The organism is Oceanobacillus sp. FSL W7-1293 (assembly GCF_037969815.1).
GTDB classification, from domain to species: Bacteria; Bacillota; Bacilli; order Bacillales; family Amphibacillaceae; genus Oceanobacillus; species Oceanobacillus oncorhynchi.
In genome coordinates this window covers 230,686-288,356 of record NZ_CP150212.1, presented here as the reverse complement: position 1 = coordinate 288,356, position 57,671 = coordinate 230,686, and the positions used below count along the sequence as shown (strand labels likewise).

At 40.3% G+C, this 57,671-nt stretch carries 48 protein-coding genes, 10 tRNA genes, 3 rRNA genes and 1 pseudogene (1 of these 62 running past the window's edge); 17 read left to right on the top strand and 45 right to left on the bottom strand.

All coding sequences use genetic code 11. The features are described from left to right. The 4 genes from MKY65_RS01530 to glmS all read right to left on the bottom strand — a co-directional run. Positions 1-1,986, bottom strand: partial view of a Mu transposase C-terminal domain-containing protein gene (locus tag MKY65_RS01530; RefSeq protein WP_256708494.1) — the 5' portion only. It extends 165 nt beyond the left edge of the window; 1,986 of the gene's 2,151 nt are visible here — the first part of the coding sequence; its start codon is at positions 1,984-1,986; its stop codon lies beyond the left edge, outside the window. Then, entirely contained in the window at positions 1,970-2,803 is an 834-nt protein-coding gene (locus tag MKY65_RS01525; RefSeq protein WP_339181675.1) for a TnsA endonuclease N-terminal domain-containing protein, read from the bottom strand. The genes MKY65_RS01530 and MKY65_RS01525 overlap by 17 nt, the downstream gene beginning before the upstream one ends. 15 nt (positions 2,804-2,818) lie before the next feature. Then, positions 2,819-3,625 (bottom strand): hypothetical protein, encoded by an 807-nt coding sequence (locus MKY65_RS01520; protein ID WP_256708492.1) that lies wholly within the window; start codon positions 3,623-3,625, stop codon positions 2,819-2,821. Positions 3,626-3,793: 168 nt separating this feature from the next. After that, positions 3,794-5,596 carry a glutamine--fructose-6-phosphate transaminase (isomerizing) gene (gene glmS / locus MKY65_RS01515; RefSeq protein ID WP_339181671.1) on the bottom strand — a complete coding sequence of 601 codons (1,803 nt, stop codon included), beginning with the start codon at positions 5,594-5,596 and terminating at the stop codon, positions 3,794-3,796. A 743-nt stretch (positions 5,597-6,339) separates the two neighbouring features. On the opposite strand from glmS, the gene MKY65_RS01510 reads away from it, so the two are divergent. From MKY65_RS01510 to MKY65_RS01500, 3 genes are all read left to right on the top strand, one after another. Further along, positions 6,340-6,933, top strand: a complete 594-nt coding sequence (locus MKY65_RS01510; RefSeq protein WP_339181668.1) for an AAA family ATPase — start codon at positions 6,340-6,342, stop codon at positions 6,931-6,933. Between the two features lie 85 nt (positions 6,934-7,018). Beyond that, a complete protein-coding gene (locus tag MKY65_RS01505; protein WP_339181665.1) occupies positions 7,019-7,582 on the top strand; it encodes a transposase in 564 nt (187 codons plus the stop codon). Next, positions 7,546-8,412, top strand: a complete 867-nt coding sequence (locus tag MKY65_RS01500; RefSeq protein WP_339181663.1) for an IS3 family transposase — start codon at positions 7,546-7,548, stop codon at positions 8,410-8,412. The genes MKY65_RS01505 and MKY65_RS01500 overlap by 37 nt, the downstream gene beginning before the upstream one ends. A gap of 60 nt (positions 8,413-8,472) precedes the next feature. On the opposite strand, the pseudogene MKY65_RS01495 reads toward MKY65_RS01500, so the two are convergent. After that, a pseudogene (locus MKY65_RS01495) lies at positions 8,473-10,265 on the bottom strand (S9 family peptidase). Between the two features lie 319 nt (positions 10,266-10,584). On the opposite strand from MKY65_RS01495, the gene MKY65_RS01490 reads away from it, so the two are divergent. Together MKY65_RS01490 and MKY65_RS01485 are read left to right on the top strand one after the other, a co-directional pair. Next, a complete protein-coding gene (locus MKY65_RS01490) occupies positions 10,585-11,652 on the top strand; it encodes an LLM class flavin-dependent oxidoreductase (RefSeq protein WP_339181660.1) in 1,068 nt (355 codons plus the stop codon). Positions 11,653-11,655: 3 nt separating this feature from the next. Further along, a complete protein-coding gene (locus MKY65_RS01485; protein ID WP_339181657.1) occupies positions 11,656-12,222 on the top strand; it encodes an NADPH-dependent FMN reductase in 567 nt (188 codons plus the stop codon). 114 nt (positions 12,223-12,336) lie between these two features. Here MKY65_RS01485 and glmM read toward each other — a convergent pair whose 3' ends face one another. From glmM to sigW, 5 genes are all read right to left on the bottom strand, one after another. Further along, positions 12,337-13,680 (bottom strand): phosphoglucosamine mutase, encoded by a 1,344-nt coding sequence (glmM, locus tag MKY65_RS01480; protein WP_339181655.1) that lies wholly within the window; start codon positions 13,678-13,680, stop codon positions 12,337-12,339. A 34-nt stretch (positions 13,681-13,714) separates the two neighbouring features. Continuing rightward, positions 13,715-14,947, bottom strand: coding sequence for a CdaR family protein (locus tag MKY65_RS01475; RefSeq protein WP_339181653.1), 1,233 nt, complete (start codon positions 14,945-14,947; stop codon positions 13,715-13,717). Next, positions 14,940-15,761: a diadenylate cyclase CdaA gene (gene cdaA / locus MKY65_RS01470; protein WP_339181651.1), complete on the bottom strand. Its 822-nt coding sequence runs from the start codon at positions 15,759-15,761 to the stop codon at positions 14,940-14,942. The genes MKY65_RS01475 and cdaA overlap by 8 nt, the downstream gene beginning before the upstream one ends. A gap of 483 nt (positions 15,762-16,244) precedes the next feature. After that, the gene (gene rsiW / locus MKY65_RS01465; protein WP_339181649.1) at positions 16,245-16,886 is read right to left on the bottom strand and encodes an anti-sigma-W factor RsiW; all 642 of its coding nucleotides are present in this window, start codon (positions 16,884-16,886) and stop codon (positions 16,245-16,247) included. 15 nt (positions 16,887-16,901) lie between these two features. Next, positions 16,902-17,465, bottom strand: a complete 564-nt coding sequence (gene sigW, locus MKY65_RS01460) for an RNA polymerase sigma factor SigW (protein ID WP_339181645.1) — start codon at positions 17,463-17,465, stop codon at positions 16,902-16,904. Positions 17,466-17,602: 137 nt separating this feature from the next. Here sigW and MKY65_RS01455 point away from each other — a divergent pair, with 137 nt between their 5' ends. Further along, positions 17,603-17,755: an aspartyl-phosphate phosphatase Spo0E family protein gene (locus MKY65_RS01455; RefSeq protein WP_339181642.1), complete on the top strand. Its 153-nt coding sequence runs from the start codon at positions 17,603-17,605 to the stop codon at positions 17,753-17,755. 289 nt (positions 17,756-18,044) lie between these two features. On the opposite strand, the gene MKY65_RS01450 is transcribed toward MKY65_RS01455, so the two are convergent. The 10 genes from MKY65_RS01450 to MKY65_RS01405 all read right to left on the bottom strand — a co-directional run bounded on the left by MKY65_RS01450 (position 18,045) and on the right by MKY65_RS01405 (position 23,432). Beyond that, positions 18,045-19,160 (bottom strand): phosphomevalonate kinase, encoded by a 1,116-nt coding sequence (locus tag MKY65_RS01450; RefSeq protein ID WP_339181640.1) that lies wholly within the window; start codon positions 19,158-19,160, stop codon positions 18,045-18,047. 9 nt (positions 19,161-19,169) lie between these two features. Beyond that, the gene (gene mvaD, locus MKY65_RS01445; protein ID WP_339181639.1) at positions 19,170-20,144 is read right to left on the bottom strand and encodes a diphosphomevalonate decarboxylase; all 975 of its coding nucleotides are present in this window, start codon (positions 20,142-20,144) and stop codon (positions 19,170-19,172) included. A gap of 96 nt (positions 20,145-20,240) precedes the next feature. Further along, the gene (mvk, locus tag MKY65_RS01440) at positions 20,241-21,197 is read right to left on the bottom strand and encodes a mevalonate kinase (protein WP_339181636.1); all 957 of its coding nucleotides are present in this window, start codon (positions 21,195-21,197) and stop codon (positions 20,241-20,243) included. After that, positions 21,194-22,483 carry a hydroxymethylglutaryl-CoA reductase, degradative gene (locus MKY65_RS01435; RefSeq protein WP_339181634.1) on the bottom strand — a complete coding sequence of 430 codons (1,290 nt, stop codon included), beginning with the start codon at positions 22,481-22,483 and terminating at the stop codon, positions 21,194-21,196. The genes mvk and MKY65_RS01435 overlap by 4 nt, the downstream gene beginning before the upstream one ends. 334 nt (positions 22,484-22,817) lie before the next feature. Next, a tRNA-Lys gene (locus tag MKY65_RS01430) sits at positions 22,818-22,890 on the bottom strand. 97 nt (positions 22,891-22,987) lie between these two features. After that, a tRNA-Gln gene (locus tag MKY65_RS01425) sits at positions 22,988-23,062 on the bottom strand. Positions 23,063-23,071: 9 nt separating this feature from the next. Further along, positions 23,072-23,156, bottom strand: a tRNA-Tyr gene (locus MKY65_RS01420). A 42-nt stretch (positions 23,157-23,198) separates the two neighbouring features. After that, positions 23,199-23,274: transfer RNA gene (locus MKY65_RS01415), tRNA-Thr, on the bottom strand. Positions 23,275-23,278: 4 nt separating this feature from the next. Then, positions 23,279-23,354, bottom strand: a tRNA-Val gene (locus MKY65_RS01410). A 3-nt stretch (positions 23,355-23,357) separates the two neighbouring features. Then, positions 23,358-23,432 (bottom strand) — tRNA-Glu (locus tag MKY65_RS01405). Positions 23,433-23,780: 348 nt separating this feature from the next. On the opposite strand from MKY65_RS01405, the gene fabI reads away from it, so the two are divergent. The 3 genes from fabI (at position 23,781) to MKY65_RS01390 (ending at position 27,640) form a co-directional block, all read left to right on the top strand. Further along, positions 23,781-24,557, top strand: a complete 777-nt coding sequence (gene fabI, locus MKY65_RS01400; protein WP_339181631.1) for an enoyl-ACP reductase FabI — start codon at positions 23,781-23,783, stop codon at positions 24,555-24,557. A 183-nt stretch (positions 24,558-24,740) separates the two neighbouring features. Next, complete coding sequence (locus tag MKY65_RS01395) at positions 24,741-26,165, top strand: aldehyde dehydrogenase family protein (RefSeq protein WP_339181628.1); 1,425 nt, start codon at positions 24,741-24,743, stop codon at positions 26,163-26,165. A gap of 236 nt (positions 26,166-26,401) precedes the next feature. Next, positions 26,402-27,640, top strand: coding sequence for a zinc ABC transporter substrate-binding protein (locus MKY65_RS01390; protein ID WP_339181626.1), 1,239 nt, complete (start codon positions 26,402-26,404; stop codon positions 27,638-27,640). 54 nt (positions 27,641-27,694) lie between these two features. Here the strand turns inward: MKY65_RS01390 and MKY65_RS01385 are convergent, their stop codons facing one another. Further along, positions 27,695-28,273, bottom strand: a complete 579-nt coding sequence (locus tag MKY65_RS01385; RefSeq protein WP_339181623.1) for a class D sortase — start codon at positions 28,271-28,273, stop codon at positions 27,695-27,697. Positions 28,274-28,433: 160 nt separating this feature from the next. Between MKY65_RS01385 and MKY65_RS01380 the strand changes: the two genes are divergently transcribed. The 3 genes from MKY65_RS01380 (at position 28,434) to MKY65_RS01370 (ending at position 30,566) form a co-directional block, all read left to right on the top strand. Further along, on the top strand, positions 28,434-28,799 hold the full coding sequence (locus MKY65_RS01380) for a helix-turn-helix domain-containing protein (protein WP_339181621.1): 366 nt from the start codon (positions 28,434-28,436) through the stop codon (positions 28,797-28,799). Positions 28,800-29,049: 250 nt separating this feature from the next. After that, positions 29,050-29,823 (top strand): triose-phosphate isomerase family protein, encoded by a 774-nt coding sequence (locus tag MKY65_RS01375; RefSeq protein ID WP_339181618.1) that lies wholly within the window; start codon positions 29,050-29,052, stop codon positions 29,821-29,823. 260 nt (positions 29,824-30,083) lie between these two features. Then, positions 30,084-30,566, top strand: a complete 483-nt coding sequence (locus tag MKY65_RS01370; RefSeq protein ID WP_042531027.1) for an RpiB/LacA/LacB family sugar-phosphate isomerase — start codon at positions 30,084-30,086, stop codon at positions 30,564-30,566. Between the two features lie 97 nt (positions 30,567-30,663). Here MKY65_RS01370 and MKY65_RS01365 read toward each other — a convergent pair whose 3' ends face one another. The 10 genes from MKY65_RS01365 to MKY65_RS01320 form a co-directional block, all read right to left on the bottom strand. Continuing rightward, positions 30,664-31,446 (bottom strand): DeoR/GlpR family DNA-binding transcription regulator, encoded by a 783-nt coding sequence (locus MKY65_RS01365; RefSeq protein WP_319022584.1) that lies wholly within the window; start codon positions 31,444-31,446, stop codon positions 30,664-30,666. A 300-nt stretch (positions 31,447-31,746) separates the two neighbouring features. Further along, complete coding sequence (gene tkt / locus MKY65_RS01360) at positions 31,747-33,759, bottom strand: transketolase (RefSeq protein WP_339181613.1); 2,013 nt, start codon at positions 33,757-33,759, stop codon at positions 31,747-31,749. Positions 33,760-33,858: 99 nt separating this feature from the next. Beyond that, positions 33,859-34,518, bottom strand: a complete 660-nt coding sequence (gene dhaL / locus MKY65_RS01355; protein ID WP_339181610.1) for a dihydroxyacetone kinase subunit DhaL — start codon at positions 34,516-34,518, stop codon at positions 33,859-33,861. A 20-nt stretch (positions 34,519-34,538) separates the two neighbouring features. Beyond that, on the bottom strand, positions 34,539-35,528 hold the full coding sequence (locus MKY65_RS01350; RefSeq protein WP_339181608.1) for a dihydroxyacetone kinase subunit DhaK: 990 nt from the start codon (positions 35,526-35,528) through the stop codon (positions 34,539-34,541). 89 nt (positions 35,529-35,617) lie between these two features. Continuing rightward, the gene (locus MKY65_RS01345; protein WP_339181605.1) at positions 35,618-36,616 is read right to left on the bottom strand and encodes a 4-hydroxythreonine-4-phosphate dehydrogenase PdxA; all 999 of its coding nucleotides are present in this window, start codon (positions 36,614-36,616) and stop codon (positions 35,618-35,620) included. Between the two features lie 40 nt (positions 36,617-36,656). Then, positions 36,657-38,168: a tripartite tricarboxylate transporter permease gene (locus MKY65_RS01340; protein ID WP_339181603.1), complete on the bottom strand. Its 1,512-nt coding sequence runs from the start codon at positions 38,166-38,168 to the stop codon at positions 36,657-36,659. Between the two features lie 68 nt (positions 38,169-38,236). Continuing rightward, positions 38,237-38,755, bottom strand: coding sequence for a tripartite tricarboxylate transporter TctB family protein (locus MKY65_RS01335; RefSeq protein WP_339181600.1), 519 nt, complete (start codon positions 38,753-38,755; stop codon positions 38,237-38,239). A 56-nt stretch (positions 38,756-38,811) separates the two neighbouring features. Next, the gene (locus MKY65_RS01330; protein WP_339181599.1) at positions 38,812-39,798 is read right to left on the bottom strand and encodes a tripartite tricarboxylate transporter substrate binding protein; all 987 of its coding nucleotides are present in this window, start codon (positions 39,796-39,798) and stop codon (positions 38,812-38,814) included. Positions 39,799-39,841: 43 nt separating this feature from the next. Then, positions 39,842-40,657 carry a TIM barrel protein gene (locus MKY65_RS01325; RefSeq protein ID WP_339181598.1) on the bottom strand — a complete coding sequence of 272 codons (816 nt, stop codon included), beginning with the start codon at positions 40,655-40,657 and terminating at the stop codon, positions 39,842-39,844. 699 nt (positions 40,658-41,356) lie between these two features. Beyond that, positions 41,357-41,593 carry a hypothetical protein gene (locus tag MKY65_RS01320; protein WP_042531011.1) on the bottom strand — a complete coding sequence of 79 codons (237 nt, stop codon included), beginning with the start codon at positions 41,591-41,593 and terminating at the stop codon, positions 41,357-41,359. 200 nt (positions 41,594-41,793) lie between these two features. Between MKY65_RS01320 and MKY65_RS01315 the strand changes: the two genes are divergently transcribed. Next, on the top strand, positions 41,794-42,189 hold the full coding sequence (locus MKY65_RS01315) for a VOC family protein (protein ID WP_339181596.1): 396 nt from the start codon (positions 41,794-41,796) through the stop codon (positions 42,187-42,189). A gap of 653 nt (positions 42,190-42,842) precedes the next feature. Beyond that, positions 42,843-43,745 carry a glycine betaine ABC transporter substrate-binding protein gene (locus MKY65_RS01310; protein ID WP_339181593.1) on the top strand — a complete coding sequence of 301 codons (903 nt, stop codon included), beginning with the start codon at positions 42,843-42,845 and terminating at the stop codon, positions 43,743-43,745. Positions 43,746-43,919: 174 nt separating this feature from the next. Here the strand turns inward: MKY65_RS01310 and MKY65_RS01305 are convergent, their stop codons facing one another. The 8 genes from MKY65_RS01305 to MKY65_RS01270 all read right to left on the bottom strand — a co-directional run bounded on the left by MKY65_RS01305 (position 43,920) and on the right by MKY65_RS01270 (position 49,877). Beyond that, positions 43,920-44,468, bottom strand: a complete 549-nt coding sequence (locus MKY65_RS01305; RefSeq protein ID WP_339181590.1) for a transposase family protein — start codon at positions 44,466-44,468, stop codon at positions 43,920-43,922. 196 nt (positions 44,469-44,664) lie between these two features. Continuing rightward, positions 44,665-44,737: transfer RNA gene (locus tag MKY65_RS01300), tRNA-Thr, on the bottom strand. A 6-nt stretch (positions 44,738-44,743) separates the two neighbouring features. Beyond that, a tRNA-Asn gene (locus MKY65_RS01295) sits at positions 44,744-44,815 on the bottom strand. Between the two features lie 27 nt (positions 44,816-44,842). Continuing rightward, positions 44,843-44,958 (bottom strand): 5S ribosomal RNA (rrf, locus tag MKY65_RS01290). A gap of 62 nt (positions 44,959-45,020) precedes the next feature. Beyond that, positions 45,021-47,942 (bottom strand): 23S ribosomal RNA (locus tag MKY65_RS01285). Between the two features lie 127 nt (positions 47,943-48,069). Further along, positions 48,070-48,142, bottom strand: a tRNA-Ala gene (locus MKY65_RS01280). Positions 48,143-48,162: 20 nt separating this feature from the next. Next, positions 48,163-48,239, bottom strand: a tRNA-Ile gene (locus MKY65_RS01275). A gap of 76 nt (positions 48,240-48,315) precedes the next feature. Next, positions 48,316-49,877, bottom strand: a 16S ribosomal RNA gene (locus MKY65_RS01270). Together the 16S, 23S and 5S rRNA genes with 4 tRNA genes alongside form the textbook arrangement of a ribosomal RNA operon. A gap of 694 nt (positions 49,878-50,571) precedes the next feature. On the opposite strand from MKY65_RS01270, the gene pdaB reads away from it, so the two are divergent. Beyond that, positions 50,572-51,327, top strand: coding sequence for a polysaccharide deacetylase family sporulation protein PdaB (gene pdaB, locus MKY65_RS01265; protein ID WP_339181587.1), 756 nt, complete (start codon positions 50,572-50,574; stop codon positions 51,325-51,327). A 249-nt stretch (positions 51,328-51,576) separates the two neighbouring features. Here pdaB and MKY65_RS01260 read toward each other — a convergent pair whose 3' ends face one another. After that, positions 51,577-52,230: a KinB-signaling pathway activation protein gene (locus MKY65_RS01260; RefSeq protein WP_339181584.1), complete on the bottom strand. Its 654-nt coding sequence runs from the start codon at positions 52,228-52,230 to the stop codon at positions 51,577-51,579. A 271-nt stretch (positions 52,231-52,501) separates the two neighbouring features. Between MKY65_RS01260 and gerD the strand changes: the two genes are divergently transcribed. Continuing rightward, entirely contained in the window at positions 52,502-53,134 is a 633-nt protein-coding gene (gene gerD / locus MKY65_RS01255; RefSeq protein WP_339181581.1) for a spore germination lipoprotein GerD, read from the top strand. 75 nt (positions 53,135-53,209) lie between these two features. Here the strand turns inward: gerD and MKY65_RS01250 are convergent, their stop codons facing one another. Together MKY65_RS01250 and cwlD are read right to left on the bottom strand one after the other, a co-directional pair. Next, complete coding sequence (locus MKY65_RS01250) at positions 53,210-54,268, bottom strand: Mrp/NBP35 family ATP-binding protein (protein WP_339181580.1); 1,059 nt, start codon at positions 54,266-54,268, stop codon at positions 53,210-53,212. A gap of 281 nt (positions 54,269-54,549) precedes the next feature. Next, positions 54,550-55,278: an N-acetylmuramoyl-L-alanine amidase CwlD gene (gene cwlD, locus MKY65_RS01245; RefSeq protein ID WP_339181578.1), complete on the bottom strand. Its 729-nt coding sequence runs from the start codon at positions 55,276-55,278 to the stop codon at positions 54,550-54,552. A gap of 364 nt (positions 55,279-55,642) precedes the next feature. Here cwlD and MKY65_RS01240 point away from each other — a divergent pair, with 364 nt between their 5' ends. After that, positions 55,643-56,074 carry a DUF948 domain-containing protein gene (locus tag MKY65_RS01240; protein ID WP_339181577.1) on the top strand — a complete coding sequence of 144 codons (432 nt, stop codon included), beginning with the start codon at positions 55,643-55,645 and terminating at the stop codon, positions 56,072-56,074. Between the two features lie 42 nt (positions 56,075-56,116). Here the strand turns inward: MKY65_RS01240 and MKY65_RS01235 are convergent, their stop codons facing one another. Genes MKY65_RS01235 through MKY65_RS01225 form a run of 3 tightly spaced genes read right to left on the bottom strand, consistent with a single transcriptional unit; the run spans position 56,117 to position 57,235 of the window. Further along, on the bottom strand, positions 56,117-56,350 hold the full coding sequence (locus tag MKY65_RS01235; RefSeq protein ID WP_339181574.1) for a hypothetical protein: 234 nt from the start codon (positions 56,348-56,350) through the stop codon (positions 56,117-56,119). After that, positions 56,340-56,792, bottom strand: coding sequence for a DUF948 domain-containing protein (locus MKY65_RS01230; protein ID WP_042530991.1), 453 nt, complete (start codon positions 56,790-56,792; stop codon positions 56,340-56,342). The genes MKY65_RS01235 and MKY65_RS01230 overlap by 11 nt, the downstream gene beginning before the upstream one ends. After that, on the bottom strand, positions 56,789-57,235 hold the full coding sequence (locus MKY65_RS01225) for a DUF948 domain-containing protein (protein WP_339181569.1): 447 nt from the start codon (positions 57,233-57,235) through the stop codon (positions 56,789-56,791). The genes MKY65_RS01230 and MKY65_RS01225 overlap by 4 nt, the downstream gene beginning before the upstream one ends. Positions 57,236-57,671 lie beyond the last annotated feature (436 nt).

Below are 57,671 nucleotides of genomic sequence, written 5' to 3'. Positions count from 1 at the left end.
TCGCTTTTCATTTCTGCGGTGCTCCTTTATACTCCCTACTTTCTCCGCTTTGCTTAATGTTTGATCTTTTAATTTCTCTTTTCTTTTAGAAGCATTAGCTACGATCGATTCTACCTCAGCTATATAATCAACGTCTTTTTGCAGTTGCTGGTGACTCACACTTTGGGCTAATTGTTTTTCTTTTTCCACTAGATACATTACTTCCTCTAAACTTGAATGTTCATATCGTTTAGATGGTTCAAGCATAAAGCATTTATCATATTCATTGGAATAACTATCAATCCAATAGGCAATAGACATATCCCTTGGGTCATATGCAATCTCAACTTTCCATGATCCTTTTTGTCTAGCAGTTTCAAACCATAACCCTTTTACTGCCCGTTCACAACTGTAATAAATCCCCTTCATTCGGATACCTTTATACGTAACAGTTGCGGTTTCTCTTGGCATTAAATGTAACTTTACAATGTCCTCTGGAAAATACTTGAGTTTGCCCGTCCGATTTTCCATTCCCCAATTCCAAAGTTTAAGTGGAATAGGCAATACATCATCATGAACTAAATCCTCATCACGTACGTAATCTTTCAAATAGTGCTTTTGATTGTAGTATAAAATTTGCTTTATAATAATTTTTGTAAATTCATCTAATGTCAAAACTGCATCTAAACGATAATCCCTTGTACCACGCTCTTGAAAATCTTTATCTACATAACCAGGAAGCATTGGCTTAACTTTCATCTGAATCAAATCAAAATGCTTTTCAACTACTCCTTTCCAGTCAGCACGATATGGTGCAGCATTCTCAACATGAAGATTAAATGCCTCGATTAAACGTTCTACATTAAAACCTTCAAATTCACCCCTATCTGCCAATAGTATTTCAGGTAAGTGCTCACAAGGCCAATCATCTTTCGATATTTCAATGCCATACTGGGCGCAAAATTCCTGTTTATCCATTACTGTATTTGCTAAAGCCATCATAGCGCCAATCCAAGATGGGCCTTCCAAGCCTATATAATTACCTACAACCATACGACTGAAAACATCCATCACTAAGTAGATCACAGGACGTCCAATTATCCAGTTTGGATTGTGTTTTGAAATTAAGTACACGTCCCCAATCGTTGCGTCAATCTGATAACGGGATCCAGGTCCAAACACTTCTGAAAGTGAGGAGCCTAACACAGCTCGGTGATCTTTATTGTATTTTTTCCTTCCTTTTCGAGCATTCAGTGATTCCGGTACAGTATATTCTTTCTCATACCAGTAACGGAATTGGCGAATACTAGGCATTTTTTCTTCGTCTTGAATAATCACCTTCTCAATACCATTTTCATAGTAAATATCCTTTGCATAAAATTCTTTTACCATCATTTTATAAGCATCAGTTAATCTATTTTCTTTGGAGGTTAAATAATATTTTTCAAGGGCAACACGAAACAATTTCTTTGTTTTTTCATCTACATTAACACCTGTCGCCGCATATTTCGGAGGTCTACCTCTCTTTTTTGTTCCAGAAGTTCTTTCCTTACCTTTAGCTCCTGAGTTTTGATAGTCTGGTAAAAGAGCATTAATTGTTTTCCCCCTTTGCCAGTATTTGCACAAATACTTTCTTACAGTAGGGTAAGAAACACCATAGGTCTCTCTTGTTTTTTTTATATAGGTAGCTCTTATATTTTTTTCATAAATCCCAGGCTCGTCTAGAACCATTTCTTTAATGATTTGCCATGCTTGATCACGAGAATCAATGTGCTTCTGCGTGTATTCTTCAATGGTATTAACGATGAAGGGATCCTCTTTAAGTTTAATTAGACTTCCAGTAACAATCTCTTCCCTTATTTCTAAGATCATTCGTTTAACAGGAAGTGCCTTATCGTCGTTTAAATCAATGATATAAGCTATCGTATTGTTATCATCTATCCACAAAATACGGGATATTTTATCATTCGTAACATCCTGTAGAATTTCATTAATAAAGAAATTCATGTAGCCCACCTCTCTTCTTCGGGATCAGAGATAATACCTTAATAGTTGATAGGTCAGAAGTTAAATCAAACTTTTGTGTCATATCTAGTTTGACTAACTTTTTCGCAATAGAGTGACGGTAAAGGGCTAAAGCTGTTCCCTTTTCAAGGTGATAGTGTTCATCAAACTCTTTTAAAGCATTTAAAATTGTTCCGTTACCTGTTTTTAGTCTTTCTACAAGGATAGATATAAAGCTACTATCTGTAGTGTCAGCGAGTATATAAGAAGATCGCAGCCATTTTATATTTTCAATTATTGTTTTGGGAAGATCTTTTTCTGTTACAATAGCCCAATCAACATCTTGATTTTCCCAATATGCACGTTCAATTTCAAATTTTTCAATAACTCCAGAACTATTAAGCTCTTTTTCTGGTTTAATAGTTCTGGCAATATACTTAACTTTTGAATCATACCGTAATGTAATAAGAAAATCTGTTGTCATTACGATCGGGGTCTGTGTTGTAGATTCTATGGGGTGCGTAATGTTCATGTCTTCAGCAATTTTTGTGGTGATTTCCCTATTGATGGGAAACTGCTCTCTAATATCTATTACATTATCTGACCAATCAAGTAAGCAAAAATAGTTGTATTCAAGATCAGATAAAAGATGATGCTCACGTTCTGTTTTCCAACCGATGTCTCGATGAGCGCGACCACTGGACGGAACATCTTGAATCGTTATCCAAGGCTTATAATTTCCTAATTCTCCTTGGCCACGACCTTCTTTATAATAACGAGCTATTTTCTTTTCAGTCCAACCTGTTTGGCGTTTAGGCATATTAGCAACCTCCTTCTACATTAATAAAAAGGTAATTATATATCCAACTACTCCCGAGAGTACAGCTCCTAAAAGGAATATCAAAAGATTATACCCCCAATTTTCCTTCATTAATTCATACAACCCTTGTGGAGTAAAACCATAGATTTCTCTTAAAGTAGCATCGGTTTCTAAGTTATTTTCAATAATTCTTTCAACAATAATATGCAGTATATCCACCTTTCTTAATGTTGATTGGTGAAGCTTTACGAACTCCTTATTTTCAAATGCTTCCGCCTCAGCTGCACCACTGAGAAAATCCTTCTTGGTTATGTTATTTTTTTCAATTAATTTTTCAAATCTTGGATGTTCTTTAATGTAGGTTCCATAAATATCAACCATTTTTCTAGCCAAGTCATACTTATTATTGTCATGGATAATAGAAGGCGTTCCACCAAGAACGCTATACCGATGGTTAATGGCCTCAAATCCAAAATTAATATCTCTCATATTCCAATGGATCCATTTAAAGTTGATATGAGTTGAAACAAATTGATAAAATTCATCTAACATGGATTTTTCTAATTCATTATAGTGATCTTCAATGCTATTCAATTTACCTTGTTTCTCCGCCACTTTATGAATTGAAAAGGAAATAGTTTGTCCTGTATTGAAATACCTTACTGCAATAGATGTAATACGTGGCGTTCTCCCATCTTTAATATTATAAAAACTTTCGCAAGAGTAATGGATAATTAATAGATTAGAGTGTCTTTCTACTAGCTCATTTAGCTCCTTCAAAGCATTTTTTCTTCTTTTGATCCTGTATTTAGCATTAGCCACGTATTTATCACCTCATATTTTAATGCAATAAAAAACACACGTTCGATTACATTAATTATAATCGATAACGCGTGTTTTTTAAACATCTTTATTGTAAATTAAACAACTTTATTTGTAATTAAACGACTTTATTGTCACTCAACAAACTAATCCTTACGAATGTTCTTTTTATTCCACCGTAACACTCTTGGCCAAATTCCGTGGTTTATCGACATCACAGTCACGGTGCAACGCTGCATAATAAGCCAGAAGCTGCATTGGAATCACACTTACCAATGGAGTCAACAGCTCATGCACTGCCGGCAGTACAAAAGCATCCTCATCCTGCTCTAAGCCTTTTGAGCTGATAATAAGTGCATTTGCCCCGCGTGCAACCACTTCCTGCACGTTTCCACGAATAGAATAGTTTACATTTTCTTGTGTAGTTAAAGCAATAACTGGCGTACCATCCTCAATCAATGCGATGGTACCATGCTTCAGCTCTCCTCCAGCAAAGCCTTCTGCTTGAATATAGGAGATTTCTTTCAGCTTCAATGCTGCTTCTTGCGCAACATGATAATCTGTACTGCGGCCAATAAAGAAAGCATTGCGTGTTGTCGCAAAATAATCTCTTGCTAACTGCTCCAGCTCTTCTTTTTGGTTCGTAATGATTTCCATTGCATTCGCTACGATAGCCAGCTCCTGTAATGGATCAAAATCTAATTTAATACCTTTTACCCTTGCTGTATCTACTGCAAGAACCGCTAAAACAGCAATTTGTGCTGTATACGCTTTTGTGGAAGCAACAGCAATTTCTGGTCCAGCATGTAAAGGCAAGGTATAATCTGCTTCACGAGAAAGGGTTGATCCAGGCACATTTGTTAATGTCAGTGCTGGATGTCCTAATTCTTTGATTTTAACTAATACGGCACGGCTATCTGCAGTTTCCCCACTTTGAGAAATAAAGATAAATAAAGGTTTTTCAGATAGCAGCGGCATGTTATAGGAAAATTCACTTGCAACATGTACTTCTACAGGAATATTAGAAAGTTTTTCTAGAAACTCTTTTCCAACTAATCCGGCATGATAGCTCGTTCCTGCTGCAATAATATATATGCGATCTGCTTTTTGCATGGCTTTACGAATATTTTTTTCTAACTTTAATTCGCCTTTTTCATTCTGATATTCACGAATAATATTGCGCATCACAATTGGCTGTTCATCGATCTCTTTCAGCATGAAATGAGGGTATGTTCCTTTTTCTGTATCACTTGCATCGATTTCCGCTGTAAATGGCTCTCGGTTGATGACTTCTCCATCTAATGTCTGCACTTCTACAAAGCTGCGGTTGACAAGAACAATTTCTTTATCATAGATTTCCAAGTATTCGTTTGTTTCTTTCAACGTCGCCATAGCATCGCTGGCAATCAGGTTAAAACCTTCGCCTAAACCAACCAGCAGCGGGCTTTTATTTTTGGATACATATAAAGTTTCCTGATCTTCTGCATCAATCAGACCGATAGCATAAGAACCTTTCAGCAGGCTCATTGCTTCACCAAATGCTTTTTTGGTATTTTTATGTTTTTCATAAAGTTTTTCAATAAGCTGTACGATAACCTCTGTGTCTGTTTCACTCACAAAGTCAACATCTGCCAGATATTCCTTCTTCAGGTCTACATAGTTTTCAATAACCCCATTATGCACAATGGTAAAACGTTCTGTTGAGCTCTGATGTGGATGAGCGTTTTGCACACTTGGCACACCATGCGTCGCCCAACGCGTATGACCGATACCAATAGTCGCATCCTTGCTGTTATCTACTTCTTCGCGTAACGCTGCGATACGTCCTTTTACCTTTGTTACGTGTACGCCGTCTTCCCCTAAAGTCGCAATACCTGCAGAGTCATATCCGCGATATTCTAATTTTTCCAAGCCTGTTAATAAAATTTCTTTCGTATCATTTTGTCCAATGTAACCGACGATTCCGCACATGTCGATTTCCTCCTTGTTTGAAGGGGCAGAGACAAAAGACCGATTCGAAGCGAAGGGGCCTTGTTCTGCCCCTTTCTCGTGTTAGTTTTATAAATACGTGTGTAAAAAGTTGCCAAATTAGAAGCAAGAAGATCAAGGCGACGTCTTTTTTACGAACGCAGCGTATGCTTTTTGATACGTGAGTATCGGAAAAAAAACGTCAACGCAGAGATTCGCCGCTTATTATTTGGAGACTTTTTAAACTTCCTTTATAGACATCATTCTTTATCTCTTTGTTCATCAAGTCACCCTGATGGTTTAAAGATAAAGCAGCAGCTGCGATGGACAGCTGGGAGGCACCCGCCGAATAATTCGATAACCCCCGACCTCGTCAACTATTCTTCCTGACCGTCCGTAGAATAGTCCTGGCGCTTGTTATTATAGTTTCCTTTCGTGTTTCTCTGCTCCTCTCTCCTTTTATTTGCTCTTGTTAAACGGACTTCTTTCATTTGGAAAACAAGAACTTTCTATATTCTATCGGAAAGTCGTATTCAAGGTCAACCTTTTTCTTGCTTTCCGATAAGATAGTTTATGAAATCCTTCTAAAATGTTGCAGAATATCCACAAGTGACGGGAGGTATCCACCTTACAGAAGTGGATGGGAGAAGGTTTGAAGAGGGATGAAGCAGAGTGATATAATGAAAAACAAATGAAAAGGCTTTAAAGAAAATTTTAAAACCTCACCTGACAAAAGGAGCTTCCCCATGACAAAAATCATTTGGATCAACGGTGCTTTTGGAGCAGGAAAAACACAAACAGCGTATGAGCTTCATAGAAGATTGGAAAATTCCTTCGTGTACGATCCAGAAAATATTGGTTTCTTCCTAAATCAGAATTTGCCTGACAAGTTAAAAAAGCATGACTTTCAAGATTATAAAATGTGGAGAGAATTTAATCACAAGATTATAAAGTATATTGCTGAAAATGATAAAGAGCCAATTATTATTCCAATGACAATCACAGATAAACTTTATTTTGAAGAAATTACCGGAAGTTTGGAATCAGAAGAAATCCAATTATATCCGTTCGTTTTATCCGCATCAAAAGAAGTCCTTGAACGCCGGTTAAAGAAACGGCTGGAAAGAAAGAATTCATGGGGCTTCAGACAAATGGACCGATGTATAACACGTTTAGCTGATGAAGCATTTGGAATAAAAATACAAACAGACCATATATCCATTGACGGCGTTGTAGAAATCCTTGCAGCAAAAGCCAATGTAGTATTACAAGAAGATAACCGCTCCAATCTAAAAAAGCGATTGGACCGGATAACAACACAGATAAGACATATTCGATAATGTATAAATAAAAAAACATCAGCAAAGCTATGGTACCGACCCCCGAAAGTTAGAGTAGAAAAATCTAATTTTTGGGGGTGTTTTTATGGCCAAATATAATGAAGAATTTAAAATAAAATTGGTCACTGAGTATTTGTATGGGAACCTTGGATATATATCGTTGGCAAAAAAATATAATATGTCTAGCCCTAGTCCAATAAAAAATTGGGTAAGCTCCTATAAATCACAGGGAATGGGTGGATTGAAACGAAGAAAGACGAAGGAGGAGTATTCTGTTCAATTTAAATTAGATGCGGTACAATTTATGTTAGAAACAGGTGCTTCTTATCAAGAAACTGCTGTTCGATTTCATTTGAACAACCATTCCTTAATTGTACGCTGGATGAAAGCATTTCGTGAACAAGGAATAGAAGGCCTGAAACCAAGATCAAAGGGGCGACCTTCTATGTCTAAAAAACCGAATAAACAGAAGAAAAAGGAAGAAAAGAAATTAACACGCGAAGAAGAATTAGAACGCGAGAATGAATTACTGCGACTAGAAAATGCATACCTAAAAAAGTTGAGAGCTTTTCGGGAGGATCCGAATGCCTTCCACGAAAAGCACAAGCAAAGGTGGCATTCGAACTCAAAGAAGAAGGATTCCGATTAAAAGATGTCCTCTGTGTGGTAGGTATTCCTGAAGCAACCTACCATTATCACGTAAAGCATTTTGGCAGAGAAGACACGGATACAGCAATAAAAGAACTTATTATATTCCTGTTTAAAAAGTTTCATGAACGCTATGGTTATAAACGTATCACGAAAGAATTAAAGAAATTAGGGCATGAAATTAATCATAAAAAAGTGTATCGCATTATGCGAGAATTAGGTTTAAAATGTGTGAAATTTATGCGGAAATCCCGCAAATATAATTCCTATAAGGGAAAGGTTGGTAAAGTGACGAAAAATCGAATATCCCGCCGTTTTGACACACCTATTTCTCTTCAAAAACTAGTAACAGATATTACAGAATTCAAATGTCTTGGAGAAGAGAAATTATATTTAAATCCAATTCTTGACCTTTACAACGGAGAAATTATTGCGTATGAAATCAAGAAGCGACCAACGTTAGATCTTGTCATGGAACCTTTAAAAGAAACGATGGAGATCCTAAAGAATCGGGCAACCTACCGTACCACGCTTCATTCCGATCAAGGCTGGCATTATCAACACAACCAATGGGTGAAGACTTTAAAAGAAAATAAAGTATTCCAAAGCATGTCACGCAAAGCAACCTGTGCAGATAACGCTTCGATGGAGAATTTCTTCGGTATTTTAAAGCAAGAAATGTACCATGGAGAAGAATTGGTAAGTTATGAAGAATTAAAACAACAGATTGAAGAATATATCTATTGGTATAATCATGAAAGAGCAAAAGAAAAATTGGCTGGATTGAGTCCAGTCGAATATCGAACTCAATCCAGCCAATCAGCTGCATAACACAACTCTAACTTTTAGGGGTAACCACCTATCCCATTCGCAGCTTCACTGATGTTTTTTCTACTTATGCTTTTCCATAAAATCTAACATCCGCTTATAAACTTTAATCTCATTCTCTTTTTTAGAGAATCCATGACCTTCATCCTCCAGCACCAGGTACTCCACATCGCGGCCTTTATCCTGTAGCTTTTGGACAATTTGATCTGATTCTTCCTTCACCACACGCGGATCTTTTGCACCTTGGATAACCAGCATCGGCTTTGTCATGGTTTCCAAATAAGTCACTGGAGAATCAGTCACAAAACGCTCCTTATCACGCTCTGGATCGCCAAGCCATCTTTCCATAATCGGCTTCCAATCCGCCGGTACAGAATTGACGAAGGTAAATAAGTCGGACGGGCCAAAGATATCAATCACTGCTTTAAAATATTCTGGATGCCGCTCATGCAGGAGAAGCGCCATGTAGCCTCCATAGCTTCCTCCTACTAAGAATAGATGATCAGGGTCCGTAATCTTTTGATCAAACAGCCATTTGATGCCTTCCACATTATCGAGGCGCGGTCCATGCCCCCAATCCTGCTCGACGAGTTTCACAAAAGAGGAACCATAGCCTGTACTCCCGCGAAAGTTTGGTGCGAAAATATGATAGCCGCGATTGAGAATGCTTTGGAACATCGCACGGAAAAATTTCCGTTCTGCTGCCTGTGGCCCGCCATGTGGCCAAAACACAGTATACCCATTTGCATTTTCCGGTTTTGCCCTGAACAGAAGTGATTCGATTTCCATCCCGTCAAACGAAGCATATGTCACAATTTCAGGATCCACAAGCTCCTCTTCCGACACACCCAGAACACGATTATCTGTGAGCTGCTCCCATTTTTTACCATTTGTCAGACGATAAATGTTATCCGGCTTTACTGCGGATCCTCCAAGGAGATAAACTGCCCCTGATTCTGTTACAGTCACCTGATCAATTAAATCAAAAGGCTTTGTGATTTCTTTCAGCTCTCCTGATTTTACTTTATACTGATAAAACTTATCGACAACACCCTTTTCTGTCACTACATACAATGAATCGGATGATTTATCATATTTTACGGTTTCAATCGATTCTTCCTCCAGCTCAAGAACTTTTGAAAAGGCCTCTTGTTTCATATCATATTTGGCTAAATACATATATTCGCCTTCATAATCCGTCGGGAAATAAATGCTGTGATTATCCGTGAAAACCGGATCATAGGATACATGCACTTTTTTCGGATCAGGAGTAAGATAGATTTTCTCTTCCCCTTTTTCGATGAATATATTATTATACGTGTTCGCAAACACGCTTTCGTATATTAATGTCTCTTCATCTTCCGATACACCTGCCAGTGTAGTCGGCGCTCCTTCTCCCTCTGCTAACAGCTCATCTTTATCTGTATCCAGATGGCGCACATGTGTGTTTAAAAAGCTCGGATTATTTTTAGAGGTATTATAATAAATTCGTTTTCCGTCCTTGCTCAGGTGTGCAAACAAGTATTTTTCGTCCTCTGCTCCCGTAATCAGCGGCTGCGGTAATCCTCCCTCTGGAGGCAGGGCGTAAATGTGATAATTTTCATCCCCATCTGCATCAAAGCTGTTAAAACATACTTCCCATTTGGATCAAACTGAATAAATGAGGAGGATTCATCCTTTTGAGAAAACTGAAATGGATACGTATGCTCTTTACTCAAGTCTAATGCCCATAAATTACGTTTACCGCTTAAGTTCGTTGAAAATACCAGCTTTTTTTCATCCTTGCTCACTTGGAAATGATCGATACTATACGTATAAAAGAACTGTTCTACTTTCGGTTTAGGAAATCTTATCATTCTGCCCGCACTCCCTTTTATCTGTATTTTCTATATTATACCACTATTTATAAAATACACCATACACTCTGGTCTTTCTTCCTCTAGTAGTGCGGAAAAGTAAAACTATATTTAATTCAAGCTACTTTGATTGTCATTTTATCATTTGAATTGTAAAGTGATATAGAGAGGAGAATTTGAGACGATACATGCAGAAAATAACACGCCATTTACCTATCTGCCTGTAGCTCACTTCCTCCCCCAAAGCAATTTACTTCAAATACATTTTTTAATAGATAGGTTTAACCTTAAAAATCTAAAACAATGGAGGAGCATAAGTATGGAACAATATCGCATTGACCAAAAGAAAGGAATGGAATTTGGGCTTTATACGCTGGGAGATCACTTAACCAACCCTTTCACAGGAAAACGGATTTCGGCACAGCAGCGTCTTCAGGAAATTATCGAATTAGCAAAGCTGGCAGAACAAGCAGGGTTAGATTTTTTCAGTGTCGGAGAAAGTCATCAGGATTATTTCACTACGCAGGCACACAGCGTGGTATTGGCGGCGATTGCGCAGGCGACAGAAACCATCAAACTGGGCAGTTCATCAACGATTATCAGTACCTCTGACCCCGTTCGGGTTTATGAAGATTTTGCTACGATTGATTTAATTTCTAATGGACGTGCCGAAATTATTGCCGGAAGAGCTTCCCGAATTGGGCTATTTGAATTATTAGGGTATGACGTACAGGATTATGAAGCGTTATATGAAGAAAAATTTGATTTGCTGCTGCAGATTAATGAAAAGGAAAAGCTCAGCTGGGAAGGGAATTATCGTGCACCCTTAAAAGATGCACATGTGCTGCCCCGTCCGAAAGATAATACACTGCCCATCTGGCGTGCAGTTGGCGGAACCCCGGCCAGTGCGATGAAGGCAGGCTACGCCGGGGTACCGATTATGCTGGCAACACTTGGCGGTCCGGCCAGTGCTTTTAAAAACGTCATTGATGCGTATCGGGAAACAGCTGAAAGAAGCGGACACCAAACAGAAGCACTTCCTGTCGGCGTCACCGGTTTTTTCCATGTGGCAGAAACAAGTCAGGAGGCATTGCAGCAAATGTACCCTTATATCAATGAAGGAATGAAGCTGACGAATGGACAAGGGTTTCCGAAGCAGGCATTCGCACAGGCAAAGGATAAGCGCAGTGTCATCAATGTCGGCAGTCCGCAGGAGGTTATTGAAAAAATCCTCTATCAGCATGAGCTGTTTGGACATCAGCGCTACTTAGCGCAAATGGACTTTGGCGGTGTTCCATTTGAACAATTGGCTAAGAATATTGAAATGATTGGCACGGAAATTTTGCCTGCCATTCGTAAGTACACTGGCAGGAATCAGGAGGATTAGCACATGAAGATCATTGGTTTATCCGGATCCATTGTCGGTTCGAAAACTCGGACGGTTATGGATGCTGTCGCAAAAGAAATTGCTGAAAAATATCCAGAAGCAGATTTTCAGCTGATTGATTTAAAAGATTATGATTTGCAATTTAGTGACGGTCGGAACTATCTCGATTATTCCGGAGACACCGCCTGGGTCACCAGGCAGGTGATGGAGGCAGATGTGATGATTATCGGCACGCCGGTATTCCAGGCATCGATTCCGGCAAGCTTAAAGAATATTTTTGATTTGCTTCCTGTTGGGGCATTTCAGGATAAGACCGTAAGCTTTTTCGTAACCGCAGGCTCTTCCAAGCATTATTTAGTTGCTGATCATCAATTAAAGCCAACTTTATCCTATATGAAAGCACAAATAGTACAAACCTTTGTTTATGTTGAAGAAAAGAGCTTTCAACAAAAGAAGATCGTCGATGATGATGTTTTCATTCGATTAGAGCGTTTGATTGAGGACACCATGGACACGTATGAAGCCAGCGAAATCATCCGGAAAAAGAAAGAGGATTCCTATGGATTCTAAGAACTAAAAAAACGCATGGATGGGTATTTCACCAAAAGTTAGATTTACTCCTCTAACTTCAGGATTGGTACCATGGGCATCCATGCGTTTTTTTACTTTAGGTACATGATATTGTTAAGCACCTAAATGATTTTCAATGACTTTTACGATTCGTTCTGCATAGGCCTGGCAATCTTCCTCTGTCTTTGCCTCTACCATGACACGCACAAGCGGTTCTGTTCCAGATGGGCGGACTAAAACGCGTCCATTCTCTCCCAATTCCTCTTCCACAGCTTGTACTTCATCTAAGATGATTGGGCTGGTCAATGCTTCATTCTTATCTGTAACCCGAACATTGATCAATGTCTGCGGGAAAATAGTCATTTCGTCTGCCAGTTCTGAGAGGGTCTTGCCTGATTCACGCATTACATTCACAAGCTGCAATGCAGATAACAGACCGTCTCCTGTAGTAATATAATCTAAAAAGATAATATGGCCGGATTGTTCCCCGCCTAGGTTATAGTCGTTTTTACGCATTTCTTCCATGACATATCGGTCACCGACTGCCGTCTTATCGCTTTTCAGACCAGCTTCTTCTAATGCCTTATAAAAGCCTAAGTTACTCATGACAGTGGATACGACAGTGTCCTTACGCAGCATCCCAATTTCTTTCAGGTATTTTGCGCAGATGAACATGATTTTATCGCCGTCCACGATGTTTCCTTTTTCATCCACAGCAATCAAGCGATCACCGTCTCCATCAAAAGCCAGTCCGACATCCGCTTCTTTATCCAGCACATATTGCTGTAGCCCTTCCGGATGGGTAGAACCGACACCATCATTAATATTCAGGCCGTTCGGTGTAGAGCCTATGGAATGAATGTCAGCCTCCAAATCTGCGAATAGATGTGTAGCCAGGCTGGATGTTGCTCCATGTGCACAATCCACAGCGATACGTATTCCGTCAAAATCGTTATCAATCGTATCTTTTAAGAAGGACAGGTATTTCTGTCTGCCTTCAAAATAATCACTCACTGATCCGATACCAGCGCCTGTCGGGCGAGGCAGATCATCCTCTTCTTGTTCTAATAAAGCTTCAATTTCTGCTTCCTGAGCATCTGTCAGCTTGAATCCATCTGAACCGAAGAATTTAATCCCGTTATCTTCTACAGGATTATGGGATGCAGAAATCATCACCCCTGCCTGCGCGCTCATTGCTTTTGTTAAGTAAGCGACCCCCGGCGTTGAAATAACACCCAGCCGCATTGCTTCTACACCTGTTGACAGCAGACCTGCGATCAACGCGCCTTCCAGCATATGTCCAGAAATACGTGTATCCCTGCCGATTAAAACGCGCGGCTTTTCACTGCCTTTTGTTAACGTATATCCGCCAAAACGGCCGAGCTTGAATGCCATTTCAGGAGTCAGCCCTTCATTTGCTACTCCCCTGACACCGTCTGTTCCAAAAAATTTACCCATTATTATATCTCTCCTTTGACCATACAATATACAACTATTCTTCTGCTGTTTCAGCCGGATCGATTATTTCCACCGTGACTTCTTCCACATTTCCTGTGGCAGTGACATCCTCAGGAGCTTCAATGTCAATAGGCACGTCATGCTCTCCTGATTCTAAATCAGATAAATCCAGTACGGCGTTGATATCATCTGCCGTTAAACCATTGACCACCGATGCATCTCCTGTCACTTCCACTTCTAATGCAGGATCTGCATAAGATGCTTCCAATCCATTTGCTAAGCCTTCTTCTTCTAAAGCTACATTCTCGATTACATTTGCTCCTTCTACTTCTACCGTAACTTCTACCTCTTCTGTCTCCGGCGCTTGCACGTTTTCCGGTAAATCAAGCGGTACTTCAACTGTGCCGGATTCTTCAATCTCGGATAAGTCCAGCGGCTCGGTAGTCACTTCTGAAATATCCTCCAGCACGTCACTTTGAGAGTAAATCTCCACTTCCTCTTCATTTGGAGAAATAGAGTCCAGCTCAAGGTCTTCTTCCAGCTCACCTGTTGTCTCTACAGAGAGCGGTACAGACTTGCTTGGATTGTCGACTTCTACAGAGACCTGAACACTTTCAGGGTCTAATCCGACATTCAATTCATTTCCTTGTACATCATATACACTTATCGGAAGCTCCCGATTATTAATTGACTCATCGACACCTTCCATATTCACATAGGCCCTTACAGAGCCAATCGATTCAATGACACTTGCTGAGCTTGTGATCGTTATCGTTTCCGGATCGACACTGTAATCGACCACTTCGTAACCATCTGCCATCAGGTCTTGATTAATCAGATCAGCAGTTACAGTAAACTCTTGAGATGCCCGTTCTTCAATGGTGACTTCTGCTGTTTTCGGCTCAATAAATACTTCCACATCTCCTGCTATATTATGCTGCAGTTCAACAACATGCGTTCCTTCTTCTAACCCTTCTAAGTCAACGTACACATCAAAATTACGTTGAAGTATGTACGGTGTCATACTGCCTCGATTCCCTTGCAAAGTGACATCGACCTCTTCTGGAACATCGCTGACAACATAGCTGTCGCGGTCAATACGGATATCCACTGGAATTTGTTCCAAGGTTTCTGTGGAAGTGGTTGAACCAGAAAATGTTGAATCGGAATTTGGTGTTTCGGACACATTGACAAAAGCATAGAGTGTTACCGCAAAAGCTAAGGAAAGAATACGGACAAACCACTTACTCTTAAACCAATTATCCACGCTTACCAGTCCTCCGTTTCCATGATTTTTTTTCAGAGGCTTTCGGCACGATTGATAAATGCGTTAAAAGCATTTCTCTTAATTTTTCTTCATCGATATCACGATGCAGCTCTCCATTTTTTGTACAAGAGACGGCACCTGTTTCCTCAGAAACAACAATCGTTAACGCATCTGTTACTTCACTGATTCCCATTGCAGCACGGTGCCTTGTTCCTAACTCCTTGGAGATAAATGGACTCTCAGATAAAGGCAGGTAGCAAGCCGCAGCTGTTATCTCTTCATTTTTTATAATCACTGCTCCATCATGAAGCGGTGTATTTGGTGTAAATATGTTTGTCAGAAGCTGGTGAGTAAGCTTTCCGTTGATTGGAATCCCTGTTTCCGCATAATCCCCAATTCCTGTTTCTCTTTCAATGGAGATAAGCGCACCAATTCTTCTTTTACCCATATAATTACAAGACGTAACGATAGCCTCAATTTCATTTTGTATAATTTCTTCTGCAGAGCTTCCCGATCTGGCGAAGATATTTCCTCGTCCCAGCTGCTCTAATGCTCTTCGCAGCTCCGGCTGGAATAAAATAACAATTACAATAACTCCCCAATTAATAACTTGGCCTGTGATAAATTGGATGGTTTGTAAGTTTAACAGCATACTTACTCCCCACACAACCATTACAACTGCTATTCCCTTTAACAGCTGAATAGCCTTTGTTCCTCTGATCAGCATGATTAATTTATATAATACATACCAGACGAGAGCGATATCAACGCCAATTCGCAGCAGATCTAAAAAGTCAAATCCCCCATCAAGCATGTGCACACATCCTTTACCCAATAGAATTACCTGTTTGTTTTAAACATTATCTTAAAAGCAATTATTTCTCACGGAGAACTGCCCGTAAAATTCCCGCCTCTAAATAGAGAATGGACTCGGTTTATTTAAGCAGGAGATAACGTGAGTCAGCTCTCTGAATCCTTCAGCGGAGGGAAAGAACAAATTCCCGCTGAAGAAAGTTTCGTTTTATATTAACATGAACTATTATGAATTACAGTCGATAATTATTATATCATAAATTTGTAAAAACAGACCTGTCTGTAGTTTATTATTTTCTTTAGAAAATGGAACATCCATTAAAATGTGTGTTGGAAAAACATGCCAGATTTGATCACTCCAACATCCTGAACCAGCTGTTTTTTCATGATCAATGGAACAGGCATGTTTTACCCCATTATGACAGTTTCTTTCGCCCAAAAAAAGAGAGCGACATCATCTCGCTCCTTTTTTCATTGTTTTATCTTAAAATGCGAATAATCCTTTAAAGAAATTCTTTATATGATACCATATCCACTCAAACGTTTGGTCTATGGTTTCCAGCTCTCCGTTGACTCCTCCTGCAGAGGCCATCAGGCCGCCGCCTTCAAGCTCCGATTCGCCGTCTAAAAGCTCTCCATTAAACAAGGTAACATTGCCGTCAACCGTTCCGAGCACTAATAAATCACCGTTTTTCACGTAGACGTCTCCGGAAACAGTGACACCCTCCGGCACAATCACAGTGTCTCCATCAACGACAAGCTCTTCCTGTGCAGAAACAACAAGCTGATCCGTTCCTTGATTAAACGTGGATGAAAGACTGCCTATCATCAACAAGAAGAAAATGGCTGCTGCAACAAGGATTGGATGATGTTTAAACCAGCGCTTGTACTTTACCGATTTCTTTTCTGTCGGCAATTTATTCATAACGTTTTCTGTAAAACCAACCGGGGCTTCCATCCGTTCCGCACTTTTTATTAAAGCAATGGTTCGATGAAGCTCATGAAAATGCTTCTGACAATCTTCACAATCCTCCAGATGCCTTCTTAGTAAGCTTTCTTCGTCTGCGGAAATATCCCCATCTAAATAGTCATGCATTTTTTTTATATACTCTTTATTGCAGCTCACATCAAGCACGCTCCTTTACACATGTCGAAGCCTTTTTCTCAAGGCCTCTCTTCCACGATGAATCCGCGTTTTTACCGTACCAAGAGGAACATCAAGAATTTCACTGATTTCCTTTAGTGAAAATTCTTCCAGGTACCTGAGCATGATAATACTCCGATATTTAGAAGGAAGCTGAGAAATTTCATGATGAATATACCGCTGCAGTTCTCTGCTCTCTACTTCTTCCCCAGGCAGACGTTCCGTACTGGCAAGCTGCGAATACATATCCAAACCTTCTGTCCCTTTTACTTCTGCATCAAGATGAAAGTCCGGTTTACGCTTGCGCATGCGGTCAATGGTTAAATTCGTAGCTATGCGGTATAACCATGTAGAGAATTTTCTGCTCTCATCAAATGAATCAATATTCACATATGCACGTATAAACGCTTCTTGTGCAATATCTTCCGCTTCGTGCTTATTACCCAGCATACGGTAGCAGTGCTGGTATATTTTATCTTGATAAAAGGATACAACATCCGAAAAAGCAGATTGGTCTCCTTTTTTAACTTCCATAATCTTTTTCTTTATAAATTGGTCCATCTAATTACCTCCGCACTATGCGGTACTCTCTATACGAAACAACCGCTTGTAAGGTTTCACATTTTAAAAAAGAATGTTTATTTTTTTTCCGACAGGGTATATCTAACGATAAGTATACTAAAAAAGGAGTGAAATTTGTGGATAAAAAATCGTTATTCATGGAGATTGAACAATGCAGAGAAGAAATGCTGACATTGTCTGAGAAGCATGGATTAGACTCAGAACCTGTCTTGTCCACAAGCGAAAAATTGGATGCATTAATCTTTGCTTATTTAAAAAAATCCTCTTAAATCATCCTTACTCTATTTTTAAAGACATCTCCTGTGTATGTCTTTTTTTGTTACATTTCCTACCCACAAACATCTCTATGTAAATTTCCCCTAACCAACTATATCTCTATGAATAATAATATCTTATTTTGTCCTTCACTTCATTAAACATTTTTTATTTTTTATAAGAAACTTGAAAATATTTGAAAGATGGTATCAGGATTCCTGTGATTTACATGCAAAAAGAAAAGAACCGATTTACAATGCATCGAATTGCAAAACGGCTCTTCTTTGTTGTTTCTAAAAATTCTTAAACAGAATCATTCTCTTTCATTACTGTCTCTCCGCCGATAAAAGGAGATAACGTCAAGGCTTTAATTCCTGCTTCTTCCCAAGCAAGTGCTAACTGCTCTGCTGCTTCCTGCGAAGGCATAAAAGCAATTCCGCAATCTCCGCCTCCAGCTCCAGAAGGCTTCCCAGCGCCTCCTAAATCCTCTGCCAAGTTACATAAGACGGTTAAATCAGGTGTCTCAATATTTGTATTTGCTGCTTTCCCTACTTGATTCAGCGCTTTTCGATTAGCCTTTATCCCAGCAAATAATTGATTGATACCATTATCTTTTGCGCCAGTTAAAAATTGAGATACGGCATGTTCACTATCTTTCAGAAATGCCGCATATGCTTCCGCATTATTTATTTTCAATAATCGCACCTGGTTCACTAAATCTTTCGTAGATGCGGCACTGCCTGTCCAGCCTACACAAAAGTAAACATTCTCTGGCAGCGTAATCGGCTTCGTTTTATAATATTTCCAATCCTTCTCTACGACTTCTGAAACAGAATCTGCTTTCTGGTATGCTTCAAGAAGCCAATCTGCTTGAAAAGAAGAGAATTGAAGCAGTCCGCCATAAGTGGATGCAGCGATATCTGCTCCCGATCCGTTCCCTTGCGTAATCACATGCGATATCGCAGCCAAACGGAATATGATATCTTTTTCAGCCAATCGCGGAGCCTGAAAACGTAAGACTCCCGCCACGATAGAAGTAACAATTGCTGCACTGGAGCCTAATCCATATTTCACGCCAGAGGCATCATCCAGCTCACTGCGTGTAGAAACATGCATTGGAAGAACTGGCAGTCCTTGTTCTTCCAGATAACGATAAGTGACCCGGAGTGCACCCTTTACAAAAGACAGCCGGGGGTCATCTGATTCAATATGTATATCTGTCTCTCGCCAAGACCATGGGACCTTATGAAGAGAAAAGTCCGAAAGAGTCAGCTGGTGGCTATCGGCTTCCGATACCGTTGCATAAACAAAACGGTTCACAGCCATTACTGCCAGATTCTGATAAGGCTCTAATACGGCAAACTCTCCCGCAATCATTAATTTTCCTGGTACTTTGACCGTGATTGATTTTGCCACCATATTATCCTCCTATCTATAACTTATTCCGCTTCCAGGCTTGCTGATAATGATATCTTCCACGCCTTCTGTGGCCTGCAGCTGTTTTTTTAATTTATCTTCATCTTCTGGTAAATATAAAACTTTGACATTTGGGCCAGCATCAATCGTAAAAAAGGCAGGAATCCCTTGTTCTCTTAAGGATTGTACCGTCTGCATCACACGCATTGTCGTATCCTGCCAGTAGGTAAACGGCGGGTTCGCTCCCAATGTGGTTGCATGCATTCGCATGCAGTTCGCCTCTGCGACACTCCCCATTTTCTCAAAATCTTTTACTTTAATGGCCTGTTTTATTTCTTGCAGATCCTTTGCTGTCTGCTCTAGCCAGCCTGCATAAAAAGGAGATGTTTCTACGGTACGGCGCATCCCCTCTCTGCTTGAGACCTTTTTCTCTGTTTTTGACAAGACGACAGCAGCAATGCGAATATCCCAGTGTGACTTATCAGCAATTTGCACAGCAAACGAATCGGAGCCATCTTCCCGTTCCCCCATTTGCCATTCAACAAAACCGCCGAAAATCGAACGGGAAGCAGAACCAGAGCCTTGACGAGCCAGCCTCGATAATTCCGTATCATCTAAGGAAAGTCCGATTGCTTTGGAGCTTGCTGCAGCTAATGCTGCAAGACCAGATGCAGAGGAAGCAAATCCGGCAGCAGTAGGAACATGATTCACAGATTGAACCTGTGCATAGATTTCCTTTCCAGAAAGAGCACGCACCTTATCTAAAAATACCGCTACCTTTCCAAGCGCATCTCCTTCTACATTCTGTTCATTCAAACGAAAGGAATCTTTTTTTAACCCTTCCTGAAAATGAACGGTTGTCTCTGTAGAAAAACCATCTAATGTCACGGAAAGGTTACTGTTGGCAGGAAGAATCAATGATTCATTCCGCTTCCCCCAATACTTGATTAAAGCAATATTCGTATGCGCTCTTGCTGTTGCCTTCATATTATTTGAATCTCCTTTTCTACAATCCCTGTCAAATCATTCTTTTCGTGCGGCTCCATTTAGCGGGGGAAAAACCCCGCTGAATGAAGTATCACTTTATTTTTTCAGAACAAATGGCCAGACTGCCGCTGCGCCAAACCGGCGTAATTTTTCTGCCAGCTGCTTTGAATGAACTTCATTTTGCGCAAGCGCAATGATACAGCCGCCATTTCCGCCGCCTGTCAACTTCGCACCCAAAGCCCCTTCTTCCCGGGCAAAGCGAATCAATTTATTTAAACCGGCATCACTGACTCCTAATGCTTCCAGTTCTTTTTGTGCTTCATTTAACAGTTGACCTAAAAACTGTTTACTTGCTTTTTCTAATGCATCTTTTGCATGATGCGTTAATGCTCCGATCCGTTCTATTTTGGAATGGATACGCTGCGGAGCGGCTTTTAACAGATTTGCTACCGATTCAACCGATGTACGTGTATCCCCGATTCTGCCGGAGTCTGCAACAATAAAATGCAGGTCTTCTCCTAATTCAATGTGCTCAACAGGACTTCCTTTTTTATACCACACTGGTTTATCGGAAGTGATCGTTAAGGTATCCAGCCCGCTTGGCGCTCCATGCGCATAGGTTTCTGCCACATTCGCTAATTGCAGCAAATCTTCTGTCGAGCATTCCTTATCGCAATAATGGAATAAAGAGCGAATAATAGAAATAGCTACAGATGCACTTGAACCAAGACCCTTTCCTGGCGGTACCGAAGAATTAATCCGTATTAACAAATCTTTATAAGGAATCCCGAGATATTCACAAGAACTAGAGACACATTCTACGATTCCTTCCAGCTCTTTCGGGGCATGCCGCAATGGTCCATGATAAAAGGCACTGTCCATTTTCACCGCTCCAGGGACATACTCAATTACCGTCTCTACGCCAATTAAAGGAAATGGAATAGCAATTGCCGGCTGTCCGTGTACAACCGCATGCTCTCCAATTAAAATGACCTTACTATGAGCTACGCCAATAGCTGTTTTTTCCGACGCTGTTACTTTTTCTGCACTCATTGTTTATACTGTTCCACCAATTCTTTAGCTTTTCCCACACGGATTTCTTGTTGTTCTACTAATTGTTTTGCTATCACATCAATCATCTCCCCAGTTGCTCCGCCAGCTATCGCAACAGAACGTGAATGAAGCGCCATATGCCCTTTTTGAATCCCATCTGTCGCCAACGCTTTGAGCGCTCCAAGATTTTGAGCAAGACCAACTGCTACAATTACCTGCGCAAGCTCTTCTGCTGATTCAATTTGCATAACGGATAAAGAAAAATCAGCTAATGGGTGCACACGAGTCGCTCCCCCGACAGTTCCTACCGACATTGGCAACTCAATTTCACCAACGAGATTACCTTCTTCATCCTTTGACCACATAGTCATGGAGCCATAATGACCATTTCTGGCAGCATAAGCATGTGCTCCTGCCTCTACTGCCCGCCAATCATTTCCTGTCGCAATGACAACAGGATCAATCCCGTTCATAATCCCTTTGTTATGCGTTACCGCACGATACGGATCAGAGGCAGCAAATTCATACGCATGGATGACACCATCTCTGACCTCTTCTCCAGCAAACGAACCTGTTTTTAGCAGGTGCGGAGGAATCACGCATTTCGCTGTAACAAGGCTGCGATCGGCATAGTTCGATAAAATACGCAAATGCACTTTTCCTTTGGTTATTTCTTCTACAATCGGCGCAATCGATTCCACCATGGTATTAATCATATTCGCTCCCATGGCATCACAGGTGTCTACATAGATATGCATGACCAGCATTTTGCTATAAAACGATGCATCGTCCTCATTCAAAAGCCGTACATCTAAATCTTTCACACCGCCGCCACGACTGACAATGCTTGGGTAGGCATCATCGGCAGCTTTCATTAATGTATCTTTTTGATGAAGGATTTGCTGCTTTGCTTCTTGAAAATCCGGACATCCAACCACCTGAATCTGCCCTATCATCAGTCTTTCTTTTGATTCTGTCCGAAAACCGCCAGCCTCTCTGACTATCTTCGCAATATGACTGGCAGAAGCAACAACAGAAGCTTCTTCGATAGCCATCGGTACTACATATTCTTTCCCGTTTATCAAAAAGTTTAATCCCAATCCGAATGGTAATTGATAGGTACCAATGACGTTTTCAATCATATTATCTGCTTTTCCTACCGTAAGCGCATCGGCGTTAGACAAATTTTGCGTTTCTGCATCTGTTAGAGTAAAGGCCTCACGTAATAATGCCCGCCTTTCTTCTACCGTCATATTATAAAACCCTGGTATCCTTGAAGAGGTCATGCCTAGCTCATCCTTTTTATTTATCATATCTGAAATATGCTTTTTTATTACAATGTACTAAAATAAACTATTTTGATTATAACACGAATTCTATCGTTTTTTCATTCAGAAGATACTTATTTCGTGACTGGAACTATGTTCGCAGCATTACCGTAATGCATTGGTGTTTCCAGCTTCTAACATATACCAAAAACGCTGGACTGCTCAGACTATGGCAGGCTCTTTACTAATGGCGAACTGTTGTTCAAATAATATGAGATTTTTATCCTGATAAAGAAAAAAACGAGATAAAATTATCCCGTTTTTCTGTGTTTTATACTTGTCATACTTGTAGTGAGCCATGAAGGATTCGAACCTTCGACCCTCTGATTAAAAGTCAGATGCTCTACCGACTGAGCTAATGGCTCCTATGATAAGACAGGTCATTATGTATAGTCCCCTGTCCATAAAAAAATACTATTATCAGTAATAGTATTATCATGTATTTCTTCTAAAAAATAAAAATGGCTGGGCCACCAGGATTCGAACCTGGGGTACACGGGATCAAAACCCGATGCCTTACCGCTTGGCTATGGCCCAATAAAAACATGGTGGAGGGGGGCAGATTCGAACTGCCGAACCCTGAGGGAGCGGATTTACAGTCCGCCGCGTTTAGCCACTTCGCTACCCCTCCATAATATTGTTAACCATATTATCAATTATATACATGAAAAAATGGTGCCGGCCAGAGGACTTGAACCCCCAACCTACTGATTACAAGTCAGTTGCTCTACCAGTTGAGCTAGGCCGGCATGATGGTGGAGGATGCAGGGCTCGAACCTGCGACCCCCTGCTTGTAAGGCAGGTGCTCTCCCAGCTGAGCTAATCCTCCATTTGGTGACCCGTACGGGATTCGAACCCGTGTTACCGCCGTGAAAGGGCGGTGTCTTAACCGCTTGACCAACGGGCCATAATGCGTTTCTGAGAGGCTTTTTGAAAGCATCTCTCGCAAACTGACGAATTTTATTATATCGAGGAACCAACCGTTTGTAAAGGGAAAAATGAAAAAAACTTTATTTTATTTTTCAAAAGCCGCTAAAACGCTCCTCAAAACCTGTTATAACAATATTTCCAGAGCTTAATATTTCTTATTTTGACTCGTTTCTTCTATAGTATAAAACCAGTGGCAGTATCTATTTTTCTATAGCAGGAAAACCCTGACACTCTTAATTAGAAAAGAAAAACAGTATATAACTTTATCACCTGGTACTAATCCGTTATAATAGATGCTAAGTTAAATGTTGAATGGAGGATACGTATGACAAAATTATTAGAAGGTAAAAACATTGTTGTAATGGGCGTCGCTAACGAAAGAAGTATTGCTTGGGGTATTACAAAATCTCTACATAATGCCGGAGCGAACCTTATTTTCACCAATAGACAGGAAAGATCCTACAAAAAATTAGTAAAACTTTTAGAGAAGCATGAAATTGAACCAAAAGCAATCATCTCTTGCGATGTTGAATCCGATGAAAGTATCCAGGGAGCCTTTAATGAAATAAAAGAAAAAATCGGCGTGATTCACGGCTTGGTTCACTCTGTTGCCTTTGCTAAACGGGAAGACCTGCAGGGTGAATTTGTCACTACTTCCCGCGATGGTTTCCTGCTTGCTCAAGAAATCAGCGCTTATTCCTTAGTAACCATAACAAATGCTGCGAAGGAACTGATGACTGAAGGCGGTTCGATCGTTACCCAAACTTACATCGGAGCAGAACAAGTCGTTCCCGGCTATAACGTGATGGGTGTTGCTAAAGCTTCTCTGGAAGCAAGCGTCCGCTACTTAGCTGAAGATGTGGGCAAAGACGGTATTCGCGTGAACGCTGTGTCGGCCGGTCCAATCCGAACACTCTCTGCAAAAGGAGTAGCTAACTTCAACGAAAAATCTCAAGTTGTGGAAGAAAAAGCTCCGCTGCGCCGCAACATCGACCAAGAGGAAGTTGGAGATGCAACATTATTCCTTCTTAGCGAACTGGCACGTGGAATCACCGGCGAAGTATTGCATGTAGATGCCGGATTTAATATTATTGGCGGCTAATCTCTCAAAAACTGTCTCTCTTCATTATTTAAGAAGAGGCAGTTTTTTTTATTAAATAAATCCATGTTCTCTACTACGTTTAATCACTTTTTATTCCGGGAACAAGTAGTAATGGATATTCAAAAAGGCTGATAACGTGTGTTGAATATTCTTTATTGAAAAACAAGCAAAGGGGTGGAGAAAATGTATAACTATATACAGCATTATATTAACGGTCAGTGGGTTGATTCCACTGGAAACGAAACAATTGATGTAATCAACCCTGCAACAGAAGAAAAAATTGGTGAAATCAGCTCTGGTACCAAAGAGGATCTTGATAAAGCAGTTCAAGCTGCACGGGATGCTTTCCCAGCATTTTCACAAACAACCAAAGAGGAACGTGCTGATTTATTAGACCGTATCGCAGATGAATATGAAAAACGAAAAGATCAATTTATTGAAGTTATCATGGCTGAGCTTGGCTCTCCAGTAACATTTACAACCAACGTGCAGTATCAGATGGGATTAAATCACTTCCGGACAGCAGCAAAGCTCGTACGTGATTTTGACTTCACAGAAAACCGGGAAAACTCCTTTATTCAAAAGGATGCGATTGGCGTCGCTGGTTTAATCACGCCTTGGAATTTCCCGACAAATCAGGCGTCTACAAAGCTCGCTAGTGCGTTTGCAGCAGGCAGCACCGTCGTATTAAAACCATCAACAGAAACACCTTTCGCAGCTGTCTTATTAAAAGAAGTGTTCGAAGCTGCCGGTGTTCCAAAAGGCGTATTCAATCTGGTAAACGGTACTGGCTCTACCATCGGTAACGGCATCAGCTCTCATCCAGATATCGACTTTGTCTCTTTTACAGGCTCCGGCGGCGTAGGTACGAAAATTATGGAAAACGCCGCTCAAGATATTAAAAAGGTTTCCTTAGAGCTTGGCGGTAAATCGCCAATTGTCGTATTGGATGATGCAGATGTGGATTATGCTGCAAAAACAGCTATTTCCCATATCGCCGGCAATACAGGTCAGGTATGTACTGCAGGAACGCGCGCGCTCGTTCCAAAATCCATGCATGATGATTTTATCCAAGCGATTAAAAAACATCTTCCTGAGTACCCTGTAGGCGATCCAAAAGATGAATCTACTTTCACTGGACCGCAAGTATCAGAGGATCAATGGAATACCGTCCAAGACTATATTCAAAAAGGCATCGACAGCGAAGCAACCCTCGTTGCCGGGGGCACAGGTAAACCAGAAGGCTTAGAAACAGGATATTACTCTAAACTGACTGTATTTACTAACGTAAAACCGGAAGATACGATTGCTCAGGAAGAGATTTTCGGTCCTGTACTTTCCGTTATCACCTATAACGATTTAGATGAAGCAATTGAAATTGCCAATGGTACAATTTATGGGTTAGCTGGCTATGTTGTCGGTAATGATCCGGATGCGCTGACCAAAACAGCAAAAAGCCTTCGTTCCGGCAGAATTGTAGTCAATAATGAACAAGCTGACTTCACCGCTCCATTTGGCGGTTTCGACCAATCTGGTATTGGACGCGAATGGGGAGACTACGGCATCGAAGAATTCTTAGAACCAAAAACGATTGTCGGCTTACCTTAATAAATACCACATTCAATGTCAGCAGCAAATGAGCTGCTGACAATTTTTTTGCCAAAAATAGCTTGACATCCCCTCTAAAAACCTGTAAATTTTAAATCGTAACGATTACGAATGATAAGAATTACATGTTCATTGTTTGTTTTTTCACGAAGCAAACCATAATAGCAATGATTACTTATTTTTCTTTTTTATAAGAAATTCAAACGTACTATATAAATTAATGGAGGTTCAATTCAATGAAAAAACGGGTCATTCTCTTTTTCGGTTTATTCCTTCTTTTCCTTGCAGGCTGCCAATCTGCAGACGACAGTCAGGACGGAGATCAGGAACAGCTTGAAATTTCTACTACTATTTTTGCATTAGAAGATTTTATTTCCAAAATCGGCGGCGATTATGTCGATGTAGAAAGCATCTACCCGCCAAATGCGGATGCACACACATACGAACCAAGCTCACGTGAGATGGTTGATTTAGCTAAGAAAGATTTATTTATTTATTCCGGTGTCGGTATGGAGCCTTTCGCTTCCAAAGCGGAGGAAATTCTGGACGGAGAAAATGTGGAGGTCTCTGCCACCGGTGAAGATATCCCTCTTCGCGGAGAAGCAGAGCATGCACATGGAAATGAAGAAGAACATTACAACGAGGAAGAAGCAGAGGACAACGGTGACATTATCATTGACGGCATCAATGACCATTATCACAGCGGCGATACAGCTTCTATAGAAGCAGAAGCAAATGTCGATGAAGACATCGCAGAATGGAACTGGTATTTCCGCACAGAGGGTTCAGAGGAATGGGAATTGAATGAAGAAGCGGACGATGCTTCCTTTGAAACACAAATCAACGATACATTAGAAGTAAAACTGGAGCTTGAAGATGCAGATGGAGAAGTAATTGCCGAATCAGGCATCGTTGAATTATTGATCGATAATCATGATGGCGAAAGCGGTATTGGCGACCCGCATGTTTTCCTCGACCCTGTCATCAGCATTCAATTAGCTGAAAATATTACCGACCTTCTTATCGAAAAAATGCCAGAACACGAAGCATATTTCGCGGAGAATTTAGAGGAATTAGAAGGACAATTGGAGCAGGTGGACCAGGAATTAGCACAAACGATTGAGAACGCAGACCATCCGCAAATGATTGTCTCTCATGCAGCATACGGCTATTGGGAAGATCGATACGGCTTAGAACAAATCAGTATACACGGGCTATCCTCGTCACAGGAGCCTTCTCAATCTGCTTTGGTGGAAATAGTGGATACTGCCCGCGAATATGATTTAAAGTATGTTGTCTTTGAACGGAATATCAGCAGCAGAATCAGTGAAATTATCCAAGATGAAATCGGCGCTGACAGTGCTGTACTGAGCAATATGGAGACTATTACCGAAGAGGATATAGAAAACGGCGAAGATTACTTCAGTCTGATGGAAAAAAATATTGAAACGTTAGAAACCGTACTAAACGATTAAAAAGAAGCTTTCAGCCAGATATGATTTATCAGGCTGAAAGCTTTTTTTGTTCTATTATTCAGAAACCGGATAAGCATAAGCAACAAAACGATCCGGTGCACTGCCTACAAAGTGAAATGGATAACAGGTTGTTACGACTAATACCTCTTCTCCCATTTCTCCGATAACAGAAGTGTCGTCCTCAGGCACAATTTCCGTTTCTCTTATTTCATACGTATACTCTCCATAAGGCATCTGTACCACAAACGTGTCTCCTATCTCCAATTCACCAAAGTCACGAAAAACCGTATCCCGATGCCCGGATAACAGGATTTGCTCTCCCTGTCCAGGAAAAACAGAATTGGATAAGTGTCCGACTCCTTTTTGCAATGAATCTGGATCCGTCCCCTCCACGATAGGCAGCGTTTTTCCCAATTTAGGTATCTCTAAAATAGCAAATGCTTCATCCTGGTCCGCATCAAACGTTTCTATTGGCTTTTCTGCTTCATCCCCTTCACTGATTCCTTGCTCTATTCTCTCCTCCGCCTGAATTAAAGACTGCTTTTGCGATTGTTCGTGTCCTATAATTTGATAGCCAAAAACACCAATACAAATGACGCCTGCTATAATAAAAAGAATCCCAATCCGTTTCATTGAAGCCGCTCCTTCACCAACCAAAATATGTATCTCCAACACTGAATCTATAACAATTATACTATACTTTCGCTTTTCTATCCAAACCTCGTCAGAAGTTATTTTTCACCATTTTCATATGTTATAATTAATTTCTAAAATAGAAATGAAGAGGTGCACAATGAATACCGGTCAACGAATCATTCAATTACGGTCGCAACGGAATTGGACACAAAAAGAGCTCGCTAAACGGGTAAATATGAATGTCAGTGTCATGAATCGAATTGAATCTGGCGAACGCCCAATTAAAGGAGAAGAATTAACCGCTATTGCCGATACATTGAAGGTTACTGCAGACTATTTATTAGGCAGAGCAGAAGAAGCTCCTTCTAGTGCAGCTGACCAAGAGAATGGATTGATCCAGCACATTCAAAAGATAAGTCCCGATGCCGAAGCGATGCTCCGTGATATGGCAGCTCTCACTTCCGCGGAAATAAAGGATGTGTATGATTATATGTTATTTAAAAAGAGCAGAAGAAAGGATTGAGAATCCTGTTTCTATCTGATTCGCCCCATGACGTTGGCACGGTGATTTAAAATGCACCCAAGCTGTTGAACAGCCATTCTTGTAAACTTCTACCTGAAAGGGGTGATGTATTGCCAAAACTCGAATTCGTCTGCCCTCCGGCGAATGTACAGTTTCTTTTAAAAGGTACAATGAAACACCTATACGATAGAGGGAAAAATACACTCATAAATGGAAACGCATTCAAAAATCAGAAAGCGAGGATAATAATATGAGAAAACCAGTCGTTGGAATCAGCTATAAAACATATGTTAACACAATCGACAAAGCAACGGAATTAGTAAAAGCCTTAGCAGAAGTGGCCAAAAACGAAAACGAAGTAGAAAAATTCGCCTTCCCATCTTTAGGTGTCCTCTACCCAGCAGCACAAGCCTTAAAAGGGTCTGAAATTGCCTTTGGCGCACAAAATATTTCACCCTATGAAAATGGCGCTTATACCGGAGAGATTTCAATCGAATCCATTATCGACATGGGCGCAACCCATGTGGAAATCGGACACGCGGAGAGACAACATATTTTCCACGAAACACTGGAAATGATTCATTTAAAAACTAAGCTTACGCTGGAAAAAGGGCTGACTCCTGTTCTATGCATTGGTGAAGAAGCGTACTTGGAGAATAAATCGGAACGGAAACAGGTATTGAAGGAACAAATCCTTACTTCCTTTGGTGAGGTCGACACACAACATATTGGAAGGGTTATCTTAGCTTATGAGCCAGTCTGGGCAATCGGAAAGGCAGAAGCAGCCAATGCAGCATATGTGCATCAGACACATGAACTAATCCGCGAAATTGTTAAAGAAGCATACCATACAGAAACAGCAGAAGCCATCCGTATCATTTATGGCGGTTCGGTGAGCAAAGACAATGTCTATGAGATTATCACCCATGACGATGTAGACGGCGTATTCATTGGCCGATTCGGACATGACCCTGCAAATTACAAACAAATTCTTCACACGGTGAAACAAGTAAAAATAAAATAAAAGCAAATGAAATAAAATAATAATTGATATAAAAAATAATTAAAGCCTTTAACGTCCTCTCGTATATCTAAAATGTATACTTTGAATCAAAAGAATCTTTTTCCGTAGAATTGTACACAGTCGAAAAAGATGCTTCCATAAAGTATGCAATTTTATTTTCATTTATTATCATATTGATTAAAAATGAAAATAAAAGTTGATAAAAGAAAATTAGAAGTATATAATGAAAGTAGATTAAATATACGAGAGGAGTTTGCAGAATGAAAATTGGTATTGGTGCAGATCATAACGGATATGAATTAAAAGAAACGTTAAAGAAATTTATTGAAGAATCAACCGATCATGAAGTGGTGGACTTCGGAGCACATTCCGGCGATGCTGTGGACTATCCTGGGGTTTCCTTCAATGTAGCAGAAGCCATCAGCGAGAAGAAAATAGAACGCGGCGTGCTTATTTGCGGAACTGGTCTCGGCGTTGCAATTGCAGCTAATAAATACCCAGGAATCCGCGCAGCAACAGCGCATGACACGTACTCTGCAGAACGCGCTCAATTAAGTAATAACGCCCAAATCATCGCACTGGGAGCCCAAGTCATCGGACCAGAGTCTGCTAAAAAAGTAGTGGAAGCCTACCTGAATGTAGCATGGTCCGGCGGATCTCAACGCAAAGTAGATCAAATCACTGACAGAGAAAGCCAATTTCTTGATCAGAACTTCAAAGATGCAGCAAAAAGTTCTTGTTAACGCTTTCAATATTATCATAAGGAAAAGCACTGTACGTAAGAAAATTCTTGTACAGTGCTTTTCCTTAAAGTTATATAAAAACAAAAAATTACTGCCTTTACAGCGCAGAAATCACTTGAATATTATGATTCACAAGAATCCGCTCTGTATCCGAATCAATGGAATCATTGGTAATAAGTACATCTATCTGATCTGTACTTGCAAACGGCGCACTAGAAGTCACCCCAATTTTAGAATGGTCAATAACAGCCACAATTTTCTGCGCTTTCTTCACCATATGTTGTTTTAATTCAACCTCATACAAATTAAAATCGGTCATTCCATTTTCTACCGAAAACCCATTGGCAGAAGTAAAAAGAATATCAATATTAAGCTTGTTTAATAACTCCACCCCTAATGTGCCTTCCATTGTCGTAGAACCCTTCGTCACTACACCACCAATTAAAATAACCGTAATATTCGGGTTATCCTTTAACTCCAGCGCTGTTTGAATCCCGCTCGTTACCACTGTCAGCCGGATCATTTGTTCATTAAGATAACGTGCTAACTCAAGTGCTGTCGAACTGGCATCGAGCAAGATACATTGCTTTTCTTCAATGAACTGAAAAGCTTCCTTAGCAATCAATGATTTTTCTTTACGGTTTTGCTTTTCACGCACAGAAAAACTGGTGTCATAATCCACTTCACTCTGTTGATTTAACATTGCACCGCCATGTGTACGAGTTAAAAGACCGTTTTTCTCCATTTTGTTTAAATCTGTACGCAAGGTTGCTTCAGACACACCGATTTGCTCCGACAATTCTTTCACGGTCAGCCGCTGCTTATCATGCAAGAGTTCCATTATCTTGTTTCTTCTTTCCGTAACAAACATTTTCATCATCCGTCATCCTCGCAAAAAAAGTATCTATTCCTATTCCTAATTAGTCCATAGTTGTCTATGGTGTATTATACCATAAAATGAATGAATAAAATAATAAATGAAAGCGATTGATAATTTTACTTTAAATAATGAGTTTTTTTATTAAAAGTTATGTATCCATGCTCCCTAAGCAGAAACAAAGGAAATGAAATATCCTCCATCTATCGGATTCGGTTTGCTCCCGATTCTTCATAGATGAGGATATGATGAGTTTGGCAGAATTAATATTGGGTTCACCAAAAAATTAAATCTATGCGGATCCTAAACAAATAAATGCTCCACTTGTGCCACAATATTTTCAACACAAAATCCATATTCTTCGATTAACTTATCTCCATTTCCAGAAGCCCCAAACGTATCTATACCAATCATTACTCCATCATTACCAAGATAACGGTCCCACCCAAATGGAGAGGCCATTTCAATAGCAACCCGCTTCTTCACGTTAGGCAGCAAAACACTTTCTTTATAAGAGGATGTTTGTACTTCAAAACGATCCCAAGATGGCATACTTACGACAGAAGTATCTATATTCTTCTCCCGCAATACCTTTTGAGCCTCGACAGCCAGCTGAACTTCAGAACCGGTTGCCAAAAGAATAGCATCAGGCTCATCTTGAGAAGAATCACTCACCACATAAGCGCCTTTCTTCACACCTTCATAAGCACTTTCCTTTGTTCCTGGTAAAGTCGGAAGGTTCTGCCTCGATAATACAATAGCTGTTGGCTGATCCGTTGTCTCCAAAGCAAGTCTCCACGCTGCCTGCGTTTCATTTCCATCCGCAGGTCTGATAAGAGACAAACCAGGCATTGCCCGGAAAGAAGCAAGATGCTCCACCGGTTCATGAGTGGGCCCGTCTTCTCCAACTGCAATAGAATCATGTGTCCAAACATAGGTGACTGGCAATTTCATTAAAGAAGACAATCTTACTGCCGGACGTAAATAATCACTGAATACAAAGAAGGTGCCGCCAAATACGTTTAACCCGCCATGAAGGGCCATCCCATTAAGCGCTGCCGCCATTGCAAATTCACGCACTCCAAACCAGATATTTTTCCCGGCGTAATCATCCTTTGAAAAATCAGATACATCCTTTATCGTTGTTTTATTAGATCCTGCCAAATCCGCACTGCCCCCGATGAAATTAGGTACATTTTCTGCGATAGCATTTAATACTTCTCCAGACGAAGCTCGCGTTGCCAAAGAAGAACCAGCTTCATAGGCCGGGAGATTTTTATTCCAATTAGCCGGTAACTCTCCCTTTATCGCTGATTGCAATTGTTTCCCCTCTTCCGGATACTTATCGATATAAGCTTCAACCAGTTCATTCCAATCACTTTCCGCCTTGGCACCTTTTTCTGCAACTTTATTTTTAAAATCTTCATATACTTCAATGGGGACGTGAAAAGCATCATATTCCCAGCTATAGTTTTCTTTCGTAAGTTTTGCTTCCTCTTCACCAAGAGGCGCACCATGCGAAGAAGACGACCCGGATTTATTTGGCGACCCATACCCAATTACCGTTTTCACTTCAATTAACGTCGGCTGTCCAGTATTTTGTTTAGCTGCTTCCATTGCTTTTCTTAAAGCATCGACATCATTTCCATCTTCCACCCGAATGACTTCCCAGCCATAGCTTTGAAAACGCTCCTGTACATTCTCTGAAAAAGATCTATCCAAATCACCATCTAGTGAAATATCATTTGAATCATACAAGACAACTAATTTACCTAAACCAAGGTGTCCGGCTAAGGAGGCTGTTTCATGAGAAATTCCTTCCATTAAATCCCCATCACCTACAAGTGCAAAGGTATGATGATCGACTACATGAAATTCATCCTTATTATAAGTAGCAGCCAGGTGCGTTTCCGCTATCGCCATCCCGACAGCTGTCGCAATTCCTTGTCCGAGCGGACCAGTTGTGGTTTCTACGCCATCCGTATGATGCACTTCCGGATGTCCTGGCGTTTTAGATCCATACTGACGAAAATTTTTAATATCATTTAATGATACGTCATAGCCTGATAAATGCAGTAAACTGTATAAGAGCATCGAACCATGACCAGCCGAAAGGACAAAACGGTCACGATTAAACCACTTTGAGCTTTTTGGATGATGCTTCATAAATTCCGTCCATAACGTGTAAGCCATTGGCGCTGCACCCATCGGCAGACCGGGATGCCCTGAATTTGCTTTTTCAATGGCATCAATGGATAATGTACGAATTGTATTAATAGATAATTGTTCTGTCGATACGTTTGTAGTACTTGTCATTTTGAATCACCTTCTCCTTATTTTATATAAGCTATTGTTTTTAATCGCTTCAATAATATAGAGGCACTCCTTAGAAATGCCTCTATATTAACCTCATATCTATTTATTTAATTGCTCTACCCATTCTCTCATGGATTTAAAGATGATCCATACACTTGTAGCTCCAGCATCCTGATTACCAAGCGCTCTTTCTCCTAAAGATTTTGCTCTTCCAAATTTCGCAATATAATTCTTAGAATTCTCTACTCCATCAGCAGCATTTTCTTCTGCTTTTTTCAAAGCTTCTAACAGTGTTGCAGAGTCAGTTACACTTTCTTTCAACCCATTAACAGCCGGCTCCAGAGCGTCAATCATTGTTTTATCTCCTAAACTGGCTTTACCTCGCTGCTTAATCGCTTCTAAGGATGCACTAAAAATTTCCGAAAGTACAGGTACATCCAATTCACTTTTAGAATCCAGATCTTTTACACCGCCAAGAAACATCGTGCCGAAAATAACGCCAGAAGCTCCTCCCATAGATTGCACCATGGACATACCCGTCGTTTTAAAAATATCATTAACCGTTGTAAATTCTTGATTCTTTAGATTTTCTTCCACTTTTTCAAAGCCTACTGACATACCAATTCCATGGTCGCCATCACCAATCGCACTATCCACTTTTGTTAACAATGGCTTATTTTCTCTTATTTTTTCTCCTGCATAGAGAATCATTGCTTTTGTTTGCGCAGCATCCAATTTTTTTACGTCCGTTGCCGTCATTGTAAATCCCTCCAACTCCATTATTTCTTGTAGTATGGTGCATTTGCCGGAGCATCATAATATGCTTTTAATTCATCATCCAATTTCAGTAAAGAAATCGAAAATCCACCCATTTCCTGGGTTGTACAATAATTATTTACATCGATATCATGAATGCCAATTCCTTTTTCATCCAGAATTTGCGCTACTTTGCGGTTAACGATAAACAGCTCCATTAACGTTGTTGAGCCAAGTCCATTGATTAAAACACTCACTTCATCATCCGAGGTCAATTGGCTTTCATCTAACAACTTTTCCATTAATTGATTGGTAAGTTCATCAGCCGGCATTAGTTTTGTCCGCTCCATCCCTGGTTCTCCGTGGATACCCATGCCTAACTCTATTTCATCATCAGCTAATGTAAACGTAGGTTCTCCAGAATCAGGAATGGTTCCCGGCGATAATGCTACCCCAATAGAGTAAGTATGTTCATTCGCTTTTTGTGATACCGCTGTCACTTCTTCTAAAGAAAGACCTTTCTCAGCAGCTGCTCCTGCCACTTTAATAACGAAAATATCTCCCGCGATTCCACGGCGATCTTCTTTTCTTTCTAACGGTGCAGAAACCACATCATCCGTCACTTTAACAGTCGTCGTCTGCACATCTTCAAATTCAAGTAACTCTGCTGCCATATCAAAGTTAAGAACATCCCCTGCATAGTTCCCATATATAAATAAAACTCCTTTACCAGAGTCCACTGTTTTCGCTACCTCTTGAACCGTATTCGGCGTAGGAGCAGCAAAAACATTTCCAATCGCAACTCCGTCAGCCAGCCCATCACCAACTACACCAAAGAAAAGAGGTTCATGACCGCTTCCGCCACCAGTAACAACAGCAACTTTATCTTTTAATTCTTTTTTAACGATTCCGTTTACTCCCTCTACTTTTTGGAAGCTACCATGATGCGCGCGCATGATCCCTTCTAACATTTCTTCAACTACATCACCTGGATTGTTAATGACTTTTTTCATGAGAGGAACCTCCTCGGTTATTTATGTATTGTTTTGCAGAGTTCTCTCCTTTCTCTTTAGAGGAGGGAACTCTACAAGTTGTAATAGCTTTACTTATAGCCGTTATTGATTAATTTCACACACAATTTTAATGACTCTTCTAGTGCATTTGAATCGGCAATTCCTTTACCTGCAATATCAAATGCTGTCCCATGAGCAGGGGTTGTAATTACAATTGGCAATCCCCCACTAATCGTAATTCCTTTGCTAAATCCTAATGTTTTCATTCCTATTTGAGCTTGGTCATGATACATTGCGAGCAGAGTGTTAAATGATTCTTTTTCTAACCTAAGGAACATTGTATCTGCCGGGAATGGCCCATGAGCATCCACACCATTCTCTTTCGCTTCTTCAATTGCCGGGATGATAATATCATTCTCTTCATCACCTAATAATCCATTATCTCCTGCATGTGGATTCAGCCCAGCAATTGCTATTTTTGGTTTAATACCCGCTTTAGAAACAATCTCATTAGCAAAATAGATACTTTCTAGTACACTTTCTTTAGTAATATTTTCTGCAACTTCTTTTAAAGGCACGTGAGATGTCACACGCGTAAACCATACATCATTCATTACATTCACTTCACTAAATCCTGATTCTAATTCAAATACAGAAGCTACTAAATGAATATCATCCTTAAATTCATACCCGCCCTGATACAGGGCACTTTTATTCATAGAACCATAAGTTAAACCGTCCAACTTTCCTTCTTTTGCCAAATTAAGCGCATATACTAAATTGTCTCCTGCAGCTTTTCCTGAGTCAGCAGATAAAGTACCATATTCGACATCATTAGGATCCGTAGATTTTACATCAATAAGCCATAAGCTGCCCTTCGCAGGATCAACATCGTCTATTGTATCTACCTTTTGATACTTCATTTCATTACCCGCTACCTCAGCACCTCTTTGAAAGATTCTTTCGTCTCCTATTAAAACCCATGTTGCTTGTTCTAAAATTTCTTCCTTTATCATTGCTCTCGCAACAATTTCTGGCCCTACCCCTGCCGCATCTCCATATAATAACCCAACTCGTGGTTTACTCATTTTAACTCCTCCAATGTATAATAAGCTTCTGTTTAAATATTTAAGCAGAATAATCTGCTTTATTAACTTTTCTATCTCTTATATATTTCATAATTATTGGTAAAAATAACATAACAATTGATACTACAATTAAGGTTAAACTGATTGGCCGAGTGAAAAATATTGAAAAATCACCATCAGACATTTGAACTGAACGTCGAAATTGACTTTCTGCAATTGGACCTAAAACAACGCCCAAAATAATTGTAGCCAATGGGAATTTGAATTTTTCAAGGAGATATCCAATAATACCGAAAATCACCATTACAATTACATCAAAAAAACTATTTCTCAGTGTATAAGTTCCAATTAAACAAAGAACAACAATTAATGGTCCCAGAATGGAATACGGAACCTTCACTATTTTCTCAAAAATTTTAATGAATGGTGTTGAAAGAAACAACATTAAAATATTAGAAATTAATAAGCCTGCAAAAATGGTATACATTAAAACAGGGTCAGAATTAAATAACATTGGTCCAGGCTGCATTCCATGAAGTATAAATGCTCCAATTAAAATTGCTGCTGTTGCTCCTCCTGGTATCCCTAATGAAAGCAAAGGTACTAATGTACCAATACCAGCAGAGTTACTAGCTGCTTCTGATGCAGCAATTCCTTTTGGATTCCCTTTACCGAAAGTGTCTTTTTCCTCTTTTTTAGACCAGCGAACTGTTTCACTATATGCCAGCATTGCTGCTGTTGTTGCTCCGACGCCTGGTAAAATCCCAATGAACATACCAAGTACTGATGTACCTGCAATTGTTCCTCTAATTTTCTTAAATATCTCTCTTTCAAATAGTTTTGTTTTTACTACTTTTATTGCATTGCCCAAACTATGAGATTCTGTACTGCGTTTAATGAATTCTGACAATGCAAAGAGTCCGGTAATCACAGGAATTAATTCGATACCTGACGTTAATGGCGTATAATTAAAGGTATACCTCAAAGTTCCCGTTAAAGCATCCATTCCTACCGTTGCAATCATTAAGCCAAATAAAACTCCTATTAACCCTTTCAAAATATCCTTCCCACTTAAAGATGCTACAACAGTTAGCCCCATAAATGCTAAAGCAAAATACTCTGGTGATGAAAATGATAAAGCTACATTAGCAAGCAATGGCGTTAACGTGATTAAACAGAAAACTCCAAATAAACTACCTAACACCGCACTAATAATTGTAATACCTAACGCGCGCCCGGCATATCCTTGTTGCGCCATAGGATAGCCATCATAAGTGGTAAAAATCGCTTCCGGCGTTCCTGGGGTACGAAGTAATATCGATCCAAAAGCACCAGATAATGCTGTAACCGAATAAATCCCTGTGAGTAATATAAAAGCTGCAGCAGGCTCAAATGAGTATGTAACTGGTAGTAATATAACAATCAACATCGTTCCACTTAACCCTGGTATTGCTCCACCTATGTAACCTATAACAATGGACAGAAATAACATTAATAAGTTCATTGGTTCAGTCACAACATTTAATATCCCTATCCATAAGTACTCTAGCATATTCTCCCTCCTTGACTTAAACGGTTATTAATATATTCACAAATTTGAAATTTAATGGATTCACTATCTTAATAAAACCAAAAACTTAGTTCTCTAAATATCCCTATCCCACGCGGTAGCGGAACAGATAAAACATGTGAAAACAATGCTATACACAAGCCCGTGATTATTATTGAGAGAATTAATAATAACAATTTCTTTTTTGCACCTAGTACTTGTGTGAGTACAAATAAAAATATAATTGTTGAGAGAATAAAACCAATAAAGAATATACCTAATGCGTAAAGTATAATTGATGACATAGATATTAAACTCAAAGGTATATTAAACAGTTTCCTCTCAGAATCTTCAGGATCCTCAGCCCAGGTCACATTTCCATTAACTATTCTTTTATGACTTATAAAAGTTTTAATAATCCCCATAAAAGCAAAGATTAGCATCATAATTAAAATAATCAGTGGCCAAAATTTCGGGCCTAAAGTGGCTGTAGTATTCGCAGAATGAATTTGTGTTGTAGCCGATAAAAAGAAAATTGCAAACAAAATTACAATCCCATAAAATATATAATCTTTTTTATAAGAAGCCATACTTTCTCACTCCCTTTAATTAAATTCAAGAGGAGGAATCCCTCCTCCAATTTAAATTATTGTTGAAGCTCACTCATAATCACTTCGTATTTTTCAATTAATTCTTCCGTTCTCTCTTCAAAATCATCTGAATTTAACCACCCATCTCTTAGATGTAAATAATTGTCCTCTTCATATTTTTTATAATCTTCAGATTCATAAGCTTCTTCCATTGCACTTTCTAGTATTTCAATAATTTCGGGATCAGTGTCTCTTTTCACATAAAAAGCACGTTCATTACCATCAGTTAAGTCCCATCCCAATTCAACTGTAGTTGGGACATCTGGAAATTCATCAATTCTTTCTTCAGAAAACACTGCCAAAGGGATAATTGAGCCATCATCTGCTAATGACTTTGTCGGACCAAACTCATCAACCATTGCATCCAGATGTCCACCAAGTACTCCAGCATGCATCTCCCCTGCACCTTCCATTGGAACAAAGTTCAAATCAATATCTGCTTCTTGTTCTAACATAAACACAGTCATTTCATCCATACCCAATGAACCTGTCCCGCCAACCGTTACTTCTCCCGGGTTTTCTTCAACAGCTTTCATAAATTCGTCGATAGAAGAGAAATCTTCTGCATTAACCCATAATGCATAAGTATCATTTTGGAAACGAGCAATTGGAATAAAATCATCTAAGCCATGTTGGTTCGTACCTGCAGCAGTTGTAATAGAATAAGCAGCATCAGCAATCAATGTATACCCGTCAGCAGGAGCATTATATGCATTCTGTAAAGCTACAACACCTGCACCGCCTTCTTGGTTAACAACATTAATATTCACATCCAAAATACCCTCTAATTCATTAACAACAGCTCTTGCAAATAAATCTGTTCCTCCTCCGGCACCATGCCCAACTAATACTTCAATATTCCTAGAAGGGTAATCGGATGCTTCACCGGATCCAGATGAAGCATCCGAATCATCACTACATGCCGCCAAAAATATAGTGAAAATTGATATTAAAACTATTAAATAATTGATTTTACTTTTCATCTTAAGTCCTCCTTAAAATCATATATCTCCTCTTCATTTGAAACTAATTTACAATTGGCTTTAAGTTTTTCTCAACATATTTCCCAACATTTAAAATTACTTTATTTGGATCTTCCGCAGCTTCTTCTGTTTCTTCCTCAATCATTATCCAACCGTTATAATCACTATCTTTAAGTATTTTTACGATGTAAAGGAAATCAATATCACCTGTGCCCATTTCTTTCCACTCATTATTATTAGAACAGTCCTTCAAATGTACATGTTTAATAATAGAAAGATTGTCTTTAATAATTTCTTCTGGACGCATTCCTCCAGCTTTTATATGACCGGCATCAGGAGTATAACTCATATATGTTTTATCTAGTAGTTCAAACAAAACATCGTAATCTTGTTTTGTTCTAAAATAAGATGTTTTTGGCGAAGCAGGGTGAAAAGAAGCTTGTACTCCTTTTTCATGCGCTCTTTTTCCGACAGCGTTTGCACAAGCAATAATCTGTTTTTGACGTTCTAATAAATTGTCTCTATTAGGCCCGACACGTGATGGGAGATTCATAACTGCTCCAGGAAAGTTTGCCAGATAATCAATATAATAGTCTGCACGTTCTTTTTCTTCTTCTGTTTCCTCATCATTTGCCCAAGTGAATGGTACCGTTAAAGCTGCTAAATATATACTTCTTTCATCCAAGGCTTTTTTTAATTTTTCAGGGTTATTTTGATATCTTCCAAGCATTGCTACCTGTACGTCCACTCCTTTAAATCCTGCATTGTTTACTGTGTCCATTACATTATCTAAATAATCTGTCTCTTTATCGTAATCTAGTTCCCAAGTTGATGTATGACAACCAAATTTAATACTCATTTGTAACCTCCCTATTTGTATAAAGGATAAAACTTTAAAAAGTAATTTGAAATCGGTTTCAAAATCCTTAGATTAATATTATCATTTATTTTCGATTTGTCAATAATATTTTTGTTTTTTTGTGATAAATTTAGTTAATACTTTTTTTCATTGTTGATTATATTTGCGATTATTATTTATACCATCTTTTATTTTGATAATTTTTCCTATTAAAACATATAAAGAACCTGTTTTGTTTCGATAATCCTCTTAAAATAAGAATAATTACCTAACTCCTTCTATCTTATATAACTTAGATGTAACGCTTGACTATACTTATGGAAACTACCCTTGTTAGTTACCGTGTGTGTCAGAAATTATGAAGTCATCAGGTTTTCAATATGGTTGATTAAATAATGCGTTCAACCTAACAAAGAATTACAGTTTATTGGCTATTAAAATATTACACCAAACGAAAGTAATTGAAAATAATCAAAAAGGATAAATTTATAAATGGCACGAAGATGTGTTGAAAAGAATTACATAGAAATAATTACAACATTGAGGATAAAACAGAATAATAATTGAAAAATTTTATTTATCATTCACCGAGGAAAACATTTTGAGGGATTAGTTATCTAATAGAGAAATCTATTACTTACGCACATAAAAAAAGGGGTGTCAGTATATGTAGTTCCGTAACTGAATACCCCTTATAGTTTATTCTTTATCAACAAGATAAAGTGAAATGCTTTCTAATAGGTCATCGCAGCTGTCTGCATGAACTCTTAGTTTTAATGGTTCTGTCAAATCCAGGCTGAATATCCCCATAATGGATTTTGCACTTAATATATATGTGTCAGAAATAACCTCTGCTTTGTATTCAAACCCAGATACTCTTTCTACAAAATCTTTTACATCATTAATTTTATCTAATTTAACATAACGCTCAACCATCGAACTCCTCCTCCAATACTTTTCTTTATCATTTAACTCTTCTATAATAGATTATAATGCATTTATTCTATCAAGATACATACTATTTATTTTCTCATTCATCCCGTATTTTGTAAACTTTTTTCAAAGCTGTTGTATCTATCTACATAGAAAATAATCAAGTAAGTCAAGGTAATTACTGCATTTAGGGAGGCGTTCCTTTGAATCATGGTCTAATTCATCATATTGAAATTTATGTTTCTAATTTAAATAAAACGATTCATTTTTGGGACTGGTTTTTAAGCGAGCTGAGATATACACCTTTTCAAAAATGGGAAGGCGGGCAAAGCTGGAAACTGGGAGAAACGTATCTCGTTTTTGTACAAGCGGAAGAAAGATTTCTGGATATTCCTTATCATCGATGCCGCGTTGGCTTAAATCACTTAGCCTTCCATGCAGACTCCCGGAAATTTGTAGATGACATGACGAAAAAGCTCCAGCAAAGAGGGGCAACTATTCTTTATGCTGACCAACATCCATTTGCGGGCGGTGAAAATCATTATGCCGTTTATTTTGAAGATCCGGATAGAGTAAAAGTAGAGTTGATTGCACCTTAATATCAGCTATTTATTATTGTAAAACGAATGTAGTATAGCTAATGCCCTTTATATAAAAAAGGGCATTTTAAAATTTGAAAAAGGCAGAGAAATTAAACTGGATTACACATGTTTTATTTACTCTTTTCCTATATCGGGTTGCCAGAGGGAAGAAGACACATTTCCTGATCTTAATTATTAAGATAGTGATACTTATTCAATTCCGGCTACATTATTTTATTTCTACTTTTTGAGCTCTTTAAATTCAATTATTAACTATATTAAATTTAATCATCTCCAACATCATACGTTCTTTTAAAACCACTTTCATTTCCTATAATTTAAGCGTTCCAAACGAAGACTGTACTGTTGAATCGAATTATTTACAAAATTCCTGTCACCCTATACTTTCAACACATTAATTTTAACTAAAATTCGACAGGAACATGTAATACAGAGATAGACGCAGTAAAAGGCTGCTCTTCTACAAAAACCAATGTTTAATCAGCTTTTAGCAACTTATTTGTGCAAAAACAACTATTTTTAACGTTTGAGTTAAAAAGCTAATAAGTATAGCATTAATTCTGTTGGCTCATCACAATCATTGTGTATTATAGAGCAATCGATAAAGTTGTTAGATAAGCAGTTCATAAAAATGGAGGGTATTTTTACATATGATGAATTTCACATGGAAAAGGCTAGGAATAATTTTTGGTTTATCTTTATCTCTCATTGTTGCAGGCTGCGGTTCCGACGATGGGGACGCACAAGCAGAAGTCAATATTAGTGAAGAACTAGATTATACAATCACAGGAACTGAACCTGGTGCCGGGCAAACTCAAAAAAATGAAGAAGTTTTAGATTCTTACGATAACCTTGCCGGCTGGGAGCAGGAGCTGTCTTCCGCAGGAGCAATGTTAACGCAATTAACTGATGCTATTGATAATGAAGAACCAATCGTTTTTAGTGCATGGTCTCCTCACTATAAGTTTGCTCAGTGGGATTTAAAATACTTAGATGATCCACAAGGTATCCATGGGGATGAAGAACAAATCACAACTATAGCCAGAGAGGGACTGAAGGTTGAAATACCTGAAGCGTATACGATTCTTGATCGTATACAGCTAGAGCTTCCAGATGTAGAAGAAGCGCTATTAGAAGCTCAAGAAAAGGATTTTGAAACAGTAGCGCAGGATTGGGCAGATGCTAATCAAGAAATTATTACAGAGTGGACTGACGGTGTAGATTCTGTAGATGGTACTTCCATCGAGCTGGCTCTTTTACCTTGGGATGATGCTATTTTCACAGCAAATGTTGCTAAAATTGCATTAGAACAACAAGGATTTCAAGTAACATTGACACAAGTTGACCCAGCTATTATGTTTGAATCCATCGCCACTGGAAGCGCTGATGCATCTTTAGCTGTATGGATGCCAGTAACACATGCTGGATTATATGAGCAATACGAAAGCGATTTTGATGATTTGGGGCCAAACTTAGATGGCGCTAAGACTGGTTTGGCTGTACCAGCTTATATGGATATTGATTCACTTGAGGATTTAGAACCAAAGGAATAATTCTTAGTTCTAATAATTGTTTTATGATTAAAAGGTCTCCATTCAATAGATATATCTATTGAATGGAGACCTTTTTATTTGATAAATTTTCCTTCTTAACAATACGAACAGTCTCTTGTTTATCTCTAATTTTAATCGTAAAGGATACTATAAAATAGATGTGGGTATTTCAATTTACAATGAAATACAAGAAAAAGGTGACATATCCATATCGGCCACATTCAATTGAAACCTCTCTCCATCTGCGTCGCCTTTAAACTCATAGATCGCAATGACTCGCGGTAACACTTTGCTGGTGGGCAGTTCCTTCTGATCAAACCACCGTAACACACGGTTCACTGTTACTCCCGTTACCAGCGCCGCTGTACGAAAGGAACTTACAGCGGCATGCATCATCGCTGCCGTTTGCACACTCGCCGTACACCGTTGATACCGATGGATCATTTGGAGACGCTCATAAAATGTGTGGTGACACGACATACAAATATAACGTCTCTTTCGCAGAGATATATGAACTTCTTTTGTCGTTAACACTGATCCTTGGATGCTTTGACAGCGGTAACTGTGTATCCGTTTCGTTCTTTTCCCGCAACAAGGACATTTCTGCATACGCTGTTTCGTGAATAATTCCGCAATCAAATAACTTTCTTCTTCTCTGATATCCCACACATCTACATGTGTATCTTTAATTCCTAATAACTCTGTGATAAAATGATGTTGCACTCTTTTCCTCTCCCATTCCTTTTGTCTCGACAACTCAAGGTTATCAGAGAGAGGAAAAGGAGTGTATTTTTTTGCTTCCGTTCCATCTGGCGATGGAACGGAGGACACCACCACATTCAGTATAGAGCCTCTATTCATAACTATTATAAATACAAAAAAAACGCTCTCCTCCTTATAGGATAAGCGTTTAACAGAAAGCTTCCAAGCGGACTCGAACCGCTGACCCCCACCTTACCATGGTGGTGCTCTACCAGCTGAGCTATGGAAGCAAAAGGCTCCACAGGTAGGATTCGAACCTACGACCGATCGGTTAACAGCCGATTGCTCTACCACTGAGCTACTGTGGAATATAAATTAAATATGTAAAAAAATAAGCCTGGCGGCGTCCTACTCTCGCAGGGGGAAGCCCCCAACTACCATCGGCGCTGAAGAACTTAACTTCTGTGTTCGGCATGAGAACAGGTGTGACCTCTTCGCTATCGCTACCAGACTTACTTAATATAGGGTTTTGCACCCTGAAAACTAAATAAGAGTAACGTGACATGAAAAAACTTAGATAAGTCCTCAATCGATTAGTATCCGTCAGCTGCACGTGTCGCCACGCTTCCACCTCGGACCTATCAACCTCATCGTCTCTGAGGGATTTTACTCACTTAAAGTGATGGGAAGTTTCATCTTGAGGGGGGCTTCATGCTTAGATGCTTTCAGCACTTATCCTTACCACACGTAGCTACCCAGCAATGCTCCTGGCGGAACAACTGGTACACCAGCGGTGTGTCCATCCCGGTCCTCTCGTACTAAGGACAGCTCCTCTCAAACTTCCAACGCCCACGACGGATAGGGACCGAACTGTCTCACGACGTTCTGAACCCAGCTCGCGTACCGCTTTAATGGGCGAACAGCCCAACCCTTGGGACCGACTACAGCCCCAGGATGCGATGAGCCGACATCGAGGTGCCAAACCTCCCCGTCGATGTGAACTCTTGGGGGAGATAAGCCTGTTATCCCCGGGGTAGCTTTTATCCGTTGAGCGATGGCCCTTCCATGCGGAACCACCGGATCACTAAGCCCGACTTTCGTCCCTGCTCGACTTGTAGGTCTCGCAGTCAAGCTCCCTTCTGCCTTTACACTCTTCGAATGATTTCCAACCATTCTGAGGGAACCTTTGGGCGCCTCCGTTACCTTTTAGGAGGCGACCGCCCCAGTCAAACTGCCCGCCTGACACTGTCTCCGAACCGGATTACGGTCCTGGGTTAGAATGGTCATACAGTTAGGGTGGTATCCCACGGATGCCTCCACGTAAGCTGGCGCTCACGCTTCAAAGGCTCCCACCTATCCTGTACAAACTGCACAAACATTCCATATCAGGCTACAGTAAAGCTCCACGGGGTCTTTCCGTCCTGTCGCGGGTAATGCGCATCTTCACGCATAGTATAATTTCACCGGGTCTCTCGTTGAGACAGTGCCCAAGTCGTTGCACCTTTCGTGCGGGTCGGAACTTACCCGACAAGGAATTTCGCTACCTTAGGACCGTTATAGTTACGGCCGCCGTTTACTGGGGCTTCGGTTCAAAGCTTCGCTCCGAAGAGCTAACTCTTCCCCTTAACCTTCCAGCACCGGGCAGGTGTCAGCCCCTATACTTCGCCTTTCGGCTTCGCAGAGACCTGTGTTTTTGCTAAACAGTCGCTTGGGCCTATTCACTGCGGCTCACTCACAAGTGAGCACCCCTTCTCCCGAAGTTACGGGGTCATTTTGCCGAGTTCCTTAACGAGAGTTCTCCCGCTCACCTTAGGATTCTCTCCTCGCCTACCTGTGTCGGTTTGCGGTACGGGCACCTATGATCTAACTAGAGGCTTTTCTTGGCAGTGTGAAATCAGGAACTTCGGTACTCTATTTCCCTCCCCGTCACAGCTCAGAATCATGTCAGACGGATTTGCCTGTCTGACTTCCTCGCATGCTTGGACGCACATCCATCGGTGCGCACTCCTTATCCTCCTGCGTCCCCCCATTGCTCAAACAATCATGAGGTGGTACAGGAATATCAACCTGTTGTCCATCGCCTACGCCTGTCGGCCTCGGCTTAGGTCCCGACTAACCCTGAGAGGACGAGCCTTCCTCAGGAAACCTTAGGCATTCGGTGAAAGAGATTCTCACTCTTTTTTCGCTACTCATACCGGCATTCTCACTTCAAAGCGCTCCACCAGTCCTCACGGTCTGACTTCGCAGCACTTTGAACGCTCTCCTACCATTGTTCGTAAGAACAATCCGCAGCTTCGGTGATACGTTTAGCCCCGGTACATTTTCGGCGCAGCGTCACTCGACCAGTGAGCTATTACGCACTCTTTCAATGATGGCTGCTTCTAAGCCAACATCCTGGTTGTCTGTGCAACGCCACATCCTTTTCCACTTAACGTATACTTTGGGACCTTAGCTGGCGGTCTGGGCTGTTTCCCTTTCGACTATGAACCTTATCACCCATAGTCTGACTCCCAAGTGTAAGTAACTGGCATTCGGAGTTTGACTGAATTCGGTAACCCGGTAGGGGCCCCTAGTCCAATCAGTGCTCTACCTCCAGTACTCTCTATCTTGAGGCTAGCCCTAAAGCTATTTCGGAGAGAACCAGCTATCTCTGTGTTCGATTGGAATTTCACCGCTACCCACACCTCATCCCCGCATTTTTCAACATACGTGGGTTCGGGCCTCCAGTCAGTGTTACCTGACCTTCACCCTGGACATGGGTAGATCACACAGTTTCGGGTCTACGACCGCATACTCATTCGCCCTGTTCAGACTCGCTTTCGCTACGGCTCCGTGTCTTCCACTTAACCTTGCATACGATCGTAACTCGCCGGTCCATTCTACAAAAGGTACGCCGTCACCCATTAACGGGCTTCGACTACTTGTAGGCACACGGTTTCAGGTTCTATTTCACTCCCCTCCCGGGGTGCTTTTCACCTTTCCCTCACGGTACTGGTTCACTATCGGTCACTAGGGAGTATTTAGCCTTGGGAGATGGTCCTCCCGGATTCCGACGGAATTCCACGTGTTCCGCCGTACTCAGGATACACTCCGGAGGAAATTCTTTTTCGATTACAGGGCTGTTACCCTCTTTGGCTGACCTTTCCAGATCGATTCATCTAAAGAATTTCTTTGTCACTCCAATGGAATGTCCTACAACCCCAAGAAGCAAGCTTCTTGGTTTGGGCTCTTTCCGTTTCGCTCGCCGCTACTCAGGAAATCGATGTTTCTTTCTCTTCCTCCAGGTACTGAGATGTTTCAGTTCCCCGGGTCTGCCTCACCTATCCTATGTATTCAGATAGATGTACTGTTCCATTACGAACAGTGGGTTCCCCCATTCGGAAATCCTCGGATATAACGTTTACTTACAACTCCCCGAGGCATATCGGTGTTAGTCCCGTCCTTCATCGGCTCCTAGTGCCAAGGCATCCACCGTGCGCCCTTATTCACTTAACTAAAGTTTTTGAATAAGATGGCTGATTACAGAATGTAATCAGTTGTGTCGCTATATCAATAGCTTTTTTGCCTTATTTTTAAAGTTTGATGTCGTTGTTACTCTTATTTAGTTTTCAAGGTACAAAAATGGAGCCTAGCGGAATCGAACCGCTGACCTCCTGCGTGCAAGGCAGGCGCTCTCCCAGCTGAGCTAAGGCCCCATGAATATAATATAATTAGATGGTGGGCCTGAGTGGACTCGAACCACCGACCTCACGCTTATCAGGCGTGCGCTCTAACCAGCTGAGCTACAGGCCCATCTAAATATGATAGAGAATTGCTCTCTCAAAACTGAACCAAACAACTCAGTACGAATTCCGTTATATATCCTTAGAAAGGAGGTGATCCAGCCGCACCTTCCGATACGGCTACCTTGTTACGACTTCACCCCAATCATTCGTCCCACCTTCGGCGGCTGGCTCCAAAAGGTTACCTCACCGACTTCGGGTGTTACGAACTCTCGTGGTGTGACGGGCGGTGTGTACAAGACCCGGGAACGTATTCACCGCGGCATGCTGATCCGCGATTACTAGCGATTCCGGCTTCATGCAGGCGAGTTGCAGCCTGCAATCCGAACTGAGAACGGTTTTATGGGATTTGCTGGACCTCGCGGGTTCGCTTCCCTTTGTTCCGTCCATTGTAGCACGTGTGTAGCCCAGGTCATAAGGGGCATGATGATTTGACGTCATCCCCACCTTCCTCCGGTTTGTCACCGGCAGTCACCTTAGAGTGCCCAACTGAATGCTGGCAACTAAGATTAAGGGTTGCGCTCGTTGCGGGACTTAACCCAACATCTCACGACACGAGCTGACGACAACCATGCACCACCTGTCACTTTGTCCCCGAAGGGAAAACTCTATCTCTAGAGTGGTCAAAGGATGTCAAGACCTGGTAAGGTTCTTCGCGTTGCTTCGAATTAAACCACATGCTCCACCGCTTGTGCGGGTCCCCGTCAATTCTTTTGAGTTTCAGCCTTGCGGCCGTACTCCCCAGGCGGAGTGCTTAATGCGTTAACTTCAGCACTAAGGGGCGGAAACCCCCTAACACCTAGCACTCATCGTTTACGGCGTGGACTACCAGGGTATCTAATCCTGTTCGCTCCCCACGCTTTCGCTCCTCAGCGTCAGTTACAGACCAGAGAGTCGCCTTCGCCACTGGTGTTCCTCCACATCTCTACGCATTTCACCGCTACACGTGGAATTCCACTCTCCTCTTCTGCACTCAAGTCCTCCAGTTTCCAATGCACGTTTGCGGTTGAGCCGCAAGATTTCACATCAGACTTAAAGAACCGCCTGCGAGCGCTTTACGCCCAATAATTCCGGACAACGCTTGCCACCTACGTATTACCGCGGCTGCTGGCACGTAGTTAGCCGTGGCTTTCTGGTCGGGTACCGTCAAGGTACGATCAGTTACTATCATACTTGTTCTTCCCCGACAACAGAGTTTTACGATCCGAAAACCTTCATCACTCACGCGGCGTTGCTCCGTCAGACTTTCGTCCATTGCGGAAGATTCCCTACTGCTGCCTCCCGTAGGAGTCTGGGCCGTGTCTCAGTCCCAGTGTGGCCGATCACCCTCTCAGGTCGGCTACGCATCGTCGCCTTGGTGAGCCGTTACCTCACCAACTAGCTAATGCGCCGCAGGCCCATCTGTAAGTGACAGCAAAAGCCGCCTTTCAACTTTCCATCAGGTGATAGAAAGTGTTATCCGGTATTAGCTCGCGTTTCCGCGAGTTATCCCAGTCTTACAGGCAGGTTGCCTACGTGTTACTCACCCGTCCGCCGCTCGTTCCACGAACTTCCCTCCGAAGAGTTCCGTTCGCTTCCCGCGCTCGACTTGCATGTATTAGGCACGCCGCCAGCGTTCGTCCTGAGCCAAGATCAAACTCTCCATAAAAGTGTTTGAAACTTTAGCTTTCAGAAGTCAACTTCTGACTTATTTTTTAAGAAAAACGAGGTGTTTTTCTTCTTTCGTACTGGTTGTTTTGTTCAGTTTTCAAAGAGCAATTTGTTTCTGTCGTTTTTAGCGACAAGATATAATTTACCATGTTTCGTTTTTGTTGTCAACACTTTTTTTAAAGTATTTTGTCGAAATAATTTCGCTTTATTTCGTTTGCTTCCGACAACAAAAATTAATATACCATAGAAAATAGAGAAGGGCAATACCTTTTCACAAAAAAATGACTAAACAAATCACTTTTTCTATTTTCTATGTAAAAAATGATTATAAAACCACTAAATAACGTTTCACAGGCATCTTGATTCTTCTTAATCATTAGAGGAGATATTTATCTAGAATCATTTATCGCAAAGAGCCGTCCGTAAAACTGCAGACTGAGCATCGTCATTTTAATCAGGCTGCCTCCTCTCAATTTTAACATTATCTCTGCAAAATATACCATATATAACTTGCCGTTTCTTTCCTTTATCAACACTCGCTGCTCCTCTGGATACCAATTGTCTTTAAAAGAATATTGCAAGCTTGTACATATCTCTATAAACAAGAACATATATATAAACTAGAACGAATTATTTCGCACTACTACAAATGCTTTCATGGGTTGTACTACATTAAAAAAGGAGGAACAAAATTGAATCACTTCTACACAATTCGTTTGAACCGGAAGAAAATTATATTAAGCACCGTTATTATTTTAGCAGCAGCCATTCTTATTTGGACGCAAACTCCTTCTATTGTAACGATGTTCACGAAGGACGAGCCAGCTGCTCTCTCAAAAGGAAATGAAGATTTAGAAGATGTTGCCGTCACCTTCAATATTAGTTGGGGAGAGGAAAAAGTAGAAAGTATTCTTGAAGTACTGGAGAAAGAAGAGGTCCAAGCTACCTTTTTCGTCAGCGGAGAATGGGCTGAACGTCATCCAGATTTATTAGAGGCCATTTCTGAAGGTACACATGAAATCGGATTGCTCGGCTATCGTTATAAAAGTTATTTAGATCAGGAGCCAGAACAAATAAAACAAGATTTAATCAAAGCACAAGAGGTTATGGACAAATTAGGATATGAAGATATCCACCTTCTCCGCACACCACATGGTCATTTAAACGAAGAAATCATTGAGTTGGCGGAAAGTATGCAATTTCAGGTTGTTCATTGGAATGTCAACCCGGATGATTGGGAAAATCCTGGAGTAGAATCAATCATTGATGAAGTTATGGATCAAACAGAAAATGGCGATATTATTCTGCTGCATGCTTCAGATAGTGCCAAGCAGACTGCTGAAGCTTTAGAGTCGGTTCTTCCCGGATTAAAAAACAAAGGGTATGGTTTAATTACTATATCGGAAATGGTCAACCAGGCAAAAGCAGATACGGAACTTATTGATTAATCCTTGCTTCCATTTCTCAATTCTTCCTCTTTCATAAGGAACTTCATTCACAAATTTAGACTTAGGCGATGAGCCGGTCTTTTAAATATAAATTACCAGCACGGACGTAAACGTAAAAGGCAGCTCCCCTAATTATCTGAAGAGGAGCTGCCTTTTATCATTATAGAAGAAACAGCTTCGGCATACTTTTCATGAATCAGATAAAGCAAGCTGACAGAGCTCTTCCATGGTAAGGAAGGGCTCCAGGACTCACACTTTCTTCGTTTGCCCTTTTTTTGGCTTTGATGCCGATTTTTGTTCCTTTTTCGGTTCTTTTTCCACAAAAGGTAAGCGATGCAGCGTTAACATCTGGTAGGTGTTACATACTAATAGTGGAACAACCATTAACCAGGCATAATCTGTACCATCTACCATTAAGCCGGGAACCCATTCGACAGTTGTAAAAACAACCATGAAAAAAAGTGCTGGAATAAAAGCTGTCGAATTCGTCCCTTTTGCTTTTATCTTTGCTACAATCCAGCTAATCAAAAGCATCGCAGCAGCAATCAATATAAACCAATAAATTGCTACCTCTCCACCTGTGGCGCGATATGGAAAATAGACCAGATCAAATAAAATAAAGATAATCAAACCAACCTGCACAGTAGGCCAGTATCCTTTAAAAACATTCAGCCCCATCCGATTCACAAATAAATATGCAAAGAAACCTGTCATACTTACCGCCGCAAAAGTCAGGCCAAGCCCTAAAAAGAAAATAAATACCCCGAATAACTCCATTGCATCAAACGGAGACATATATGTAAGATATTCCTCCGGCCGTATAAAAAAGCTCGCAATTAATCCAGCAAGCCCGCCAAGCCAGAATGCTTTCCAAAAGAAATTAACCAATATTCTTGTGTTCAATTTTTCACCCCCTAAAGAAGTAACCACTGGTATTTTATCATGAAGTGACCTATTTTTCTTCATTGCTTGTGTATATTTTGTTAAATTATCAAACATATTAAGAGTATAGATTATATTCTTATCACTGAAGAAATATCAACGAATAGAACACAGGATTATTGCAGAAAATGCTGATTTTTGGCACCTGAGGCCAGGCTGTTGTAATCCCGATTTGAAAATAAATTCGTGAAAAAGGTATACTTTCTGATTCCATGAAGAAAGGAGCGTATATATGAAACGTCACCTGTCCATTTTATTTCTACTCCTAGTGCTTTGTTTTATTTCCGCTTGTGGAAATAATGATGAATCCCGTGAAGCAGAATACGAAACCACGAAACGGATGGTTGTCGATATCCTGCAGACAGAGGAAGGAAAAAAAGCGTTAAAGGATATACTAAACGATGACGAACTGCAGGAAAGCGTGGTTATTGAGTCGGATGAAGTAAAAGAGGCTGTTACGAAAGCTTTATCATCCGAAGACAGCAAGGAAAACTGGAAAAAAATGTTCCAAGACCCTGAATTCATACAAACTTATGCGAAATCCATCTCCGCAGAACAAAAGAACCTGATGAAGGATCTGATGCATGACAGTCAATTTCAAGAGCAAATGATTGAGATATTGAATAACCCTAAGGTGGATGAGCAAATGCTTTCTATCATGACGAGCCAAGCATTCCGTGCCCATCTGGAGAAAACAATCCAAGAAGCGTTTCAATCACCGCTATTTCAGGAAAAAATAGATCAGGCATTAAAAGAAGCCGCCAAGCAAAATGCTTCCGGCGGCAGTGGAGAAAATAGCGGAAATTCCTCAGAGAATAAAGAGGAAGAGGAAAAGGAAAATGAAGGAGCAAATTCATCCGGTTAAGGAATTGCTGCATGTATTTTTCTAAAACAAATAGGGTGCTGTTTATCTAAACAGACACCCCGTTTGTTTGCAATCCTATTCCTCTAGTTTCGCAATGATTTTGGCAGCTACTTTATGATACTCTTTTCCATTTGGATGGTCCTCCTGATAAACAGATGGCGCGAATTCATCGTCTTCTTCATATGGCTGTTGGAGTGACAATTGACCAAGAACCTTTGTTTTCAAAACATCCGCAAGCTTCTTACCTCCGCCTTTTCCGAAAACATATTCCTTCTCACCAGTTTTCTTGCTTTCAAAATATGCCATATTCTCCACAACACCAAGAATTTCATGATCTGTTTTCAGAGCCATTTGTCCCGCACGAGCTGCTACAAAAGCTGCAGTCGGATGAGGTGTTGTTACAATAACCTCTTTACAAGATGGTAAGAGTTCATGAACATCCATTGCGATATCGCCTGTTCCAGGTGGTAAATCAAGCAATAGATAATCTAATTCTCCCCACTCTACTTCTGTGAAAAAGCTGTTTAACATTTTCCCGAGCATCGGTCCGCGCCAGATAATTGGCGAATTATCTTCCACAAAGAATCCCATGGAGACCACTTTGACACCAAAGCGCTCAACAGGAATAATCTTTTCTCCGCGAACGACTGGCCTTTCCTCGATGCCCATCATATCCGGTACACTAAAGCCATAAATATCTGCATCAATTATTCCTACTTTTTTGCCTAGACGCATCAAAGAAACAGCTAAGTTAACGGTTACAGTTGATTTACCAACACCGCCTTTTCCACTTGCCACGGCGATAAATTGTGTATTAGTGGCACCGCTGATCAGCGTTTCTTCTTTTTCTTTTTCTGCTTCAGACTGATATTTCTTCACTGTTTCATCAGGAAGCTGTTCAAATCGCAATCCTACTGTATTGGCACCATTGCGTTTTAAAACACCAACAATCTCTTGCTGCATCTGCATCTGCTCGCCTGTATTCATCTTGGAAATTCCAACCTTGACACTGACATGCTTCTTCTCTTCCTTAATGGTAACAGAAGTAATCGCGTTCAATTCCTTCAAGTTTCTATGTAAAAAAGGATCCTTTATAGAGCTGAGTAACTCAATAACCTCTTCTTGTGTTAACATATTTTCACCATCCCTTATGAATCTATCCAAGTGCAAGTATAACATAAAACGAAACTTCATTCAGTTGGTTTGCTTTTCAACCAATTGAACCTAGCTTGAGTTAATCAGGAAATGTAGCGTCCGTTTTTCTCCAGCCATATTTCACATCTCTTTCCCATCCCTCGTTGGAGAAATTAAGGACGCTCATGCTGTGATAGTATTTATCCATAAAAAAAGGCCTGACATCAGCCAAAGCCTCTTCGCATGTAAAAGTTAAAAAGCCATCGTCATCCAGGCACTGTTCATTCACTTTCCTCTGCCTGCGGATCTTCCGTAACGTAACGCAAGATTCCTTCGTAAATACTGGCTGCCATTTGTCTCTGATACGTATCATCTTTTAATAGCTCCCTTTCTGTCTCATTCGATAAAAAACCAATCTCTACTAACGCACCAGGAACCTCTGCATGCTTTAATAAATACATCTGGTCAATCGCAAGAGGCTGTCTATCCGTATTTTCTAAATTACGGATAATTTCCTCCTGAATCATTGTCGCCAGATGTTCTCCCTCCTCAAACCTTGGATAATAAAAGGTCTGAGCACCATGCCACTGGGAATCAGGTAATGCATTTAAATGGATGGAAATGAAAAACTCAGCTTCTTTCTCTTGAATAAACGCTAATCGATTTCGTATGTCCTCTGATTTACGATTAGCCAGACCGCTTGTCCCTTCTGCTGCCAAATCAACATCCTCTTCACGCGTCAAATGAACAATCGCACCATGCTGCATCAAATAAGACTGCACAATTTTAGCTACAGACAGAGCAATATCTTTTTCAACGGTGCCGTCTGATCCTACCGCTCCGCCATCTGGCCCGCCGTGCCCCGGATCAATAACAATTACTTTTCCGTTTAGTGGCATCGACCACGTAGAATTAGAAGAATTAATTGCTTGTTTGGTGGGATACTGTAATAAGAAAATAAGTAATAATAAACCAAGAAACCAAAAGGCCTGCTTTTTCTTTTTAGACATATTGTCTCGTTCCTTTCGTTCCCATCTTCAGGGATGTATTTGGGCACTATCCAGAAATAGTCGATATAAGTGAATAATGATGGCAATAATACATGTTAGTAACCTTTTACCGGGACGAGCAGCCGCTGTCTCAGGCTAATCTGAGAAAAACGGATTCTTCACACGTTCTGCTATTACAAAGCTGTTTCCTACAGCATGTACAAACGTTAAGGAATATAAACTGCCAAAGCCTTTATTAAAATTTATGGGCGCACCCTTAGGTTTATGACTTATCTTTTGTAGTATGCTAAAATAAAAATAAATGTTTGAAACTGTTCCTCATGTGATATTGTATATTTAGGAATAATGATTCGGAGGTATGATTATGGCTGATTGGATATTAATTGTATTAGGTATTGGAGCTGTTCTGATTGGAGTTGGTTTATTGGCGGTAGCTGCTTTTCTTTTTCTAAAATTAGGAGGGGCGAGCAAGCTCATCGCAAGTGCTCAAAAAACAACAGATCAATTGCCGGAGCAAGTAGAAGGCATCACCTCGCAAATAACAGACGTCCTTAAAACAGGAAATGAAACCTTGCAGCAGGTGAACCAGCAAATCAAGGAATTATCTCCTTTATTCTACTTAGTTGGTGATGCAGGACGAGCTACACATAACCTGTCATCGTCTGTACTTAAAACAGCAAATCAATTACAGGAAAGTACAGAAGAAGCAAATATGACGATAACCAATAAAAATTTGCAAGGCATTTACGGCTTAGCTACTATTGGATATTTCCTTGTAAAACAGAACAGAAAGTAGCTCAATGTAAAAACGCTTGGAACCTTTGTTCCAAGCGTTTTTTTACTTTTCTTCTGCAATTCTATTTTCTACTTCCTGCCGTATCTCCTGAAGCTCTGTCGATTTTTGAAAGCCATCATGATACAACCGCTGTTCAAAATCACGCAGACGAGTTAATAATGACGGATTTTCTTCTAAATTTCGTTTCTTATCTACATAAGAACTTGCTGCCCAGCCTAATACAGCCCCAACAGCTGAACTGACAACGATACCTGCTTTAGATCCTTTATTGCTCATGGGTGTATGCCCGTTTCTCGCGTTTTAGATCCCGCTTTTTCTTTAACCAATAATAACCAAGGGCAACTCCGCCATACACGCCGCCTAAGTTGTTTTTACCGGAAACTTCCTGACCGACTTCTGTTTTTGTTTTTACAGAATCCGTTACATCCACTAAGGAAGAAGATAGCTTCCGTGTTGCATTCCCAACATCACCAACGATATAAAACAGCGGGCTCAGCTGCTCCATCTTGTTATTAATATCAGCTAAAGCCTGGTTACTTTCATGCATGATACTTGTTGTCTCTTTTAAAATACCATCCATTTGCTCCGGTAATTGCTGTACTGTCTTATCGACGCCGCTTAATACACTTGCTAAGTTATTTAATAAATGAGCAATAAAAATAGCTAAAATAACACTTGCGACTCCAATAATAATGACGCCGACTCCGATTAATGTCATTTTACTTCCTCCCTCGTCTGGTTGACTTTATTTGTTTTACTTGCCTGGTAACTTTTATAAATCTGCATCGCCGCTTCACTCCACGTGATACCTTTCATTGCCAGATTTAATTTTTCTTCCAATTTCGCATCATCCAAAGCTTGTCGTTTCACTTTATAAGCTTCATTTAAGCTCTGGACAGAGGTGCCTACATCTTCTAAAGAGCCAAAGACGCTGTCTGTTGCCTGCAGCTTCTCATGCGTATCATCAATTAAATGGTTCACCTCTTGTAAGGATGTCGAAATTTCAGGTGTAATATGATTCATTTCTTCTTCCATTTTTACGACTGATCTGCCGAGCGAACGAATATTATAGGTAAGCCGATTTAACATAAAAGCTATATAACAACATACGACCGCAAACGCGATAGCAACAAGTAAAATCCCTACGGAAATAATAGGCATATGTAAAAAACCCCTCCTTCTTCAAAATATAAGTGCGTATACATTTAAGCTTGAATTATTCCTCATCCAAGAATAGCCTCATCCAGTCCTGCTTATTTAAAAGGATAAAATGGACTCGCGATTCCTTCAGAAAGCTGCCCGGATTTCTCCATTTTCAATCAGACTATTTAAATAGCCTTTATAAACAATATTATACCACCTGAAAAAATAAATAAAACGTTTCTTCTTTATAATACCAGAAAACACGGCATTCGTTAAAGGGAGTCATACAAGTACATGGTATTTTCTTCAAATTCTTTGCCCACTGGCGTACAACTCTTCAGGCAAACAAACGCCTCTCCAGACAATCTTCCTGCGGTGATGAAAATCATCAAGGCTGGTGTTCGTCTTCTGTCATACGTACAGAAAGTTATCTTATTTCCTATTTACCAAGATT

Coding starts and splice junctions, on each gene's coding strand:
- MKY65_RS01525 (WP_339181675.1), bottom strand. CDS start 2,803: ATGCCTAAACGCCAAACAGGTTGGACTGAAAAGAAAATAGCTCGTTAT.
- glmS (WP_339181671.1), bottom strand. CDS start 5,596: ATGTGCGGAATCGTCGGTTACATTGGACAAAATGATACGAAAGAAATT.
- MKY65_RS01510 (WP_339181668.1), top strand. CDS start 6,340: ATGACAAAAATCATTTGGATCAACGGTGCTTTTGGAGCAGGAAAAACA.
- MKY65_RS01505 (WP_339181665.1), top strand. CDS start 7,019: ATGGCCAAATATAATGAAGAATTTAAAATAAAATTGGTCACTGAGTAT.
- MKY65_RS01490 (WP_339181660.1), top strand. CDS start 10,585: ATGGAACAATATCGCATTGACCAAAAGAAAGGAATGGAATTTGGGCTT.
- MKY65_RS01485 (WP_339181657.1), top strand. CDS start 11,656: ATGAAGATCATTGGTTTATCCGGATCCATTGTCGGTTCGAAAACTCGG.
- glmM (WP_339181655.1), bottom strand. CDS start 13,680: ATGGGTAAATTTTTTGGAACAGACGGTGTCAGGGGAGTAGCAAATGAA.
- cdaA (WP_339181651.1), bottom strand. CDS start 15,761: ATGCTTGATGGGGGATTTGACTTTTTAGATCTGCTGCGAATTGGCGTT.
- sigW (WP_339181645.1), bottom strand. CDS start 17,465: ATGGACCAATTTATAAAGAAAAAGATTATGGAAGTTAAAAAAGGAGAC.
- MKY65_RS01450 (WP_339181640.1), bottom strand. CDS start 19,160: ATGGTGGCAAAATCAATCACGGTCAAAGTACCAGGAAAATTAATGATT.
- mvaD (WP_339181639.1), bottom strand. CDS start 20,144: ATGAAGGCAACAGCAAGAGCGCATACGAATATTGCTTTAATCAAGTAT.
- mvk (WP_339181636.1), bottom strand. CDS start 21,197: ATGAGTGCAGAAAAAGTAACAGCGTCGGAAAAAACAGCTATTGGCGTA.
- MKY65_RS01435 (WP_339181634.1), bottom strand. CDS start 22,483: ATGACCTCTTCAAGGATACCAGGGTTTTATAATATGACGGTAGAAGAA.
- fabI (WP_339181631.1), top strand. CDS start 23,781: ATGACAAAATTATTAGAAGGTAAAAACATTGTTGTAATGGGCGTCGCT.
- MKY65_RS01395 (WP_339181628.1), top strand. CDS start 24,741: ATGTATAACTATATACAGCATTATATTAACGGTCAGTGGGTTGATTCC.
- MKY65_RS01390 (WP_339181626.1), top strand. CDS start 26,402: ATGAAAAAACGGGTCATTCTCTTTTTCGGTTTATTCCTTCTTTTCCTT.
- MKY65_RS01385 (WP_339181623.1), bottom strand. CDS start 28,273: ATGAAACGGATTGGGATTCTTTTTATTATAGCAGGCGTCATTTGTATT.
- MKY65_RS01380 (WP_339181621.1), top strand. CDS start 28,434: ATGAATACCGGTCAACGAATCATTCAATTACGGTCGCAACGGAATTGG.
- MKY65_RS01375 (WP_339181618.1), top strand. CDS start 29,050: ATGAGAAAACCAGTCGTTGGAATCAGCTATAAAACATATGTTAACACA.
- MKY65_RS01370 (WP_042531027.1), top strand. CDS start 30,084: ATGAAAATTGGTATTGGTGCAGATCATAACGGATATGAATTAAAAGAA.
- MKY65_RS01365 (WP_319022584.1), bottom strand. CDS start 31,446: ATGATGAAAATGTTTGTTACGGAAAGAAGAAACAAGATAATGGAACTC.
- tkt (WP_339181613.1), bottom strand. CDS start 33,759: ATGACAAGTACTACAAACGTATCGACAGAACAATTATCTATTAATACA.
- dhaL (WP_339181610.1), bottom strand. CDS start 34,518: ATGACGGCAACGGACGTAAAAAAATTGGATGCTGCGCAAACAAAAGCA.
- MKY65_RS01350 (WP_339181608.1), bottom strand. CDS start 35,528: ATGAAAAAAGTCATTAACAATCCAGGTGATGTAGTTGAAGAAATGTTA.
- MKY65_RS01345 (WP_339181605.1), bottom strand. CDS start 36,616: ATGAGTAAACCACGAGTTGGGTTATTATATGGAGATGCGGCAGGGGTA.
- MKY65_RS01340 (WP_339181603.1), bottom strand. CDS start 38,168: ATGCTAGAGTACTTATGGATAGGGATATTAAATGTTGTGACTGAACCA.
- MKY65_RS01335 (WP_339181600.1), bottom strand. CDS start 38,755: ATGGCTTCTTATAAAAAAGATTATATATTTTATGGGATTGTAATTTTG.
- MKY65_RS01330 (WP_339181599.1), bottom strand. CDS start 39,798: ATGAAAAGTAAAATCAATTATTTAATAGTTTTAATATCAATTTTCACT.
- MKY65_RS01325 (WP_339181598.1), bottom strand. CDS start 40,657: ATGAGTATTAAATTTGGTTGTCATACATCAACTTGGGAACTAGATTAC.
- MKY65_RS01320 (WP_042531011.1), bottom strand. CDS start 41,593: ATGGTTGAGCGTTATGTTAAATTAGATAAAATTAATGATGTAAAAGAT.
- MKY65_RS01310 (WP_339181593.1), top strand. CDS start 42,843: ATGATGAATTTCACATGGAAAAGGCTAGGAATAATTTTTGGTTTATCT.
- gerD (WP_339181581.1), top strand. CDS start 52,502: ATGAAACGTCACCTGTCCATTTTATTTCTACTCCTAGTGCTTTGTTTT.
- MKY65_RS01250 (WP_339181580.1), bottom strand. CDS start 54,268: ATGTTAACACAAGAAGAGGTTATTGAGTTACTCAGCTCTATAAAGGAT.
- cwlD (WP_339181578.1), bottom strand. CDS start 55,278: ATGTCTAAAAAGAAAAAGCAGGCCTTTTGGTTTCTTGGTTTATTATTA.
- MKY65_RS01240 (WP_339181577.1), top strand. CDS start 55,643: ATGGCTGATTGGATATTAATTGTATTAGGTATTGGAGCTGTTCTGATT.
- MKY65_RS01235 (WP_339181574.1), bottom strand. CDS start 56,350: ATGAGCAATAAAGGATCTAAAGCAGGTATCGTTGTCAGTTCAGCTGTT.
- MKY65_RS01230 (WP_042530991.1), bottom strand. CDS start 56,792: ATGACATTAATCGGAGTCGGCGTCATTATTATTGGAGTCGCAAGTGTT.
- MKY65_RS01225 (WP_339181569.1), bottom strand. CDS start 57,235: ATGCCTATTATTTCCGTAGGGATTTTACTTGTTGCTATCGCGTTTGCG.